The 56,450-nt window shown below is 72.5% G+C and carries 50 protein-coding genes, 1 tRNA gene and 1 pseudogene (1 of these 52 running past the window's edge); 30 read left to right on the top strand and 22 right to left on the bottom strand.

Annotation, left to right across the window (positions count from 1 at the left end; all coding sequences use genetic code 11):
• Positions 1-108: pseudogene (locus tag ACWCXH_RS01990) on the bottom strand (ABC transporter ATP-binding protein); the annotation flags it as partial.
• A 294-nt stretch (positions 109-402) separates the two neighbouring features.
• Here ACWCXH_RS01990 and ACWCXH_RS01995 point away from each other — a divergent pair.
• The 3 genes from ACWCXH_RS01995 (at position 403) to ACWCXH_RS02005 (ending at position 1,961) form a co-directional block, all read left to right on the top strand.
• A tRNA-Leu gene (locus ACWCXH_RS01995) sits at positions 403-484 on the top strand.
• A gap of 141 nt (positions 485-625) precedes the next feature.
• A complete protein-coding gene (locus ACWCXH_RS02000) occupies positions 626-1,498 on the top strand; it encodes a Bax inhibitor-1/YccA family protein (RefSeq protein WP_449799370.1) in 873 nt (290 codons plus the stop codon).
• A gap of 85 nt (positions 1,499-1,583) precedes the next feature.
• Positions 1,584-1,961 carry a hypothetical protein gene (locus ACWCXH_RS02005; protein ID WP_449799371.1) on the top strand — a complete coding sequence of 126 codons (378 nt, stop codon included), beginning with the start codon at positions 1,584-1,586 and terminating at the stop codon, positions 1,959-1,961.
• Positions 1,962-2,037: 76 nt separating this feature from the next.
• Here the strand turns inward: ACWCXH_RS02005 and ACWCXH_RS02010 are convergent, their stop codons facing one another.
• From ACWCXH_RS02010 to ACWCXH_RS02020, 3 genes are all read right to left on the bottom strand, one after another.
• Positions 2,038-2,970, bottom strand: a complete 933-nt coding sequence (locus ACWCXH_RS02010) for a hypothetical protein (RefSeq protein WP_449799372.1) — start codon at positions 2,968-2,970, stop codon at positions 2,038-2,040.
• Positions 2,971-3,259: 289 nt separating this feature from the next.
• Positions 3,260-4,480 (bottom strand): acetyl-CoA C-acetyltransferase, encoded by a 1,221-nt coding sequence (locus tag ACWCXH_RS02015; RefSeq protein WP_449799373.1) that lies wholly within the window; start codon positions 4,478-4,480, stop codon positions 3,260-3,262.
• A gap of 62 nt (positions 4,481-4,542) precedes the next feature.
• Positions 4,543-5,637 (bottom strand): SGNH/GDSL hydrolase family protein, encoded by a 1,095-nt coding sequence (locus ACWCXH_RS02020; RefSeq protein WP_449799374.1) that lies wholly within the window; start codon positions 5,635-5,637, stop codon positions 4,543-4,545.
• 207 nt (positions 5,638-5,844) lie between these two features.
• On the opposite strand from ACWCXH_RS02020, the gene ACWCXH_RS02025 reads away from it, so the two are divergent.
• From ACWCXH_RS02025 to ACWCXH_RS02045, 5 genes are all read left to right on the top strand, one after another.
• Positions 5,845-7,245 carry a cystathionine beta-synthase gene (locus ACWCXH_RS02025; RefSeq protein ID WP_449799375.1) on the top strand — a complete coding sequence of 467 codons (1,401 nt, stop codon included), beginning with the start codon at positions 5,845-5,847 and terminating at the stop codon, positions 7,243-7,245.
• A 448-nt stretch (positions 7,246-7,693) separates the two neighbouring features.
• Entirely contained in the window at positions 7,694-8,032 is a 339-nt protein-coding gene (locus tag ACWCXH_RS02030) for a hypothetical protein (RefSeq protein WP_449799376.1), read from the top strand.
• 182 nt (positions 8,033-8,214) lie between these two features.
• Positions 8,215-9,489, top strand: coding sequence for a L,D-transpeptidase (locus ACWCXH_RS02035; protein WP_449799377.1), 1,275 nt, complete (start codon positions 8,215-8,217; stop codon positions 9,487-9,489).
• 79 nt (positions 9,490-9,568) lie between these two features.
• Positions 9,569-10,120 (top strand): SigE family RNA polymerase sigma factor, encoded by a 552-nt coding sequence (locus ACWCXH_RS02040; protein WP_449799378.1) that lies wholly within the window; start codon positions 9,569-9,571, stop codon positions 10,118-10,120.
• Positions 10,117-10,908 carry a hypothetical protein gene (locus ACWCXH_RS02045; RefSeq protein WP_449799379.1) on the top strand — a complete coding sequence of 264 codons (792 nt, stop codon included), beginning with the start codon at positions 10,117-10,119 and terminating at the stop codon, positions 10,906-10,908. The genes ACWCXH_RS02040 and ACWCXH_RS02045 overlap by 4 nt, the downstream gene beginning before the upstream one ends.
• An 84-nt stretch (positions 10,909-10,992) precedes the next feature.
• Here ACWCXH_RS02045 and msrA read toward each other — a convergent pair whose 3' ends face one another.
• Complete coding sequence (gene msrA, locus ACWCXH_RS02050) at positions 10,993-11,673, bottom strand: peptide-methionine (S)-S-oxide reductase MsrA (protein WP_449799380.1); 681 nt, start codon at positions 11,671-11,673, stop codon at positions 10,993-10,995.
• Between the two features lie 127 nt (positions 11,674-11,800).
• On the opposite strand from msrA, the gene ACWCXH_RS02055 reads away from it, so the two are divergent.
• Positions 11,801-12,955: a cystathionine gamma-synthase gene (locus ACWCXH_RS02055; RefSeq protein ID WP_449799381.1), complete on the top strand. Its 1,155-nt coding sequence runs from the start codon at positions 11,801-11,803 to the stop codon at positions 12,953-12,955.
• Here the strand turns inward: ACWCXH_RS02055 and ACWCXH_RS02060 are convergent.
• Positions 12,952-13,437 carry a MarR family winged helix-turn-helix transcriptional regulator gene (locus tag ACWCXH_RS02060; protein WP_449799382.1) on the bottom strand — a complete coding sequence of 162 codons (486 nt, stop codon included), beginning with the start codon at positions 13,435-13,437 and terminating at the stop codon, positions 12,952-12,954. The two genes, ACWCXH_RS02055 and ACWCXH_RS02060, sit on opposite strands and share 4 nt — an antisense overlap.
• A 122-nt stretch (positions 13,438-13,559) precedes the next feature.
• Between ACWCXH_RS02060 and ilvA the strand changes: the two genes are divergently transcribed.
• The 3 genes from ilvA to ACWCXH_RS02075 all read left to right on the top strand — a co-directional run bounded on the left by ilvA (position 13,560) and on the right by ACWCXH_RS02075 (position 16,887).
• Positions 13,560-14,771, top strand: coding sequence for a threonine ammonia-lyase (gene ilvA / locus ACWCXH_RS02065; protein ID WP_449799383.1), 1,212 nt, complete (start codon positions 13,560-13,562; stop codon positions 14,769-14,771).
• Between the two features lie 198 nt (positions 14,772-14,969).
• Positions 14,970-16,028: an ATP-binding cassette domain-containing protein gene (locus ACWCXH_RS02070; protein ID WP_449799384.1), complete on the top strand. Its 1,059-nt coding sequence runs from the start codon at positions 14,970-14,972 to the stop codon at positions 16,026-16,028.
• 1 nt (position 16,029) lies between these two features.
• Positions 16,030-16,887, top strand: coding sequence for an ABC transporter permease (locus ACWCXH_RS02075; protein WP_449799385.1), 858 nt, complete (start codon positions 16,030-16,032; stop codon positions 16,885-16,887).
• Positions 16,888-16,957: 70 nt separating this feature from the next.
• On the opposite strand, the gene greA is transcribed toward ACWCXH_RS02075, so the two are convergent.
• Entirely contained in the window at positions 16,958-17,458 is a 501-nt protein-coding gene (gene greA, locus ACWCXH_RS02080; RefSeq protein WP_449799386.1) for a transcription elongation factor GreA, read from the bottom strand.
• A 305-nt stretch (positions 17,459-17,763) separates the two neighbouring features.
• Complete coding sequence (locus tag ACWCXH_RS02085; protein ID WP_449799387.1) at positions 17,764-18,177, bottom strand: DUF4307 domain-containing protein; 414 nt, start codon at positions 18,175-18,177, stop codon at positions 17,764-17,766.
• Between the two features lie 241 nt (positions 18,178-18,418).
• Here ACWCXH_RS02085 and mca point away from each other — a divergent pair, with 241 nt between their 5' ends.
• The 5 genes from mca to ACWCXH_RS02110 all read left to right on the top strand — a co-directional run bounded on the left by mca (position 18,419) and on the right by ACWCXH_RS02110 (position 23,345).
• On the top strand, positions 18,419-19,324 hold the full coding sequence (gene mca / locus ACWCXH_RS02090; protein WP_449799388.1) for a mycothiol conjugate amidase Mca: 906 nt from the start codon (positions 18,419-18,421) through the stop codon (positions 19,322-19,324).
• 49 nt (positions 19,325-19,373) lie between these two features.
• Positions 19,374-19,565: a hypothetical protein gene (locus ACWCXH_RS02095; protein ID WP_449799389.1), complete on the top strand. Its 192-nt coding sequence runs from the start codon at positions 19,374-19,376 to the stop codon at positions 19,563-19,565.
• A 43-nt stretch (positions 19,566-19,608) separates the two neighbouring features.
• A complete protein-coding gene (locus ACWCXH_RS02100; RefSeq protein WP_449799390.1) occupies positions 19,609-21,657 on the top strand; it encodes a thioredoxin domain-containing protein in 2,049 nt (682 codons plus the stop codon).
• 67 nt (positions 21,658-21,724) lie between these two features.
• On the top strand, positions 21,725-22,600 hold the full coding sequence (locus ACWCXH_RS02105; RefSeq protein WP_449799391.1) for a GNAT family N-acetyltransferase: 876 nt from the start codon (positions 21,725-21,727) through the stop codon (positions 22,598-22,600).
• Between the two features lie 280 nt (positions 22,601-22,880).
• Positions 22,881-23,345, top strand: a complete 465-nt coding sequence (locus tag ACWCXH_RS02110) for a hypothetical protein (protein ID WP_449799392.1) — start codon at positions 22,881-22,883, stop codon at positions 23,343-23,345.
• On the opposite strand, the gene trhA is transcribed toward ACWCXH_RS02110, so the two are convergent.
• Positions 23,316-24,002 (bottom strand): PAQR family membrane homeostasis protein TrhA, encoded by a 687-nt coding sequence (trhA, locus tag ACWCXH_RS02115; protein ID WP_449799393.1) that lies wholly within the window; start codon positions 24,000-24,002, stop codon positions 23,316-23,318. The genes ACWCXH_RS02110 and trhA overlap by 30 nt on opposite strands.
• 275 nt (positions 24,003-24,277) lie before the next feature.
• Here trhA and ACWCXH_RS02120 point away from each other — a divergent pair, with 275 nt between their 5' ends.
• Positions 24,278-26,119, top strand: a complete 1,842-nt coding sequence (locus ACWCXH_RS02120) for a phosphoenolpyruvate carboxykinase (GTP) (RefSeq protein ID WP_449799394.1) — start codon at positions 24,278-24,280, stop codon at positions 26,117-26,119.
• Between the two features lie 176 nt (positions 26,120-26,295).
• On the opposite strand, the gene ACWCXH_RS02125 is transcribed toward ACWCXH_RS02120, so the two are convergent.
• Together ACWCXH_RS02125 and ACWCXH_RS02130 are read right to left on the bottom strand one after the other, a co-directional pair.
• Positions 26,296-27,510, bottom strand: coding sequence for a pyridoxal phosphate-dependent aminotransferase (locus tag ACWCXH_RS02125; protein ID WP_449799395.1), 1,215 nt, complete (start codon positions 27,508-27,510; stop codon positions 26,296-26,298).
• Positions 27,511-27,610: 100 nt separating this feature from the next.
• The gene (locus ACWCXH_RS02130; protein ID WP_449799396.1) at positions 27,611-28,303 is read right to left on the bottom strand and encodes a hypothetical protein; all 693 of its coding nucleotides are present in this window, start codon (positions 28,301-28,303) and stop codon (positions 27,611-27,613) included.
• A 210-nt stretch (positions 28,304-28,513) separates the two neighbouring features.
• Here ACWCXH_RS02130 and ACWCXH_RS02135 point away from each other — a divergent pair, with 210 nt between their 5' ends.
• Positions 28,514-29,116 (top strand): prepilin peptidase, encoded by a 603-nt coding sequence (locus tag ACWCXH_RS02135; RefSeq protein ID WP_449799397.1) that lies wholly within the window; start codon positions 28,514-28,516, stop codon positions 29,114-29,116.
• Positions 29,117-29,227: 111 nt separating this feature from the next.
• Here the strand turns inward: ACWCXH_RS02135 and ACWCXH_RS02140 are convergent, their stop codons facing one another.
• Positions 29,228-30,799 carry a chitinase gene (locus ACWCXH_RS02140; protein WP_449799398.1) on the bottom strand — a complete coding sequence of 524 codons (1,572 nt, stop codon included), beginning with the start codon at positions 30,797-30,799 and terminating at the stop codon, positions 29,228-29,230.
• Positions 30,800-31,200: 401 nt separating this feature from the next.
• Between ACWCXH_RS02140 and ACWCXH_RS02145 the strand changes: the two genes are divergently transcribed.
• The 4 genes from ACWCXH_RS02145 to ACWCXH_RS02160 all read left to right on the top strand — a co-directional run bounded on the left by ACWCXH_RS02145 (position 31,201) and on the right by ACWCXH_RS02160 (position 36,691).
• Positions 31,201-31,995: an isoprenyl transferase gene (locus ACWCXH_RS02145; protein ID WP_449799399.1), complete on the top strand. Its 795-nt coding sequence runs from the start codon at positions 31,201-31,203 to the stop codon at positions 31,993-31,995.
• A gap of 224 nt (positions 31,996-32,219) precedes the next feature.
• Positions 32,220-33,554 (top strand): PhoH family protein, encoded by a 1,335-nt coding sequence (locus ACWCXH_RS02150; RefSeq protein ID WP_449799400.1) that lies wholly within the window; start codon positions 32,220-32,222, stop codon positions 33,552-33,554.
• Positions 33,555-34,005: 451 nt separating this feature from the next.
• Positions 34,006-34,746: an aggregation-promoting factor C-terminal-like domain-containing protein gene (locus ACWCXH_RS02155; RefSeq protein ID WP_449799401.1), complete on the top strand. Its 741-nt coding sequence runs from the start codon at positions 34,006-34,008 to the stop codon at positions 34,744-34,746.
• 487 nt (positions 34,747-35,233) lie between these two features.
• The gene (locus ACWCXH_RS02160) at positions 35,234-36,691 is read left to right on the top strand and encodes an AI-2E family transporter (RefSeq protein ID WP_449799402.1); all 1,458 of its coding nucleotides are present in this window, start codon (positions 35,234-35,236) and stop codon (positions 36,689-36,691) included.
• 59 nt (positions 36,692-36,750) lie between these two features.
• Here the strand turns inward: ACWCXH_RS02160 and ACWCXH_RS02165 are convergent, their stop codons facing one another.
• Positions 36,751-37,290 carry an alkyl hydroperoxide reductase gene (locus ACWCXH_RS02165; protein ID WP_449799403.1) on the bottom strand — a complete coding sequence of 180 codons (540 nt, stop codon included), beginning with the start codon at positions 37,288-37,290 and terminating at the stop codon, positions 36,751-36,753.
• A gap of 3 nt (positions 37,291-37,293) precedes the next feature.
• Positions 37,294-37,845 (bottom strand): peroxiredoxin, encoded by a 552-nt coding sequence (locus tag ACWCXH_RS02170; RefSeq protein WP_329927373.1) that lies wholly within the window; start codon positions 37,843-37,845, stop codon positions 37,294-37,296.
• Positions 37,846-37,968: 123 nt separating this feature from the next.
• Between ACWCXH_RS02170 and ACWCXH_RS02175 the strand changes: the two genes are divergently transcribed.
• Positions 37,969-38,925 (top strand): LysR substrate-binding domain-containing protein, encoded by a 957-nt coding sequence (locus tag ACWCXH_RS02175; RefSeq protein ID WP_449799654.1) that lies wholly within the window; start codon positions 37,969-37,971, stop codon positions 38,923-38,925.
• Here the strand turns inward: ACWCXH_RS02175 and ACWCXH_RS02180 are convergent.
• Positions 38,918-39,556, bottom strand: coding sequence for a TetR/AcrR family transcriptional regulator (locus ACWCXH_RS02180; RefSeq protein WP_449799404.1), 639 nt, complete (start codon positions 39,554-39,556; stop codon positions 38,918-38,920). The two genes, ACWCXH_RS02175 and ACWCXH_RS02180, sit on opposite strands and share 8 nt — an antisense overlap.
• Positions 39,557-39,711: 155 nt before the next feature.
• Here ACWCXH_RS02180 and ACWCXH_RS02185 point away from each other — a divergent pair, with 155 nt between their 5' ends.
• Entirely contained in the window at positions 39,712-41,898 is a 2,187-nt protein-coding gene (locus ACWCXH_RS02185; RefSeq protein ID WP_449799405.1) for an MMPL family transporter, read from the top strand.
• Positions 41,899-41,979: 81 nt separating this feature from the next.
• Here ACWCXH_RS02185 and ACWCXH_RS02190 read toward each other — a convergent pair whose 3' ends face one another.
• The 3 genes from ACWCXH_RS02190 to ACWCXH_RS02200 form a co-directional block, all read right to left on the bottom strand.
• Positions 41,980-43,794, bottom strand: a complete 1,815-nt coding sequence (locus ACWCXH_RS02190; protein ID WP_449799406.1) for a SpoIIE family protein phosphatase — start codon at positions 43,792-43,794, stop codon at positions 41,980-41,982.
• Positions 43,795-43,913: 119 nt separating this feature from the next.
• Positions 43,914-44,678 carry a class I SAM-dependent methyltransferase gene (locus tag ACWCXH_RS02195; protein ID WP_449799407.1) on the bottom strand — a complete coding sequence of 255 codons (765 nt, stop codon included), beginning with the start codon at positions 44,676-44,678 and terminating at the stop codon, positions 43,914-43,916.
• 472 nt (positions 44,679-45,150) lie between these two features.
• A complete protein-coding gene (locus tag ACWCXH_RS02200) occupies positions 45,151-48,096 on the bottom strand; it encodes an AfsR/SARP family transcriptional regulator (protein ID WP_449799408.1) in 2,946 nt (981 codons plus the stop codon).
• A gap of 237 nt (positions 48,097-48,333) precedes the next feature.
• On the opposite strand from ACWCXH_RS02200, the gene ACWCXH_RS02205 reads away from it, so the two are divergent.
• On the top strand, positions 48,334-48,618 hold the full coding sequence (locus tag ACWCXH_RS02205) for a hypothetical protein (protein ID WP_449799409.1): 285 nt from the start codon (positions 48,334-48,336) through the stop codon (positions 48,616-48,618).
• 662 nt (positions 48,619-49,280) lie between these two features.
• Positions 49,281-50,039 carry a GntR family transcriptional regulator gene (locus ACWCXH_RS02210; RefSeq protein ID WP_449799410.1) on the top strand — a complete coding sequence of 253 codons (759 nt, stop codon included), beginning with the start codon at positions 49,281-49,283 and terminating at the stop codon, positions 50,037-50,039.
• Between the two features lie 95 nt (positions 50,040-50,134).
• Here ACWCXH_RS02210 and ACWCXH_RS02215 read toward each other — a convergent pair whose 3' ends face one another.
• Positions 50,135-51,802 (bottom strand): fumarate hydratase, encoded by a 1,668-nt coding sequence (locus ACWCXH_RS02215; RefSeq protein WP_449799411.1) that lies wholly within the window; start codon positions 51,800-51,802, stop codon positions 50,135-50,137.
• 145 nt (positions 51,803-51,947) lie between these two features.
• Between ACWCXH_RS02215 and ACWCXH_RS02220 the strand changes: the two genes are divergently transcribed.
• Together ACWCXH_RS02220 and ACWCXH_RS02225 are read left to right on the top strand one after the other, a co-directional pair.
• Positions 51,948-52,745, top strand: a complete 798-nt coding sequence (locus ACWCXH_RS02220; RefSeq protein WP_449799412.1) for a DUF1707 domain-containing protein — start codon at positions 51,948-51,950, stop codon at positions 52,743-52,745.
• A 285-nt stretch (positions 52,746-53,030) separates the two neighbouring features.
• On the top strand, positions 53,031-53,492 hold the full coding sequence (locus ACWCXH_RS02225; protein ID WP_449799413.1) for a WhiB family transcriptional regulator: 462 nt from the start codon (positions 53,031-53,033) through the stop codon (positions 53,490-53,492).
• A gap of 96 nt (positions 53,493-53,588) precedes the next feature.
• On the opposite strand, the gene glpX is transcribed toward ACWCXH_RS02225, so the two are convergent.
• Positions 53,589-54,629 (bottom strand): class II fructose-bisphosphatase, encoded by a 1,041-nt coding sequence (gene glpX / locus ACWCXH_RS02230; RefSeq protein ID WP_218204510.1) that lies wholly within the window; start codon positions 54,627-54,629, stop codon positions 53,589-53,591.
• 227 nt (positions 54,630-54,856) lie between these two features.
• On the opposite strand from glpX, the gene ACWCXH_RS02235 reads away from it, so the two are divergent.
• The gene (locus ACWCXH_RS02235; protein ID WP_449799414.1) at positions 54,857-55,393 is read left to right on the top strand and encodes a DUF4245 domain-containing protein; all 537 of its coding nucleotides are present in this window, start codon (positions 54,857-54,859) and stop codon (positions 55,391-55,393) included.
• 86 nt (positions 55,394-55,479) lie between these two features.
• On the opposite strand, the gene ACWCXH_RS02240 is transcribed toward ACWCXH_RS02235, so the two are convergent.
• Positions 55,480-56,082 carry a malonic semialdehyde reductase gene (locus tag ACWCXH_RS02240; RefSeq protein ID WP_449799415.1) on the bottom strand — a complete coding sequence of 201 codons (603 nt, stop codon included), beginning with the start codon at positions 56,080-56,082 and terminating at the stop codon, positions 55,480-55,482.
• Between the two features lie 147 nt (positions 56,083-56,229).
• Positions 56,230-56,450: the 3' portion of an exodeoxyribonuclease VII small subunit gene (locus tag ACWCXH_RS02245; RefSeq protein WP_449799416.1), read on the bottom strand. 46 nt of this gene lie beyond the right edge of the window; 221 of the gene's 267 nt are visible here — the last part of the coding sequence; the start codon falls outside the window, past its right edge; the stop codon is at positions 56,230-56,232.

The following is a 56,450-nucleotide window of genomic DNA, read 5'->3' on the forward strand; positions in this document are numbered from 1 at the left end:
GTCCAGGGCGACGACGCGGGTCTCCCCCTCCCCGTAGACCTTGTTGAGGCCGGTGGCGCGGGCGGCCGCCCGGCCGGTGCGGACGGCGGTTGCGGTCGACGTGGTCACGGGGGTGCTCCTTGCTGGTCGCGGATTCGTACCTCCATGCTCCGTCGCGTGATCATGGTCTATCGTCGCTCCGCCGAACGGTTGGACCGACCACCGCTGGGTGTACGGGAGCCCGGCACCCTCCTCCTGCGGTATGACGGCGACCCCGAGGGCGGGTCGGTGGCCTGAACCAGTGCCCTTCGTGGCCGAATTGCAAACAGTTCGTCAGATGGCAAGGAAACATGACAACTTCCCGGGCCGGGAACATGCGAAAGGGTGAGCCGGGCGACTAGGCTCAGGGGTGGTCCGCAGGACGCCCGGATGGTGGAACGCAGACACGGGCAGCTTAAAACTGCTTGGCCGCGAGGCCGTGCCGGTTCGAGTCCGGCTCCGGGCACCGCTCGACTCGCGGGGGCGCCGCCGGGCGTCCCCGCCGTGAGTCCTCCCGATGGATCATCCTCGCGGCGTATCCCGATATTTTTGCCAAGCCATTACCCTGGTGCGGGGCGGTGCGGTGCCGCCACGGAGGGAATGAGCAATGAGAAGCAGCAACCCGGTCTTCTCGCGGGAGGGATCCTTCACCCGCGAGCCCGGCTACGCGGGGTTCGGAACCACCGCGCAGGCCGGGGGCCCCTACGGCAACAACCCGTACGCGGGGAGCCCCTACGCCCAGCAGCCTCTGGGGCAGGGCCCGCTGACCGACGAGCAGCTGTACGCGATGTACAACGGCCCGTCCGCCGGCCCGCTGGCCACCGGGCGGATGACGCTCGACGACGTGGTCGCGCGCACGGCCATGACGCTGCTGACCCTGGTCGCCGCCGGCGCGGTGGCCTGGTTCACGCTGCCGTTCGAGAACTTCGGCTTCGCGATCGGCGCCAGCCTGGTGGCCATGGTCATCGGCCTGGTCGTCTCCTTCAAGCGGAGCGTCAGCCCGCCGCTGATCCTGCTGTACGCGGGCCTGGAGGGCTTCGCCCTCGGCGCCGCCACGCACGCCCTCAACGTCAAGCTGCCGGGCATCGCGATCCAGGCGGTGCTGGGCACGGCGGCGGTCTTCGCGGCGATGCTGTTCGCCTACAAGAGCGGGCGGATCCGGGTCACCCCGCGCTACACGCGGATCGGCATCGCGGTCGCCATGGGCTTCGTGCTGCTCACGCTGATCAACGTGATCGCGATGGCCTTCGGCGCCGACCTCGGCCTGCGCTCCGGCCCGCTCGGCATCGTGGTCGGCCTGATCGGCATCGGCCTCGGCGCCTTCTTCCTCTCGCTGGACTTCGCGGCCATCGAGGAGGTCATCGCGCAGGGCGCGCCGCAGAAGGAGGCCTGGCGGGCCGCCTTCGGGCTCACCCTGTCGCTGGTCTGGATCTACGTCGAGATGCTGCGCCTGATCGCCATCCTGCGCGGCGACGACTGATCCCGGTTCCTCGCCGTCCACACTGCCGCCGGGCCCCCGGAGCGCGAGACGCTCCGGGGGCCCGGCGGCGTCTAGGCTCCCTGTCATGCATGACGTACAGCCCCTGGTCGAAGCCGTCGACTCCCTGGCGGACCGTTTCCGTTCGCTGCCGCAGAGCAAGCTGTTGGGCGCCGTGCCCGGGTATCCGTCGCGGGCGGCGGCCGTGTTGGCCCTGGCGCGCCGGCTGGCCGCGCTGGGGGGCGCCGTGGAGGGCGGGCCGGAGCGGGAGTTCCCGGACGCGGGGCCGTTCGCGGTGGGGGACCAGCTGGCCGTCGCCGGGCACGACCTGGCGGTCGCGCTGGCGGCCCTGCCGGAGGGGGCCGAGGTGGCGCTGGCGCAGGAACTGGGCGGGCCCGCCGGGGCGTCCGCGGTGCTGGCCGGGGCGGTGGCGGCGGTCGGCGAGACGGCCGCGCTCTGCGGGTAGGCGGGAACGCCGAAGGCCGCCCCGGTCGGTAACCCCAAGACCTGGGCGGCCTTCGACGCCGTGCGGTGAGCGGCCGTCAGATGCTGGCGACCACCCGGTCGGCGAGGACGTAGACGGCCTCCTCGTCGGTGGAGAAGGTCAGCGAGTACGAACCGGAGAAGCGCGAGCCGCCGAGCAGCCGGACGTGCTCACCGGCCCGGACCGCGTCGATCAGCCGGTAGGCGGCCTCCCGGTCGCCCGGGGCCACGCACAGCGTGGTGCCGTCGGCGAAGGCGTACACGTCCAGGGTGCCCAGCGGGCCCGGGCGGACGTCGACCAGGGCGACGCTCTCGTCGGCGAGGGTGGCCAGCCGGGTGTCGGTCCACTCGCGGGACGGCGCCTGGCTGGGCACGAAGTCGGGGTGCGAGGGGTGGCGGCGCGGGTCGGGCACGGCGACCGGGGCGTCCCCGACGACCGGCTCGGCGTCCAGCAGCCCGGCCTCCAGACCGGTGGCGAGCAGGTCGGCCTCGCGGCGGGCGCGGACGTCACCGGCGGCCTCGGCGCCGGCCGGGTGCCCGGGGCGCAGCGGCGCGCCGCCGTCGGTGCCGGGCTCGGCCGGGGTGGCGCCGCCCTCGCCGATCAGGCCCTCCAGTGCGGAGCGCAGCGCCTCGCCGAACTCCGGGTCCATCGTTCCGGCGTTGTCGGCGGCGTCCTGCGGGCCGGTGGGGCGGGGGAAGAACAGCGGCCACTCGTCGGTGCCGGAGAAGGCGCCGGTGAAGGGCGAGTCGAACAGCGGCGCGTCCTCGGCCGCGCGGGCCTCCTGCTCGGCCCAGAATGCCCGGGCCTCGGTGATCTCCCGCTCGCGGTCGGCGGCGAGCGCCTCGGCGACGGCCCGGCGTATCGCGGCCTCGTCGACCGTGGCCGGCGCGGCCTGCGCGTCCAGTCGGCGGGAGAGTCCCCGGAGGTGGAGCAGCACGGCGGTCGACACGGTGATCAGGATCAGCAGCAGGACGGTGTAGACGGCGCTCACGGAACGTACTCCTAGCGAGGAGTGGAACGGGGTTACGCGTCCACATTGCCGCATATAAGGGTGTGGCCGCAGTGACGAATGTCTAATTCGTACGGAACTTTCGTTCTTGTCCCCAAATTGTTAGGTAACACCGTTCCACGCTGCGGAGTCGATCCGCTCCACAGTGTCGATTTCCGGGCCGGAAACGAAAGAATTGAGGGCCGGATCGACCTCGCGGTTGATCCGGCCCTCAATTACTGTGCGTCACTCCACGTGGGTGGTCCAGGCCCCTCGGAGGGTGTCGGGAGGGTCAGCTGAGGCGCTCGACGACCATCGCCATGCCCTGGCCGCCGCCGACGCACATGGTCTCCAGACCGAACTGCTTGTCGTGCCACTGCAGGGAGTTGACCAGCGTGGTGGTGATCCGGGCGCCGGTCATGCCGAAGGGGTGGCCGACCGCGATCGCGCCGCCGTTGACGTTCAGCCGGTCCAGGTCGATGCCGAGGTCCCGGTAGGACGGGATGACCTGGGCGGCGAAGGCCTCGTTGATCTCGACCAGGTCGATGTCACCGATGCTCAGGCCGGCCCGCTTCAGGGCCTGCTTCGAGGCCTCGACCGGGCCGTAGCCCATGATCTCGGGGGAGAGGGCGCTGACGCCGGTGGAGACGATGCGGGCGAGCGGGGTGATGCCGAGCTCGCGGGCCTTGGTGTCGGACATGATGACCAGCGCGGCGGCGCCGTCGTTCAGCGGGCAGCAGTTACCGGCGGTCACGGTGCCGTCCGGGCGGAACACCGGCTTCAGGCCGGCCACGCCCTCCAGCGTGACGCCGGCGCGCGGGCCGTCGTCCTTGCTCACCACGGTGCCGTCCGGGAGCGTCACCGGGGTGATCTCGCGCTCCCAGAAGCCGGACTTGATCGCGGCCTCGGCGAGGTTCTGCGAGCGGACACCGAACTCGTCCTGCTCGGCGCGGGTGATGCCCTTGAGCGCGGCCAGGTTCTCGGCGGTCTGACCCATCGCGATGTAGGCGTCCGGCAGCAGGCCGTCCTCGCGCGGGTCGTGCCACTCGCCGCCGCCCTCCTCGGCGCGCTTGGCGGTGCGGGCCTGGGCCTCGTCGAAGATCGGGTTCATCGTGCCGGGCATGCCGTCCGAGGTGCCCTTGATGCTGCGCGAGACGGTCTCGACGCCGGCCGAGATGAAGACGTCGCCCTCGCCGGCCTTGATCGCGTGCAGCGCCATGCGGGTCGTCTGCAGCGAGGACGAGCAGTACCGGGTGATCGTCGCGCCGGGCAGGTAGTCCATGCCCATCTGGACGGCCACGATGCGGGCCAGGTTGTGGCCCTGCTCGCCGCCGGGCAGGCCGCAACCGAGCATCAGGTCGTCGATCTCGCGCGGGTCCAGCTGCGGCACCTTGGCCAGCGCGGCCTGGATGATGTGCGCGGTCAGGTCGTCCGGGCGGACGTCCTTGAGCGAACCCTTGAAGGCCCGGCCGATCGGCGAACGGGCGGCGCTGACGATGACGGCTTCGGGCATGCTGGGCTCCTCGCTGGGTGACGGCGGACTGACGTCCGGGAGGAAAGTTACCGCCTGGTAGGTCAGGCGTCACCAGCACCGGCGTGTGAGCTGGCCGACGTGTCCCCGGGGTCGGCGGGTGGCTCCCCGGGGAGCCCGGTGGCCGGCGTCTCGTCCGCCCACGGGCCCGGCAGGCCGACCCGCAGGCGGTGGCGCAGCAGCGCCCAGCGGCGGGTCGCACCCTCGGCCTCGACCGCTGTCACCTCGGTGCCCGCCCGGCTCGCCGCGGCCGCTGCGGCCATCGCCACCGGCAGCACCGTCTCGCCCGGGACCGGACCGGCCGGGTGCTCCTCCTCCGGCCACAGGCCCAGCACGGCGCAGACCGACGGCAGGACGGCCATCGCGGCGGTCGCGTAGCCCTGGGCGGACGGATGGTAGCGGTCGGCGGCGAACATCTCGGGCCGCGCGGCGAACTCCGGCCCCAGCAGCGAGCCCAGGGAGACCGTCCGGCCGCCCGCCTCCACCACGGCGATGGTCTGCGCGGCGGCCAGCTGCCGGCTGAGACGGCGGGCCACCCAGCGCAGCGGCGGGCGCACCGGCTTGATCGTCCCGAGGTCCGGGCAGGTGCCGACCACCACCTCGCAGCCGTTCGCCCGCAGCGCCGCGACGGCCTCGCCGAGCTGGCGCACGGCGAGCTGGGCCGGGCTGTGGCGGGTCACGTCGTTGGCGCCGACCATGATCACGGCGATGTCGGGGCGGTGCGGCAGCGCCTGCTCCAACTGGCCCGAGAGATCGGCGGACCGGCCACCGGAACGGGCCACGTTCACCAGCCGGACCGGGCGCTCGGCGACCGAGGCGAGGCCGGCGGCGAGCAGGGCCCCCGGGGTCTCGCGGGAGCGCAGCACGCCGAGGCCGGCGCCGGTGGAGTCGCCGAGGACGGCCAGCACGAGCGGCGGCTGCGGCGCGGCGGCGGCATCGGCGAAGGCCTCGCCGTAGACGCCGTCGGCCTTCGGCGGGTCGCCCTCCAGGACGCCGATGGCCTGCATGGCGAGCTTGCCCTCGGTCAGCAGCAGCCCGACCAGTCCCACCCCGAGCAGACCGAGACCGCCACCGCCGTATGCCGCAGCGGTGGCGATCCGACGGGCCACTCGGGCCCGCGAGTCCTGCGCCCCTGGCATCCGGTGCCCCCCTTCGCGTTCTCGTACCGCCCCCTCCGGGGCCACGGAATTGCCTGTACACCCCTCCTACCCGGATGGGGGGTGTGGCTACCTGTGGGGGTGGGCCATTGGGGGAGGTGTGCGGGAGGGGAGTCCCGGGGCGCGCGCCACGCCCTAGGCTTTGCAGTACCGAAAGCACTCGCATGCCCATAGACCGGGAGGACCCCCGTGCGGTACCACAACTCGATCATCGACCTGGTCGGCAACACGCCACTGGTCAAGCTGAACAAGGTCACCGAGGGCATCAGCGCGACGGTGCTGGCGAAGGTCGAGTACTTCAACCCCGGCGGCTCGGTCAAGGACCGCATCGCGATGCGCATGATCGAGGCCGCCGAGGCCTCGGGCGCCCTCAAGCCGGGCGGCACGATCGTCGAGCCGACCTCGGGCAACACCGGTGTCGGTCTGGCGATCGTGGCCCAGCAGAAGGGCTACAAGTGCATCTTCGTCTGCCCCGACAAGGTGTCCACCGACAAGATCAACACCCTGCGCGCCTACGGCGCCGAGGTGGTCGTCTGTCCGACCGCCGTCGCCCCGGAGCACCCGGACTCGTACTACAACGTCTCCGACCGCCTGGTCCGCGAGACCCCGAACGCCTGGAAGCCGGACCAGTACTCCAACCCGGAGAACCCGGCCTCGCACTACCACTCCACCGGCCCGGAGCTGTGGGAGCAGACCGACGGGAAGATCACCCACTTCGTCGCGGGCGTCGGCACCGGCGGCACCATCTCCGGCACCGGCAACTACCTGAAGGAGGTGTCCGGCGGCAAGGTCAAGGTGATCGGCGCCGACCCGGAGGGCTCCGTCTACTCGGGCGGCACCGGCCGGCCGTACCTGGTCGAGGGCGTCGGTGAGGACTTCTGGCCCACCGCCTACGACCGCAACGTCGCGGACGAGATCGTCGCCGTCTCCGACAAGGACTCCTTCCAGATGACCCGCCGCCTGGCCAAGGAGGAGGGCCTGCTGGTCGGCGGCTCCTGCGGCATGGCCGTGGTGGCCGCACTGGAGGTGGCGCGCGAGCTCGGCCCGGACGATGTCGTCGTGGTGCTGCTGCCGGACGGCGGCCGCGGCTACCTGTCGAAGATCTTCAACGACGACTGGATGGCCGACTACGGCTTCCTGCCCTCGTCCACCGACGAGGCGCACATCGGCGAGGTGCTCGCCCGCAAGGAGGCCATCGAGCAGGCCGGCATCCCGCAGTTCGTCCACATGCACCCGAACGAGACGGTCGCCGAGGCGGTCCGGGTGCTGCGCGAGTACGGCGTCTCGCAGATGCCGGTGGTCTCCCCGGGGGCCGGCCACCCGGACATCATGGCCGGCGAGGTGATCGGCTCGGTCGTGGAGAAGCTGCTGCTGGAGGGCATCTTCGCGAAGGAGGTCGAGCTCACCGACACGCTGGACAAGGTGATGTCCAAGCCGCTGCCGGTGGTCGGCTCGGGCGAGACGGTCACCAACCTGATGACCGTCCTGGAGAAGGCCGACGCCGCGGTGGTGCTGGTGGAGGGCAAGCCGCAGGGCATCGTCACCCGGCAGGACCTGCTCGGCTTCCTGACCGGTCGCGCCGCGCACTGACGCGCCGTCACCGCGCTTCGCCCGCAGGACGGATGTGAAGGATTCGTGCACGGGCGATGTGGTACACCGGCGTCACCTGCCCGCAGCACGCGGTTAACAACGCTCCGGCATGGTGGTGGTCAACGGCAAGACGCCGAGCGAGGCGACGGCGACCGTCCGGGAGCGGCTCCCCGGTGGTCGCGGTCGGCTCCGGACACGTCGGGCGGCCCTGACCCGGCCGGCCGTGTCCGCTCTCCCCGACCGCTCTGCGGAGGGAGGGGCCCCGCCGTGGGAGGCGTCGTCGTCCCGCCCCTGCCCGGCTCCGGCCGGTCGACAGGGTGCGGCGGCTCCCGCGGCCGCCACCGCGCCGAACGGCGCGTCTCCGCGGCTCCCGGGTGGGGGAGTCCGGCGGAGTGCGGTGGGGCCGGTCCTTCTCCGAGGGACCGGCCCTTCCCGTACGCTCGCACACATGACCAGCACTGAAACGACCGGCCAGGACGCACCGCGCTACGTCCGGCTCAAGATCGAACTGATCGCGGAGATCACCGACGAGGGCGCCCTGAAGGCGGCGGCCCTCGAGCAGGTGGCCGACGACGAGTACCTCGACGACGAGGAGCGCGCCCAGTCCGTCGAGGCCATCGAGGTGGACCCGTCGGGCTCGCTCGCCCACTTCATCGACCCGGTGGCGCTGCTCGGCGACGTGCCGGGCGTCGAACTCGCCTCGGCGACCTGGGAGTCGGCGCAGACCGAGTTCGACCCGGACAGCGAGGAGTGGGACGAGTACTCGGTGGAGGAGTCCGCGGAGTAGCAGGGAAGCACGGCTGCGGAAACGCCCGGCCCGCGCACGCGGATCGGGCGTTTTGGCCCCGGCCGGAGGGGCGTTGGGTCATCTCATAGGATCGCTTACCCTTCGGTGGGTGGAACCGCGAACGGGGCGGATTGCGTTTCTGTATCCGTAATGCCCGGGATGATCAGCAGGGAGAACGCGACGTGACGGCACGCGACGGTCAGGGCCGGTCGGCCGGGGGGAACTGGAGCCGGCGCGGCGTACTCGCGGGCCTGATCGGAGCTCCCGTCCTCCTGCTCGCGGCCTGCAACGACACCAAGAGCGCCGACGCGGGCGGCTCCGGCGGCTCGGGTGGCTCCGGGGGCGGCACCCCGGGCTCCGGCGGCAGTGGCGCGCCGAAGACCTCGGCCGCCGTGATCACCATCAGCCCCGCCGACGGCACCGCCGCCGCCAGCTTCAGCGATCCGGTCAAGGTCACCGTCGCGGGCGGCACCCTCGGCAGCGTCAAGGTCGCCGACTCCACCGGCAAGGAGCTGGCCGGCCAGCTCGCCGCCGACGGCACGAGCTGGACCTCCTCCGCCGCGCCGGTCAGCGGGACCAAGTACACCGTCGCGGCCACCGCCACCGACAGGGACAAGCTGGAGGCGGACGCCAACGCCGCCTTCACCACCGCCACCCCGGCGAACACCTTCGTGGGGTACTTCACCCCCGAGGACGGCTCGACGGTCGGCGTCGGCATGCCGGTCTCGATCAACTTCAGCAAGCCGATCACCGACAAGAAGGCCGTCCAGCAGGCGATCACGGTGACGGCCGAGCCGGGCGTCGAGATCGTCGGCCACTGGTTCTCCAGCACCCGCCTCGACTTCCGGCCGCAGGAGTACTGGGCCAAGGGCACCAAGGTGACCGTCCAGCTGCGGCTCAAGGACGTCCAGGGCGCCAAGGGCGTGTACGGCACGCAGTCCAAGGACGTGGGCTTCACCATCGGCCGCGCCCAGACGAGCGTCGCCGACCTCTCCACCAAGAAGCTCACCGTCACCACGGACGGCCAGGTCAGCGCCGTCTACAAGATCTCCGGCGGGGCGCCCGACCACACGACGTGGGGCGGCAAGATGGTCATCTCGGAGCAGTTCCAGCAGACCCGGATGAACTCGCAGACCGTCAACCTCGGCAGCGAGTACGACATCGCCGACGTGCCGCACGCCCAGCGGCTCACCACCTCCGGCACCTTCGTCCACGGCAACTACTGGTCCTCGCCGTCGATCTTCGGCGGCCAGAACACCAGCCACGGCTGCGTCGGTCTCCAGGACGCCAAGGGCGCGCAGGACGGCAGCACGGACGGCTACAAGTTCTACAAGTCCTCGATCATCGGCGACGTCGTCGAGGTCGTGAACTCCGGTGACAAGACGGTCGCCCCGGACAACGGCCTCAACGGCTGGAACATGAGCTGGGCCGACTGGAAGGCCGGCAGCGCCGTCTGACCCGCGTCACCCGACCACGTCATCCGGATTCCTCCCGGGCGGACCGAACCCCGCGGTCCGCCCGAGGAGTCAGACGGGTGTGAAACGCGAGCAGAGACAGCGACAGGACGCCGAGTTCAGCGCATTCGTCGCCGGGAACGGCCGCCAACTGCTGAGGCTGGCCGAGCTGTTGACCGGCGACCCGCACAGGGCCCACGACATCGTGCAGTCGGCGCTCGAACGCGCCTACCTGCACTGGCACCGGATCACCGGCGACGACCCCACCGCGTACGTCCGCCGGATCGTCGTCAACCAGCACCGCGACTGGTGGCGCCGGCTGCGCAACCACGAGATGCCCACCGACCACACCCCCGACCGGCCGCTCGCCGAGGACCTCGCTGAACGGCAGGCCCAACGGGAGCTGCTGCACCGGGCGCTGGGCACCCTCACCCGCAGGGAGCGGACGGTCGTCGTGCTCCGGTACTACGGGGACCTCACCGAGGCCGCGATCTCGGCCGAACTGGGCATCGCCCAGGGCACGGTGAAGAGCACGCTGCACCGAGCGCTGTCGAAGCTGCGCACACTGCCCGAACTCGCCGACCGCTCCGGCGGGCCGGCGGGGCTCACGACGCACATCGAGGTGACGGTATGAGCTTCGAGGACCGACTCGGAGAGCTGCTCAAGAACGAGGACCCGCAGGCGGCCGGGCCTGACCCGGCACTGGTCATCGTCACCGCGCGCCGCCGCCGGGCCAGGCGCAGGACGGGGATCGGGGCGGCCGTCCTGGCGGTGGCCCTCGTCTGCGGGGCGACGGCGGTGACGGCGGGGAACACCGGGCCGGCCGGCCCGGCGAACGAGGCGGGGGCGATCCCGTCGGGCGGCCCGGTGACGCTCGCGCCGGCGGCGCCGAGCCCGACGGCCACGGCGACGGCGAGCCCGCAGGCGCTGCCGCTCCCCGTGGTGAAGCAGGTCGCCCCGGGGGAGAAGGTGCAGGTCGCCGCCGACTTCCGGATCTCGGTGACCAGGACCGAGCGCTGCGACGAACTGGCCGGCCAGGACGGGAGGTTCGTCGCAGCGCCCGTCTGCCGGGACTCCACCAGCGACAACCTCTCGCGCGGCGAGCCGGTCGTCTACTGCCAGCTGGACTCCAACCTCCAGCGCGACGTCGAGCCCTGCATGTACCTGGGGCCGGCCCCCGCGAAGATCGTCAAGTTCGTGGCGGGCAAGCCAGTTCCGGCCACCCTGATCGTCACTCCGGGCATGGAGAACTGGACGGCCTTCTACTTCACCGGTCCCAGCTCGATCCCGCGGATGCGGCCCGGGACGGCGCGGGTGCCGAGCGACCCGATCGGGGTCTACGACGCCCAGGACCGGCTGCTGGCCTCGTCCGACGGAATGGCGCCCGACGGCTCCCCGCTGCACGTGCCGACCGGGCGCTGAGCCGGCCGGGCCGCCCCCGCCGGCCCTTCCGGTCTGCGTCCGGGCCGGGGCGCGGTCACCTCGGGCGGCCGGCCCCGGAGCCGGTCAGCCCTCGGCGGTGCGGGCCACGCCGATCGGGCAGGAGGCGCCGGTGCCGCCGAGGCCGCAGTAGCCGTTCGGGTTCTTGGCGTCGGAGAGGTACTGCTGGTGGTACGGCTCGGCCGGGTAGAACGGGCCGGCCGGGGCGATCTCGGTGGTGATCGGGCCGAGGCCGAGCGCGGTCAGGGCCGGCTGGAAGGCGTCCCGGGTGGCCGTCGCGGCGGCGGCCTGGGCGGGGGAGTGGGTGTAGACCGCGGAGCGGTACTGGGTGCCCACGTCGTTGCCCTGGCGGTTGCCCTGGGTCGGGTCGTGCGCCTCCCAGAAGGTCTTCAGCAGCCGCTCGTAGGAGACCGCCGCCGGGTCGAACACCACCCGGACCGCCTCGGTGTGCCCGGTCAGCCCGCTGCACACCTCCTCGTACGTCGGGTTGGGCGTGTGGCCGCCCTGGTAGCCGACCAGCGTCGTCCAGACGCCGGGCAGGCGCCAGAACGTGCGCTCGGCGCCCCAGAAGCAGCCCAGCCCGAAGTCGGCCACCTCCAGACCCTCCGGGTACGGGCCCGTGAGCGGGTGGCCGAGCACGGTGTGCGGCTCGCGCAGGGCGAACGCCGGCGTCTCCCGGCCGGGCAGCGCCTGGGCGGCGGGGACGAGCGAGGTCTTGTGGCGGTTGAACAGCACGGCCTGCTCCATCGGGGTAGGGAGGGTTGCCCAGGGGTCAACGCGGGGGGCCGTCGTCCCATTCCGTCCCGGCGGTCCGGAGCGGCCCGTCCCGGCATTCCGGCGGGCACCCGGGCGTACGGCCACTACGCTCGGACCCATGACCGAGCACCAGCTTCCCCAGGGCTTCGAGACCCTCGCCATCCACGCGGGTCAGGAAGCAGACCCCCAGACCGGGGCCGTCGTCACGCCGATCTACCAGGTGTCCACCTACAAGCAGGACGGGGTGGGCGGCCTGCGGGGCGGTTACGAGTACAGCCGCAGCGCCAACCCGACCCGCACGGCACTGGAGGAGTGCCTCGCGGCGCTGGAGGGCGGCGCCCGCGGCCTCGCCTTCGCCTCCGGCCTCGCCGCCGAGGACACCCTCCTGCGCACCATCCTCAAGCCGGGCGACCACATCGTGATCCCCAACGACGCCTACGGCGGCACCTTCCGGCTGTTCGCCAAGGTGCTGACCCGCTGGGGCGTCGAGTTCTCCGTCGCCAACACCCAGGACCTGGCGACCGTCCGCGCAGCGCTGCGGCCCAACACCCGCGCGGTCTGGGTGGAGACCCCGTCCAACCCGCTGCTGGGCATCACCGACCTGGCCGCACTCGCCGAGATCGCGCACGGCGCCGGCGCGCTGCTGGTGGTCGACAACACCTTCGCCAGCCCGTACCTGCAGCAGCCGATCCCGCTCGGCGCGGACGCGGTCGTGCACTCCACCACCAAGTACATGGGCGGCCACTCGGACGTCGTCGGCGGCGCGCTGGTGCTGGCCGACGCGGCCCTCGGCGAGGAGGTCGCCTACCACCAGAACGCGATGGGCGCCGTCTCCGGGCCGTTCGACGCCTGGCTGGTGCTGCGCGGCATCAAGACGCTGGGCGTCCGGATGGACCGGCACAGCGCCAACGCCGAGAAGGTCGCCGAGCTGCTGGCCGGCCACCCCAAGGTCAGCCAGGTGCTCTACCCGGGCCTGCCCGAGCACCCCGGCCACGACATCGCGGCCAAGCAGATGAAGGCCTTCGGCGGCATGGTGTCGTTCCGGGTCGAGGGCGGCGAGGAGGCGGCGGTCGAGGTCTGCAACCGGGCGCAGCTGTTCACCCTCGGCGAGTCGCTCGGCGGCGTGGAGTCGCTGATCGAGCACCCGGGCCGGATGACCCACGCCTCGGCCGCCGGCTCGCCGCTGGAGGTCCCGGCCGACCTGGTCCGCGTGTCGGTCGGCATCGAGTCGATCGACGACCTGCTGGCCGACCTCGAGCAGGCGCTGGGTTAAGGGTGCTGGCCCTGTCTGTCCGCGGTGTAGGACTCCATCGCGTGGTTGAAGCGGGCCAGTAGCGCGCAGAACGCGTGCTGCTCCTCCGGGTGCCAGCCGGCCACCAGGCGGCGGGTCAACTCGGCTCTGCCGTCGCGGACTTCGGACAGGCGGCGGGCGCCGAGCGAGGTCAGTGCGAGGCGGACGGCGCGGCGGTCGGCCGGGTCCTGGACCCGGCCGACCAGCCCGGCCGCGACCAGCGGGGCGACCTGGCGGGTCACCGTGGAGGAGTCGACGCCGAGCGCGTCGGCCAGCGCCTTGACGATGGCCGGTCCGTGCCGCTCCAGGCGGTCGAGCAGCAGGTAGGCGGCCCGGTCCAGCGCGCCGAGGCCGTCGGAGGTCCGGACCTGTTCCATCCGGCGGGCGAACACCGCCAGCTGGTACTGGAGTTGGGTGTGCACGGGGTCGGTGCGGTCGGTGGCCTGGGGCGAGGTCGTCGTCATCGCGGCTCACGATCGTCGTGCGGTGAGGGAGGCTCAGAAGCAGCAGCGTACGCGGGCCGGGCGGACCCGGGAACAGTCCCGGCATGCCGGATTGCCGGTCGCCGCCGCCGTAGGCTGGCGTTATGCGCAACCTGCCGATCACCCTCGACGACGTCCGCGGGGCCCAGAAGATGCTCGCCGGGGTCGCCCGGGTGACCCCGATGGAGGGCAGTCGGCACCTGTCGTCGCTGATCGGCGCTCCGGTCCACCTGAAGTGCGAGAACCTCCAGCGCACCGGCTCGTTCAAGCTGCGCGGGGCGTACGTGCGGATCGCGGGACTCACGCCGGTGCAGCGGGCCGGCGGAGTGGTCGCGGCGAGTGCCGGGAACCACGCCCAGGGGGTGGCGCTGGCGGCCGCGCTGCTGGGCGTCCGTTCGACCGTCTTCATGCCGGTGGCCGCGCCGCTGCCGAAGGTCTCGGCGACCCGCGAGTACGGCGCCGAGGTCCGGCTGCACGGCAGCACGGTGGACGAGGCGCTGCAGGCCGCGCAGCGGTACTCGGAGACGACAGGCGCGGTGTTCATCCACCCCTTCGACCACTGGGACGTGGTCACCGGCCAGGCCACCGTGGGCCTGGAGATCCTGGAGCAGTGCCCCGAGGTGCGGACCATCCTGGTCGGCGTGGGCGGCGGCGGGCTGCTGGCCGGGATCGCGGCGGCGGTCAAGCCGCTGCGGCCGGACGTGCGGGTGGTCGGCGTGCAGGCGGCGGGCGCCGCCGCGTACCCGCCCTCGCTGGCCGCCGGGCGGCCGGTGTCGCTGGAGCGCTTCGCCACCATGGCGGACGGGATCATGGTCGGCCGCCCCGGGGACATCCCGTTCGAGGTGGTCAACGCGCTGGCGGACGGGATCCGGACGGTCTCCGAGGACGCGCTGTCGCGGGCGCTGCTGCTGGGCCTGGAGCGGCTGAAGCTCGTCGTCGAGCCGGCCGGGGCGGCCCCGATCGCGGCGCTGCTGGAGGAGCCGGGATCCTTCGAGGGCCCGGTGGTGGCCGTCCTGTCGGGCGGCAACATCGACCCGCAGCTGATGCAGCGGGTACTGCGGCACGGGCTGGCGGCGGCCGGGCGGTACCTGTCGCTGCGGGTGCGGCTCGCGGACAAGCCGGGCTCGCTGGCGGGCCTGCTGGGCGTCCTGACCAGGGTGGACGCGAACGTGCTGGACGTCGCGCACGTGCGGACCGACCCGCGGCTCGGGCTGACCGAGGTCGAGGTCGACCTGCACCTGGAGACCAAGGGGCCGGAGCACTGCGCGGTGGTGCTCGGCGAACTGCGGGACGCGGGGTACGTCGTTTCCAGCTGACGAATCGGCGGCCGGCATCCGGCGTTCGGCATCCGGCATCGGACATCTTTAAATTCCCTTGACGCGATATATCGTGAGCTGCCAGACTCGCGATACATCGCGTTCTCTGTCCGTGGGCGAAAACCGAGTCGCCCGCGTGCCCGAAACCCGGGCGCAGTGGGACAGGTCGCCCATTCGTCCGAGGAGATGAGGCAGGCCATGGCGCCAGCCATCCAAGCCGAGAACCTGGTGAAGACCTTCGGCGACGTACGCGCCCTCGACGGCGTCAGCCTGGACGTCCCCGAGGGCACGGTGCTCGGGCTGCTCGGCCCCAACGGCGCCGGCAAGACCACCACCGTGCGGGTGCTCACCACCCTGCTGCAGCCCGACTCCGGCCGGGCCGTGGTCGCCGGGGTCGACGTGCTCAGGCACCCCAACCGGGTTCGCAGCCTGATAGGCCTCTCCGGTCAGTACGCCGCCGTCGACGAGTACCTGACCGGTTTCGAGAACCTCCAGATGGTCGGCGAGCTCTACCAGATGAGTGCGCGCGACGCGAAGGCCCGCGCGCTGGAGCTGCTGGAGTGGTTCAACCTCGCCGAGGCCAAGGACCGCACCGCCAAGACCTACTCGGGCGGCATGCGCCGGCGCCTCGACCTCGCCGCGGCGCTGGTCGTCCGGCCGCCGGTGATGTTCCTCGACGAGCCGACCACCGGCCTCGACCCGCGCAACCGGCTCGCGCTCTGGGAGGTCATCGAGACGCTGGTCGAGCAGGGCACCACGCTGCTGCTCACCACCCAGTACCTGGAGGAGGCCGACCGCCTCGCCCACGACATCGCCGTGGTCGACCACGGCCGGGTGATCGCCCGCGGCACCGCCGACCAGCTCAAGGCGCAGATCGGCGGTGAGCGGATCGAGGTCGTCGTGCACGGTGGCGACCACGTCGCCGAGGCGGTCGCGGCGCTGTCCGGGTACGCGCTCGGCGAGGCCGCCGTCGAGCGCAACACCCGGAAGATCACCATCCCGGTCAGCGGCGGCGCCCGGGTCCTCGCGGACGTCATCCGCGAGCTCGACGCCCGCTCGATCGAGATCGACGACATCGGCCTGCGCCGCCCGACCCTGGACGACGTCTTCCTGACGCTCACCGGGCGCGTCGCGGAGTCCGCGGACGACGAGAACGGATCCGACGCCAAGGATCGCGGCCGCCCCGGCCGCGACCGGGGCGGCGAGGGCGGCACCGACCAGGACAAGCAGGCCGTCGCGGCCGGAACGGAGCGCTGAGATGAGCACCGCCACCGAGCACGCGATCGGCGCGGCGATGCCCCGGCAGCGCCGGGGGCTCTCCGCGACCCTGCACGACTCCTGGGTCGTCGCCAAGCGCAACCTGCGCCGGATGTCCCGGATACCCGAGATCGTGGTCTTCGGGCTCATGCAGCCCGTCATGTTCGTGCTGCTGTTCTCCTACGTCATGGGCGGGGCGATCCAGATCCCCGGGACGCAGGCCAGCTCCACCTCCTACATCCAGTTCCTGATGGCCGGCATCTTCGCCCAGACCGTCACCTTCGCCACCGCCGGGGCCTCGGCCGGCATCGCGGAGGACATGACCAAGGGTCTGGTGGACCGGTTCCGCTCGCTGCCGATGGCCCGCTCGGCGGTGCTGGTCGGCCGCACCCTGGCCGACCTGTGCCAGACGGCGTTCACCGTGATCGTGCTGGCCCTGGTCGCGCTGGCGGTCGGCTGGCGGATCCACGACGGGATCCTCGACGCGCTCGGCGCGTTCGTCCTGCTGCTCCTGCTCGGCTACGCCTTCTCGTGGATCGGCGCGCTGATCGGCCTGTCGGTGCGCAGCCCCGAGGCGGCCACCTCGGCCGGGCTGATCTGGCTGTTCCCGCTGACCTTCGTGTCCAACGCGTTCGTGCCGGTCGGCTCGATGCCGGGCTGGCTGCAGGGGATCGCGTACTGGAACCCGTTCAGCGCCACCGTGCAGGCCTGCCGGGACCTGTTCGGCAACCAGGTCGGGCCGGTGGACAGCGCCTGGCCGATGCAGCACGCGGCGCTGGTGTCGCTGGGCTGGTCGGTGCTGATCACCACGGTGTTCTCGTGGCTGTCGGTGCGCAGGTACCGCTCGGCCGCGGGCTGAGCCGGGTCCGGACGTGCCGAAGGGCGGCCGCGGAGCTCCGCGGCCGCCCTTCGTGTGCTGTGGGGGCGGGTCAGCCGGCGTGCGGCGTGACCTTGAGGATCTTCACCATGGCCGGCTTGCCGTTCGGCAGCTCGTAGGTGGCCTCGTCGCCGATCTTCTTGCCGTCGATCGCGCGGCCCAGCGGCGACTGCGGCGAGTAGACGTCCAGGTCGTCGGCGCTGGCCACCTCGCGCGAGGCGAGCAGGAACTCCATGGTGTCGTCCTCGTCGCCGTCGAAGGCGACCGTGACGATCATGCCCGGGGCCACCACGCCCGAGTCCGCGGGGGCCTCGCCGACCTTGGCGCGCTCCAGCAGCTGGGTCAGCTGACGGATGCGCAGCTCGTACTTGCCCTGCTCCTCCTTGGCGGCGTGGTAGCCGGCGTTCTCCTTGAGGTCGCCCTCCTCGCGCGCCGCCTCGATCTTCTGGGCGATCTCGATGCGCCAGGGCCCGGTCAGGTGATCCAGCTCGGCCTTGAGCTGGTCGTAGCCGGCCTGAGTGAGCCAGGTCACGTTCTCACTGGTCTGGGTCACAGGTGCTCCTCGTAGGTGCTGGGGCTGTGCTGAGGGTGTGAGTCGTCAGCAGGGGGTTGGTGGTGATATCGGTCTTAACTACAAAGCAACGCCCGCTCCCGTACCATCCGGTGCGGAAGGGGCGAAACCACGAGCCTAACAAGTCCTGCCGACAAGCGGGAGGGCCGTTGGCGCGCCATTGACGAGAGCGTTGCGCCAAGGTGTACAGCAACCGGGGCGGGGCTTCTTCTGGATGCCCGCTCACGAGATCGAATATGCGCAGGTTGCCGGGCTCCGCGCCACCGAACAGCCGGTTGGTTCGTGGGTCACTTGGCGGGCGTGCAGCCCAGGAGCTCGGCGGTGGTGCCCCGCGCGGTGGTGCGCAGGCTGACCACGGCGTCGTAGCTGGAGCCCGCGGCCGGGACGGGGAAGTCGGCCAGCCCGACCACCGCGCCGTCGGAGCCCTGCGAGCGGACGGTGCAGCTGCCGGCCGTCCCGTCGTCCTTGTTCACCGAGAGGTGCAGCTGCACCTCGGAGTCCGACACCACCTGGAAGGTCGGCACCGAGCCGTTGATCGCCGTCTCGCGGAGCAGGTAGGAGCCGCCCAGCCAGGCGATCAGACCGAGGCCGAGGACGCCGCAGACCGCGCCGACGACCTTCAGGCGACGGTCCGCGTCACGGTCGGCGCTCCGGCCGTAGCGTCCCTCGGGCACCTTGGCGGTGGTGGTGTCTGCGGTCATCGGGCCGAGTCCTCTCCGGGGAAGGGTCGCGCGGGTGGTGCGGGGAATGCGGCGCTCCTCCAGTCCGTCACTATAGGAGGGGCACGCCCGCGGCCGATGCGGCGGGGGGCAGGGCTCGGCCGCGCCGGCGGACGTCCGGTGTCCGGCCCTGCGGTGACACGGTCCCTGAGTGTGCGGCTCGGACGACGGGCGGGCCGGCCTTCGCGCGGACGCCCGGACCATATGGAAGGAACGCAAGGCGTTGACTGAGCAGTTGCGACTGATGGCGGTGCACGCCCACCCGGACGACGAGTCCAGCAAGGGTGCGGCCACCATGGCCATGTACGTCGACCAGGGGGTGGACGTGCTCGTGGCCACCTGCACGGGGGGCGAGCGCGGGTCGGTCCTCAACCCCAAGCTCCAGGGGGACCCGTACGTCGAGGAGAACATCCACGAGGTCCGGCGCAAGGAGATGGACGCCGCGCGGGCGATCCTCGGGGTCAGGCAGGCCTGGCTGGGCTTCGTCGACTCCGGCCTGCCCGAGGGGGACCCGCTGCCCCCGCTGCCCGAGGGCTGCTTCGCCCTGCAGGACGTGAAGGAGGCGGCCGAGCCGCTGGTCCGGCTCATCCGCGAGTTCAAGCCGCAGGTCATCACGACCTACGACGAGAACGGTGGCTACCCGCACCCCGACCACATCATGACCCACAAGATCACCATGGTGGCCTTCGACGCCGCAGGCGACCCGGACGCCTACCCGGAGGCCGGCGAGCCCTGGCAGCCGCTGAAGCTGTACTACAACCACGGCTTCCCGATGGGCCGCATCCGCGCGCTCCACGCGTACCTCACCGAGCACGGCCACGACTCCCCGTACGGCGAGTGGATCGCCGGCTGGGAGAAGAGCGGCCGCAAGGAGCGCGAGATCACCACCCGGGTGCGCTGCGAGGACTGGTTCGAGACCCGCGACCGCGCGCTGATCGCCCACGCCACCCAGATCGACCCGGACGGCCCGTGGTTCCGCGTCCCGCTGGAGGTCCAGCGCGACGTCTGGCCCACCGAGGACTACGAGCTCGCCCGTACCCTGATCGATGTGGACCTGCCGGAGGACGACCTGTTCGCCGGCCTGCGCACCCCCACCCTGGCGGTCGATGCCGCCGACACGCGCGACTGACCCACCCCCCGATGGCCCGGCTCTCCGTGAGCCGGGCCACCATAGAGATATGAGCGCCCCCGTGAACCTCGTCCACTTCGCCGCCGACCTCGCCGTCGACGACGCCAAGGTCACCCCCGGTCTCCTCGGCTTCGCCGTGTTCGCCGCCCTCGGCGTGGCCACCTGGTTCCTGGCCAAGTCGATGAACCGCCAGTTCAAGAAGGTCAACTTCGCCGAGGACCCGGAGTCCCCGAAGGAGTGATCCCCCGGCCCCCGTCCGGGCGCCGATGCGCGAGGATGGGACCATGCCGAACCGTCTCGCGGACGCGACCTCGCCCTACCTGCTGCAGCATGCCGGGAACCCGGTCGACTGGTGGCCGTGGGGGGTGGAGGCGTTCGAGGAGGCGCGGCGGCGCGGGGTGCCCGTGCTGCTGTCCGTCGGGTACGCGGCGTGCCACTGGTGTCACGTGATGGCGCACGAGTCGTTCGAGGACGGGAACGTCGCCGAGTACCTCAACGAGCGGTTCGTCGCCGTCAAGGTGGACCGGGAGGAGCGGCCGGACGTCGACGCCGTCTACATGGAGGCCGTGCAGGCGGCCACCGGGCAGGGCGGCTGGCCGATGACGGTGTTCCTGACCCCGGACAAGGAGCCGTTCTACTTCGGCACATACTTCCCGCCGCAGCCCCGGCACGGCATGCCGTCCTTCCGGCAGGTGCTGGAGGGCGTCGACGCGGCCTGGCGGGACCGGCGCGAGGAGGTCGGCGAGGTGGCCGGCCGGATCCGGGCCGACCTCGCCGAGCGGGCCGCGGTGTACTCGGCCGGCGCGCACCACCCGCCCGCGGCGGCGGACCTGCACCAGGCGCTGGTCACCCTCAGCCGCGACTTCGACGAGCGGCGGGGCGGCTTCGGCGGCGCGCCCAAGTTCCCGCCGGCCATGGTGATCGAGTACCTGCTGCGCCACCACGCCCGCACCGGCTCGCAGGCGGCGCTGGAGATGGCCGTTCGCACGGGCGAGGCGATGGCCCGCGGCGGCATCCACGACCAGCTCGGCGGCGGCTTCGCCCGGTACGCGGTGGACGCCGGGTGGGTGGTGCCGCACTTCGAGAAGATGCTGTACGACAACGCGCTGCTGCTGCGCGCGTACCTGCACCTGTGGCGGGCGACCGGCTCCCCGCTGGCGCGCCGGGTGGCACTGTCGACGGCGGACTTCCTGTTGCGCGAACTCCGCACGCCCGAGGGCGCTTTCGCCTCCGCGCTGGACGCCGACAGCCTCGACGAGGAGACCGGCGCCTCCGTCGAGGGCGCGTACTACGTGTGGGAGCCGGGGCAGCTGGTGGACCTCCTCGGTCCGGCCGACGCCGCCACCGCCGCCCGGCTGTTCTCGGTGACCGCGGACGGCACGTTCGAACATGGCACCTCCGTCCTCCAACTCCTGGCCGATCCCGAGGACTTCGACGAGTTCGAGGCCATCAGGGAGCGGCTCCTGGCGGCCCGGACCCAGCGGCCCGCGCCCGCCCGCGACGACAAGGTGGTCGCCGCGTGGAACGGCCTCGCCATCGCCGCCCTCGCCGAGACCGGCGCCCTCCTCGGCCGGCCCGATCTCGTCGAGGCCGCCGAGCGCGCCGCCGACCTGCTGCTCGCCGTCCACCTCACCCCCGACGGGCGGCTGCTGCGCACCTCCAGGGACGGCCGGGCCGGCACCAACGCGGGCGTCCTGGAGGACTACGCGGACACCGCCGAGGGTTTCCTCGCGCTGTACGCCGTCACGGGTGAGCCGGAGTGGCTCCAGCTGGCGGGCGGGCTCCTCGACACCGTGCTCAAGCACTTCACCGACGGGGCGTCCGGCGCGCTGTACGACACCGCCGACGATGCCGAGGAGCTGATCCGGCGACCGCAGGACCCGACCGACAACGCGACCCCGTCCGGCTGGACGGCCGCCGCGGGCGCCCTGCTCACGTACGCCGCGTACACCGGCTCGGCCCGCCACCGCACCGCCGCCGAGCGGGCGCTCGGCATCGTCGGCGCGCTCGCCGCGCGGGCGCCGCGGTTCATCGGCTGGGGCCTCGCCGTCGCGGAGGCGCTGCTCGACGGGCCGCGCGAGGTCGCTGTCATCGGTCCCGCGGACGACCCGGCGACGGCCGCGCTGCGGCGGGCGGCGCTGCTGGGCACCGCGCCGGGGGCGGTCGTGGCGGTGGGGGCGCCGGCGACCGGCGACACCGAGGTGCCGCTGCTGGCCGACCGGCCTCTGGTGGGCGGGGCGCCCGCGGCGTACGTCTGCCGGCACTTCGCGTGCGACGCGCCGACCACGGACGCGGCGGTGCTGGGCGAGCGGCTGGGCGTGGCGGTCGAGTAGCCGCAGGGCTTCGAAGGGCGCGCTCAAATCGCTGGTGGCCCGGACCGCCGCTGCGCGAGAATGCCGCATGACCTGGACCGTGAGCAGTTCCCTCGACGACTTCCGCGAGCGGGCGGGCGGCTTCCTCGCCGCGCACCCTGCCGAGAACACCGTCCTGCTCACTGTCGTACAGCGGCTCGCCACGGCCGGACCGCACGTCTTCGGGGACCGGCCGCCGGTCTTCGGGTGGTGGAGCGCGGCGCAGGGCGGCCCGGTCGGGGGCGCCTTCCTGCAGACGCCGCCGCACGAGCCCCGGCTCGGCCGCATGCCGGCCGACGCGGCGGCCGAGCTGGCCGCCGAACTCGCCTCCGGACCCGCCTCGGATGGGCCGGGTTCCGTCGAGGTTCACGGGGTGAGCGGCGGGGTGGACGCGGTCCGGGCCTTCGCCGCCGCGTGGAGCGCCACCGCCGGGTGCGGCTGGTCCGTCAGGGAAAACCTACGGCTTTACCGGCTCGGCGAGCTGACCGGCCCGCCGCGCCCGCCGGCGGGCCGCCACCGGCGCGCCTCGGCGGCCGACCGGGCCCTGGTGATCCGCTGGTACGAGGAGTTCCGCGACGAGGCCGGCGTGCTGGCGCCGAACATCCCGAAGTCCGTCGACGACCGGATCGCCGCCGGGGGCCTGCACCTCTGGGAGGACGGCGGCGAGCCAGTCGCGCTGGCCGGCAACAGTCCGGTCATCGCCGGCATGTCCCGCATCGGTCCCGTCTACACCCCCGCCGACCGCCGCGGCCGTGGCTACGCGAGCGCCGTCACCGCCGCCGCCACGGCCCACGCCCTCGCCGAGGGCGCCGCGGAGGTGCTGCTGTACACCGACCTGGCCAACCCGGTCAGCAACTCGATCTACCAGCAGATCGGGTACCGGCCGGTGGAGGACTGCCTGGCAGTGGACTTCACGGCCCGGTAGACCGGGAATCGACAGCAACTCTCAAAAGATGGCGTCCGTCAACACGGAAGGGTGATCCAGGGGCCGGGGGCGCTGCGCGGTGTGTGCGGGAAGTGCGGTCTCCGCACGTGGAATTGACGCAACGTTGATCTGTCGTTCGCCGCCCGGAGGCAGCCGGGAGTGACTGTCGGTAGATACCATGTGGCAATCGGTCAGTGCTGGCCGACGCGTGCCGAGAGCGGAGAAGGGGTGGGGCGGCAGGAGCCGACCACGAGCCCGGCGCCGGGAAAGGGGAGCCGTAGTGGCTGACAGTGACGACAGGCGGGCCAGTGCCCAGGTGTGGGGCGCGGCCGTGGTGGTGGGGTCCGCGCTCGCCGTGGTCGCGGCCTATCTGATCAACGGAGCCGCGCTGGTCCTGGCGGTCGCCGGGGTCGAGGTGCTGCTGCTCATGGTGTACGTCGCACGGCGCTGGCGGGCGCTCCACCGGGCGGACGCGCCGGGCGGCCACCGTCCGTCCGGCGCGACCCCGGACGCCGCGCACTGCGAGCGCTGCCGTCGGGCCCGCGAGGCGCTGGACGCGCGCCAGTCGCGCGGCGGCGCGGGCGCCGAGGGCCGCCCGCCGTACCGGCACCGCCCGCGGGGCCGGGTACCGCACGAGCACCCGTGGACAGCCGAACGGGCGGTCACCCGGTCCGTGGACGTGGACCGGACGACCGCCCGCGGTGGTGCGCCGGACTCAGCCGGCCGCGCTGTAGGCCACCAGTGAGACCCCGACGTACTGCACGATGAACGCGCCGAGGGTGAAGGCGTGGAACACCTCGTGGAACCCGAACCAGCGCGGTGACGGATCGGGCCGCTTGAGCCCGTACACCACCCCGCCGATGCTGTAGAGCACCCCGCCGACGATCATCAGCACCAGGACGGCCACGCCGCCGGTGCGCAGGAAGTCCGGCAGGAAGAACGCGGCGGCCCAGCCCAGCGCGATGTACACCGGCGTGTACAGCCAGCGCGGCGCGCCGACCCAGAACACCCGGAACGCGATCCCGGCCAGCGCGCCGCCCCAGACCGCCCAGAGCAGCACCTGCTGGGCGGCGCCCTTCAGCAGCAGGATCGTGAACGGCGTGTAGGTGCCCGCGATGATCAGGAAGATGTTCGCGTGGTCCAGCCGGCGCAGGACGGCGTCCCCGCGCGGCCCCCAGTCGAAGCGGTGGTAGACCGCGCTGACCCCGAACAGCAGCCACGCGCTGACCGAGTAGATCGCGCACGCGATCTTGGCGGGCGTGGAGTCGGCCAGGCAGACCAGGACGATCCCGGCGGCGACCGTGGCGGGGAACATCCCGGCGTGCAGCCAGCCGCGCCACTTCGGCTTGCTCTCCGTCGCGTTCCCGGCGCCCCGCGCGAGCTCAGCAGTCATGCACAGCATGCTACCCGGTACTTACGGACCCGTAGGTTACCCACAGGTAGGAAGTGGCGATCGCCACACTTCGACATTTTGGAGCATTTGAAGTGTGGCGCAGCGCACTCCGTCCCGGACGTGGGCGACTTGTTACTTGCCAGTAATCGTACTGACTGTAGTAAAAGATGCGTCAATTTCGACGGTGCGCCGCAGTTGGGCCTTGAGGCCGGAGCTACGCTGCAAGCACCCTCAGACCCCCGCTACGCCGTCTCCCCGCCGGGATGGCGTGAAACGGAGCGATCGTGTCGTACGAGATCTCTGCTGTCAGCGCGTCCGCGCCCACCCGTCACCAGCGCCTGGTGGCGTGGGTGAGCGAGATCGCTGAGCTCACCCAGCCGGACCGCATCGAGTGGTGCGACGGTTCCGACGAGGAGTACCAGCGCCTCGCGGACCTGCTGGTGGCTCAGGGCACCTTCAAGAAGCTGAACGAGGAGAAGCGCCCGAACTCCTACTACGCCGCCTCGGACCCGTCCGACGTGGCGCGCGTGGAGGACCGCACCTTCATCTGCTCCGAGCAGGAGAAGGACGCCGGCCCGACCAACCACTGGAAGGCCCCCGCCGAGATGCGGGCCGTCTTCCAGGGCGAGGCTGGCCTGTTCCGCGGGGCGATGAAGGGCCGCACGATGTACGTCGTGCCGTTCTCGATGGGCCCGGTCGGCTCCCCGCTGGCCGCCTACGGTGTCGAGATCACCGACTCCGCCTACGTCGCCGTGTCGATGCGCGTGATGACCCGCATGGGCAAGGCCGTGCTCGACCAGCTCGGCGAGGACGGCGACTTCGTCAAGGCCGTGCACACCGTCGGTGCCCCGCTCGCCGAGGGCCAGGCGGACGTCCCGTGGCCGTGCAACAGCACCAAGTACATCTCGCACTTCCCGGAGACCAAGGAGATCTGGTCCTTCGGCTCGGGCTACGGCGGCAACGCCCTGCTCGGCAAGAAGTGCTACGCGCTGCGCATCGCCTCGACGATGGCCCGCGACGAGGGCTGGCTGGCCGAGCACATGCTGATCCTGAAGCTCACCCCGCCGGCGGGCCCCGCGGGCGAAGCGGAGCCGAAGTACGTGGCCGCCGCCTTCCCGTCGGCCTGCGGCAAGACCAACCTGGCGATGCTCCAGCCCACCATCCCGGGCTGGAAGGTCGAGACGATCGGCGACGACATCGCCTGGATGCGCTTCGGCGCCGACGGCCGCCTCTACGCCATCAACCCGGAGGCCGGCTTCTTCGGCGTCGCCCCCGGCACCGGCGTGGACACCAACGCCAACGCCATCGACACCCTCTGGGGCAACACGGTCTTCACCAACGTCGCCCTCACCGACGACGGCGACGTGTGGTGGGAGGGCCTCACCGACGAGCCCCCGGCGCACCTCACCGACTGGCGCGGCAACGACTGGACCCCCGAGTCCGGCACCCCGGCCGCCCACCCGAACGCCCGCTTCGCCGTCCCGGCCGCGCAGTGCCCGACCATCGCCCCCGAGTGGGAGGACCAGGCGGGCGTGCCGATCTCGGCGATCCTGTTCGGCGGCCGCCGCGCCACCGCCGTCCCGCTGGTGACCGAGTCCTTCGACTGGCAGCACGGCGTCTTCCTCGGCGCCAACATCGCCTCCGAGAAGACCGCCGCCGCCGAGGGCACCGTGGGCGAGCTGCGCCGCGACCCGTTCGCGATGCTGCCGTTCTGCGGCTACAACATGGGCGACTACTTCGCCCACTGGCTGAAGATCGGCGCGCAGGCGGACGCGTCGAAGCTGCCGAAGATCTACTACGTGAACTGGTTCCGCAAGAACGCCGAGGGCAAGTTCGTCTGGCCCGGCTACGGCGAGAACAGCCGCGTGCTCAAGTGGATCGTCGAGCGCCTGGAGGGCACCGGCGAGGGCGTCAAGACCCCGATCGGCGTGCTGCCCACCACCGACGGCTTCGACCTGGACGGCCTGGAGCTGGCCAAGGAGGACCTCGACCTGCTCTTCACCGTGGACGCCGACATCTGGCGCCAGGAGGCCGCGCTCGTGCCGGCCCACCTGGAGATGTTCGGGGAGCACACCCCGAAGGAGCTGTGGGACGAGTACCGGGACCTGGTCGCGCGTCTCGGCTGAGCCTGAGCTTCAGCGGATGACAGAGGCCGGTGCGCCGCACGAACTGCGCACCGGCCGAGCGACAGGACGGCCGGAGCCCCGCCGCACGATCTTTCCCCGACCAAGGAGATCGCGCGGACCGGGACTCCGGCCGTAGCGCTTTCCGGGCCCGGGCCGGATCGGCACCGCGTTGACCATCACGGCTGGGTGTAGCCGCTGAGGAAGTCGCCGATCCTGGTGACGGCGTCGGTGATCTCCTCGGCGCGGGGGAGGGTGACGAGACGGAAGTGGTCGGGCTCGGGCCAGTTGAAGCCGGTGCCCTGGACCAGCAGGATGCGCTGGGAGCGCAGCAGGTCGAGCACCATCTGGGCGTCGTCCTTGATCTTGTAGACCTTCGGGTCCAGCCGGGGGAAGGCGTAGAGCGCGCCCTTGGGCTTGACGCAGCTGACGCCCGGGATGTCGTTGAGCAGCTCGTACGCGGCGTCGCGCGAGGCGAGCAGCCGACCGCCGGGCAGGACGAGGTCGCGGACCGACTGCCGGCCGCCGAGCGCCGCGGCCACGGCGTGCTGGGCCGGCATGTTGGCGCACAGGCGCATCGAGGCGAGCACGGTGAGGCCCTCGATGTAGCTGCGGGCGCGGTGGCGGTCGCCGGACAGGACCATCCAGCCGGAGCGGAAGCCGGCCACCCGGTAGGACTTGGAGAGCCCGTTGAAGGTGACGCAGAAGAGGTCGGGCGCGAGCGTGGCCAGCGGGACGTGCTCGGCGTCGTCGTAGAGGATCTTGTCGTAGATCTCGTCGGCGTAGACGACCAGGTCGTGCCGCCGGGCGATCTCGACGATCCCCTCCAGGACCTCGCGCGGATAGACCGCGCCGGTCGGGTTGTTGGGGTTGATCACGACGATGGCCCGGGTCCGGTCGGTCACCCTGGCCTCGATGTCGGCGAGGTCCGGGTACCACTCGGCCTGCTCGTCGCAGCGGTAGTGCACGGCGGTTCCGCCGGCCAGCGACACCGAGGCGGTCCACAGCGGGTAGTCGGGCGCCGGGACGAGCACCTCGTCGCCGTCGTCGAGCAGCGCGGTCATCGCGAGCTGGATCAGCTCGGAGACGCCGTTGCCGAGGAAGACGTCGTCGACGGAGAGACCGTGCAGGCCGCGGTCCTCGTAGTGCATGACGACCGCGCGGCGGGCGGACAGCAGGCCCTTGGAGTCGCCGTAGCCGTGCGCGTTCGCGAGGTTGCGCAGGATGTCCTGGAGGATCTCCGGGGGCGCCTCGAAGCCGAACACGGCGGGGTTTCCGGTGTTGAGCTTGAGGATGCGGTGGCCCTGTTCCTCCAGCCGCATGGCCTCGTCGAGCACCGGCCCACGGATGTCGTAGCAGACGTTGGCGAGCTTGCTGGACTGGATGACCTGCATGACCGGCTACTTTAGGGCCACCGCCGGGCCCCGCGGTGCGCGTGCCGGAACACGCGCCGCCGGGCCCGGAGAAGGCTCCTTCGATCGGCAGGCGGTGCCGTCAGCGGACCTTCCAAACCAGGGGTGCGGTGTCCAGGATGTTTCCGTACGTGAGGAACGCCGGCGGGTTCTCGTTCGGAACGAGATAGACGGCACACAGCTTCACCGACTGCCCCGGCGCGAGCGTCACGAGCGACTTGGTGTCGCACTGCGGGATCGCCTTCTCCAGCGTGGGCGCCGGCAGCGCGCCTGCCGAGTGGTCCTTGGGCTTCACCCACACCCGCATCATGTAGGCGTCCTGGTCCAGCGGGGTCCCGGTGCGGTTGGTGAACGTCATGGTGACGTAGTACGGGGTCTTGCCGCTGGTGAGGTCCGGCAGGAAGCCGAACGGGGCGATCTCGCCCGCGGTGCCCTTGGTGATCGAGACCGCGGTGGCGTCCACGGTGGAGCTCTTGCCGAGGTAGCGGCCGGTGGCGCCGAGCGAGAGCGGGCGGTCGTAGCTGACCTGCGTGACGTTGTTGCCGCCGGCGGTGGCCGCCGGCTGCGGGCCGTTCCCGGCCGCGGTCGGGGCGCTCGACCCGGCGGGCGCGGGGGCGCCGGTGGCCGCGGAAGCGGCGGCGGTGGGCGCGGCCGGGGTGTCCGTGCTCGCGGCCGGGTCGGCGTTGTCCGGGCCGCAGGCGGCCAGCAGCAGCGCGAGCGCCGCGGCCGGAACGGCGGCGCGGGCGGCCCGGGTTGTGAACCGGGTCTTCGTCATGTGTCTTTCCCCCGTTGGATGATGTGAGTCGGTGGGCCCCGCCCGGGCGTCCCGCTTTGTCATGTGGGCGTCGATCGAGAGGGGGTTGCGCCGGTGATGCTAGCCGCCGCCGGGGCGGTACCGGCCGGTTTTCTGGTGGCTCCGTTGCTGCGGGGCCTGGTCGCCCGGTTCGCCGTGCCCGAAGGTGAAGCGTGGTGCCGCGTATGTCCGTTGTGTGCCCGGCCGACGCGGGTGCTGCCGCCGACCGGGCGCTGCCCCGGCTGCCGGGAGCGGCTGGGCGCCGGTGCGTGGACGGTCGAGGCGGCTGCCGCGGCCGTCGCCGTCGCGGTGGCGTGCGCGGCGGCGGCGACGGCCGCGGCGGCCGCGGCGCTGGCCTGGGCGGCCGGACTCGGCGTGGTCCTCGCCTTCGTCGACGGCCGGGTGCGCCGGCTGCCGTACCAGCTGACGCTGCCACTGGCCGCCGGGCTCGCGGTGCTGCTGGCGGTGCCCGCGGTGACCGAGGGCCGGCCGGGGGTGCTGGTGCGCTGCCTGCTGGTGGCGCTCGCGGCCGGGGCGCTGTTCGAACTGCCGGTCTGGCTGGGTCTGATGGGCCCGGGGGACTCCCCGCTGGCGTTCGCCCTGGGCGGCCTGCTCGGCTGGTACGGCTGGGGCGTGGCGTTCAGCGGGCTGTTCTTCACCGTCCTGCTGGCCGGCCTGTGGGCGATCCTGCGGGCCGCCGCGGCACTCGCGCGCCGCCGTCCGGTACGCGGACTCGACGTCCCGGTGGGCCCGTTCCTGCTGCTCGGCACCCTGCTCGCGGTGCTGGCCCGCTGAGCGGACGCCCGGCCTGAGCGCACGGACGGGGCCCGCCGTACCGCGACCGGTGGACGGGCCCCGCCGCCGGCGCGCGAGCCCCACCCTCAAGGAGCGGCGCGCCGCGGGGAGTTACGGCATCTTGTGGACGAACGGGCCGACGGCGTCGGAGAACGCGTTGCCGTTGTTGGCGTCCCAGTTGGTGGACCAGGTCATCGCGCCGCGGATGGTCGGCCACTTGGCCGGCGGGACGAAGCTGCCGCAGTTGTTGCCGGTGGCCAGGCAGTCGAGCGCGTCGTTCACCACCGACGGGTCGACGTAGCCGCCGCCGGCCGCCTTGCCGGAGGCGGGGACGCCGATGCCGACCTGGTCGGGCCGCAGGCCGCCCCGGATGTGGGTGCAGACCTGCGAGGTGATGAAGTCGATCGTGCCCTGGTTGTAGACCTTGCCGTCGCAGCCGTTCATGCCGCCCGAGTTGTAGAACTGGGTGTTGACGACGGTGAGGATGTCCTTGGTGCCCAGCGCCAGCTGGAAGTACGCGCCCTGGGTGCTGTACATCCCGATCGTCTCCGGCGCCATGGTCAGGACGAAGCCGGGGCCGGCCTTGGCCTGCAGGGCGTGCAGCGCGTCGCCGAGCGGGCCGGGCTGGACGCCGTTCTCCAGGTCGACGTCGATGCCGTCGAAGCCGTAGTCCTTGATGATCGAGTAGGCACTGCTGGCGAACGCGTCGCCGGCGGCCGCGTCGCCGACGGTGATCGCGCCGTTCTGGCCGCCGATGGACAGCACGACCTTCTTGCCGGCCGCCTGCTTGGCCTTGATGTCGGCGCGGAACTGTGCGTCGGTGTAGCCGCCGAGGGCCTTGGACAGGCCCGGGTCCAGGGTGAAGCCGATCGCGCCGGTCCGGGTCGGCACGGCGTCGGCGAAGGAGACCGCGATGATGTCGTAGGCGCTCTGGACGTCGCCCAGGCGCTGCGGGGTCGAGCCGTTGTCGAAGTTCTGCCAGTAGCCGGTGACGGCGTGTGCGGGCAGGCCGGTGGCGGGCGGGGTGGTCGGCGGGGTGGTCGGGGTCGCGGTGGCCGTCGGCGTGGCCGTGGGGGGCGGTGTGGCGGTGGCCGTCGGGGTTGCGGTCGGTGTGGCGGTGGCCGTCGCGGTCGGGCTCGGCGCCGGGGTGCCGCCCGGGCCGACCAGGCTCACGTCGTCGGCGAGGTAGGCGCCCTGGCCGTACCAGCCGTGCAGGTACAGCGTGATGCTGGTGGCGTTCGGGCCGGTGGTGAAGGTGGTCGCGAGCTGGTTCCAGCTCGTCTGGTCGGACCACGCGCTCGGGTCGGTGGCGCCGGTGCCGCGCGCGCCGAGGTAGACGTACGGGCCCTGGACCCAGGCGCTCAGCGAGTAGCTGGTGTCGGGCAGCACGCTGACGGTCTGGGTGCACTCGGCGGTGTCCGCCGCGCCCGGCGCGGCCCGGAGCGCGCCGCTGCCGGAGTGGACCGGGCCGGAGACGGCCGCGGCGGTGCCGGTGCAGGTCCAGCCGGCGAGCCCGTTCTCGAAGCCGCCGTTGGTGACGAGGTCGCCGCCGGCCGCGCTCGCGCCGCCGGCGAAGAGCGCGAGGCCGGTGCCGGCCAGCGCGAGGGCGGTCGCACCGGCGGCGAGGGCCGGGAGGGGGGTGCGCCGGCGCTGGTGCGCTGGCTGGTACGGCGTACGGGCCATGGGGTGACGCTCCTGGGGGAGGAGCGGCCGCCGCGGTGGGGGTCGCGGCGGCCGCGTGTGGGGGAGGGGAGGTCCGCAGTCATGCCGGAGGGGCGGGGCCGGGACCGTCGCGTCGATCCCGTTCCGTCCCGAATCACAAGCTGGACTAGACCATTGCCGGCCGTCAAGCACCGGAAGGCCGGCTTACGGGTCCCTTAAGGAACCGGAGACCGTTCCGTAGCCGTCGCCGCGGGCCCGCCCGGCACCCTCGGCGCACCGTCCGACACGCCGCGTCGCGACAGACTTCGTACAGGACCGTGACCAGACCGCTACCTGCGGCTTTACCGGTCGCCTGCGCGCCGGAGTAGGCTGCGCCGGGGTGGTGACGCACCTGTCGAAATGAGCACGGAGGGGCCGACAACATGGGTCTGCGCGATGTCGTGGAACGCACGCCGGGGCTGCGCACCCTGCTGCACGGTGTGTACGGGCTCTACGGCCGCCGGGTCGAGGTCCACCTCGGCCGCACCCCCCACCACATCGGCGTGATCCTCGACGGCAACCGCCGGTGGGCCAAGGCCGCCGGCGGCTCCACCGCGTACGGCCACCAGCGCGGCGCCGACAAGATCAGCGAGTTCCTCGGCTGGTGCGACGAGACCCACGTCAAGGTCGTCACCCTCTGGATGCTCTCCACCGACAACCTCGACCGGCCCGCCGACGAGCTCGTCCCGCTGCTCGGGATCATCGAGGACGCCGTCACCGGTCTCGCCGCCGCCCGCCGCTGGAAGGTGCACCCGGTCGGCGCGCTGGACCTGCTCCCGCAGCACACCGCCGACGTGCTCAAGCGCGCCGCCGAGGAGACCGCCGGGATCGACGGCATCACCGTCAACGTCGCGGTCGGCTACGGCGGCCGGCACGAGATCACCGACGCCGTCCGCTCGCTGCTCCAGGAACACGCCGAGCGCGGCACCTCGATCGAGGAGCTGGCCGGGATCCTGGACGTCGAGCACATCGCGGAGCACCTCTACACCCGCAACCAGCCCGACCCGGACCTGATCATCCGCACCTCGGGCGAGCAGCGGCTGTCCGGCTTCCTGCTCTGGCAGAGCGCGCACAGCGAGTTCTACTTCTGCGAGGCGTACTGGCCGGCCTTCCGCAAGGTCGACTTCCTGCGCGCGCTGCGCGCGTTCGAGCAGCGGCACCGGCGCCTGGGCCTGTAGGCCCCGACCGATCCCGACCAGCCCCGACTGACCCCCCGTCGGGGTGGCCTACCCGGCCGCCGCGCGAGGCCAAACGTTCACCGGCAATGATCCGTCAGTTCTCCGGGGACGCGAATGCACCGCCCCTCGCCTGGGAATACTCCAGTCAGTCCGGTCCCGGGGCCATCGGGGCAGCGGGGCCGGTTTGCCGCGGATGACGCAGGGTCATCCGCTCTGGAGGCCTAGTGGTCAGTTCCAAGAGCCGCCGGACACCAGACCGGCGCACGTACGTTCTCGACACCAGCGTGCTCCTGGCGGACCCTCTCGCCATGACCCGCTTCGAGGAGCACGAGGTCGTCCTCCCGGTGGTCGTCGTCACCGAGCTGGAGGCCAAGCGCCACCACCCCGAGCTGGGCTACTTCGCCCGCCAGGCGCTGCGGCTGCTCGACGACTACCGCATCCGCCACGGCCGGCTCGACGAGCCGATCCCGGTCGGCGAGCTCGGCGGGACCATCCGGGTCGAGCTCAACCACTCCGACCTGTCGATACTCCCGGTCGGCTACCGGGCCGGGGGCGGCGAGGCGGACACCCGGATCCTCGCGGTCGCCCGCAACCTGCAGGCCGAGGGCTACGACGTCACCGTCGTGTCCAAGGACCTGCCGCTGCGGATCAAGGCCAGCTCGGTGGGCCTGCTCGCGGAGGAGTACCGGGCCGAGCTCGCGATCACCTCCGGCTGGACGGGCATGTCCGAGCTGCACGTCGGGGCCGACGAGGTGGACGCACTGTTCGCGGCCGGCCACGACGTCGCGGTGGACATCGAGGGGGCCGCCGAACTGCCCGTCCACACCGGGCTGGTGCTCACCTCGGAGCGCGGCCGGGCGCTCGGCCGGGTGACCGGCGACGGCCGGGTCCGGCTGGTGCGCGGCGAGCGGGAGGCGTTCGGCCTGCGCGGGCGCAGCGCCGAGCAGCGGGTGGCGCTGGACCTGCTGCTCGACCCGGACGTCGGCATCGTCTCGATGGGCGGCCGGGCCGGCACGGGCAAGTCCGCGCTGGCGCTCTGCGCGGGGCTGGAAGCGGTGCTGGAGCGGAGGCAGCATCGCAAGGTGATGGTCTTCCGGCCGCTGTACGCGGTCGGCGGACAGGAGCTCGGCTACCTGCCGGGGTCCGAGACGGAGAAGATGAGCCCCTGGGCGCAGGCGGTCTTCGACACCCTCTCCGCCGTCACCACCCCGGACGTGATCGAGGAGGTCATCGCGCGGGGGATGCTGGAGGTCCTGCCGCTCACCCACATCCGGGGGCGCTCGCTGCACGACGCCTTCGTGATCGTGGACGAGGCGCAGTCGCTGGAACGGAACGTCCTGCTGACGGTGCTGTCCCGGATCGGCCAGGGCTCGCGGGTGGTCCTCACCCACGACGTGGCGCAGCGGGACAACCTCCGGGTGGGCCGGTACGACGGTGTGGTGGCGGTGGTGGAGAAGCTGAAGGGGCATCCGCTGTTCGCGCACATCACCCTCACCCGCTCGGAGCGTTCGCCGATCGCGGCGCTGGTCACGGAGATGCTGGAGGACATTAGCCCGTGATCCTCTCCTGACCGGGGCATAGTGGGACAATTCGGTCAACTCGGGGTGTGGGGCCCGCTCCTGACGGAGCGGGCCCCGTCCGTTTCGTCGCATCGAGTTCCGGTCTGTCCGGAGAACTTCCGTGCGGTGAATGTGACATGCGCCACGCAGGTGGGAATTGCGTCGAGCGCGCCCGGTGCGGCATGGTGAGGGTTCTGTCAGGCCCCGCGTACGGCGCGGCAGGGTTTCCGGGTGACCGGAGTCCGGCCCGGAAGGTCCACCAACTCCGGTTGGTGGACGCACAATTGAAGACCGAAGAGCCGTACGCCGCCCGATTCCAACGCCCGGTCGCCTCACCTCGGCCGGACGCCGGGCCAGCACCTCCCGTGACCAGAGCACCGTGCGGAGGTCCGTGCCAAGGGGCATGTTGCGCCCGTACGGTCACGCGTGGGCGATGCTGGAAGGAATCCATGTGACTCGGATCTCGGTCCGGGGAGTCGCTGTGGCCTCCGCCACCGCCGTCACCGCTGTCGGTGCCGTCGTGGGCGTGGCCTCGGGCAGCGAGGGCAAGACCACGCAGACGGTCGATGTCGCCGGCGCGACCCTGCTTGCCGAAGTCCCCTCTGGCGTCCAGGCGCAGACCGTCAGTGACAACATCGGCCAGCAGGCATCCGCCCAGCAGGCCTCCGCCGACGCGGCCGCCAAGGCCGCCGCGGAGCAGAAGGCCGCCGAGGAGGCCGCGCGCCAGAAGGCCGCCGCCGACGCCCAGGCGAAGGCCGACGCGCAGGCCAAGGCCGACGCCGCCGCCAAGGCCGCCGCGGACGCTCAGGCGAAGCGGCAGGCCGACGAGGCCGCCAACCGCTCCAAGGCCCGCTCGGCCCTGGCCGCCACCGACAACAGCGCGCCGCCCGTCTCGGTCAGCCCGGGCTCGGTGCAGGACCTCGCGCGGCAGATCGTCGGCAACGACACCCAGTTCCAGTGCTTCAGCCAGATCGTGAAGCGCGAGAGCGGCTGGGACTACACCGCGACCAACAAGGGCTCCGGCGCCTACGGCCTGGTCCAGGCGCTGCCCGGCTCCAAGATGGCCTCGGCCGGTGCCGACTGGCGCACCAACCCGGCGACCCAGATCCAGTGGGGCCTCGGCTACATGAACGACCGCTACGGCAGCCCCTGTGGCGCCTGGTCGTTCTGGCAGGCCCACAGCTGGTACTAGGAGCCACCGCCACTCCGGCGGACTCCACGCACGGCCACGGCCCCCGGCCGCTCACCCGCTGAGCGGCCGGGGGCCGTCTCGTCGCGACCTCCGCCGGAGCGGGCGGGCCGCGCCGCCCGGGCCGCGCTGACCAATGCGCTCACGGGCGGTGCGGTCCTGGTTGCGGACGCGGGGCGCGGGAAGGGGTCCTGGTTTGCTCCCTGCGCCAGCCGGTCCGCCGGCGGATGGCTGCGGGGCCGCTCCGGCTTCGGGGTCTCGCTCCGACTCCTCCCCAGCGCCGGGCATCCGAAACCTCACGTTCCGTCCACTTTTGACACGATTCGCGGGCGCGGCCCGCGTGTTCGAACCGGTTCTGATCGGGTCGAACCCACCGGGCGGCCGGACTCGTCGCGCCCCGGGCGGGTAGCGTCATCCCTGACGGCCGTGGCGCGACGCACGGCGTACCGCCGGGCGACGGCGGACCGGCACGGGAGCGGTGGTAGCGAGGATGGCGCGGGGCGGGAAGGCCTTCAAGGCCGTGGCCAAGGGCATGGCCGTGGTGGCGAGCGCGGCCGCCGTGATCGAACGGCGCCGGCGCGCCGCGATGGCGGCCGACCCGCACGACGCCGCCGCGGTCCCGGACGCCCTGCCGAGTGCCGTCCAGGGTGGCGCGTCGGCGCCGGCCGAGGCGGCGCCACCCGCAACCGCCGGACCGCTGCCCGTCCCACGCACCGACTCCGCCCCGGCCCCGGTGGCGCCGGCCGCGCCCACGCCCGCCGCGCAGGGCGCCCACCCCCGGGAGTACCACCCCGGCCGGCCCGCCTCGCCCGTCGAGGCCGTGCCCTGGGGCCTGCGGGTGGCCGCCGAGTCCACCTGGCGGCTGCTGCTGCTCGGCGCCGCGCTCTACGTCGTCTTCTACGTCGTCGACATGCTGCGGCTGGTCGCCTTCTCGGTGCTGGCCTCGCTGCTGATCTCCGCATTGCTGGAGCCCTCGGTCTCCTGGCTGCGCCGCCACGGCGTGCCGCGCTCGCTCGCGGCCGTCGGGGTGTTCCTGAGCGGCCTGGCCGGGATCGGGCTGGTCGGCTGGTTCGTGGTGTGGCAAGTCAGCACCAACCTGCCGGACGTCACCAACCAGGTGCAGAAGGGTGTCATCCAGCTGCGCGACTGGCTGATCGACGGCCCGTTCCACCTGACCCAGCAGCAGATCACCGACTTCGCCAACCAGATCACCAAGGCGATCACCACCAACACGGACCAGATCACCTCGGCCTCGCTCACCACCGCCCAGATCGCCGTCGAGGTGCTGACCGCGGTGCTGATGACCTTCTTCACCACGTTCTTCTTCATCTACGACGGCCAGAAGATCTGGAACTGGGCGCTGCGCGGGCTGCCCCGGCACTCCCGCTTCGCGATGGCCGGGGCCGGGCCGAAGGCCTGGACGACGCTCACCGCGTACGTGCGCGGCACCGTGTGCGTGGCGTTCATCGACGCGGCCTGCATCGGCATCGGGATCGACCTGCTGGGCGTGCCGATGGCGATGCCGCTGGCCGTGATCATCTTCCTGGGCGCCTTCGTACCGCTGGTCGGCGCGCTCGTCACGGGTACCGCGGCCGTCCTGATCGCACTGGTCACCCAGGGCCCGTGGACGGCGCTGATGGTGCTGGTCGTGCTCGTCGCGGTGATGCAGATCGAGAGCCACGTGCTCCAGCCGCTGATCCTCGGGCGGGCCGTGCGGGTCCACCCGCTGGGCGTCGTCCTCGGCGTCGCGGCGGGCGGCATCATCGGCGGCATCGGCGGCGCGGTCGTGGCCGTCCCGCTGATCGCCGTCACCAACACCGTCGTCGCGCACCTGCGCCGGCGCAACGAGGCCGGCCAGGCCGTCTTCACCGCGTTGGAGAACGCCCGCGAGGCAGCCGAGCGCACCGCCGCCGCTCCGGCGGCGGCCCCCGCCCCGGCCGCGGACTGAACGGCGGAAGGTCCCCGCCGGACAGCTGTCCGGCGGGGACCTTCCCGTGCGTGTGTCCGTCAGGCGTTGGCGGCGATGGCGGCCTCGGAGTCGAGGACGCCGGCCACGGCCTGGACGACGGCGGCGATCTTCATCGAGGCCTGGATGACCTCGCGCTCGACACCGGCCTTGCGCAGCACGGCCTCGTGCGAGTCGAGGCACTGGCCGCAGCCGTTGATGGCCGAGACGGCGAAGCACCAGAGCTCGAAGTCGGCCTTCTCGACGCCCGGAGTGCCGATGATGTTCATCCGCAGACCGGCCCGCATGCTGCTGTACTCCTTGTCGGAGAGCAGGTGCAGCGTCCGGTAGTAGACGTTGTTCATCCCCATGATGGCCGCGGCGCCCTTGGCGGCGTTGTACGCCTCCGGGGAGAGGTTGGCCTTGGCCTCGGGCTCCAGCTCGCGCAGCACGGCGGCGCTGCGGGTGGCCATCGCGCACGAGAGGACGGTGCCCCACAGCTGCTGGGCGGGGAGGTCGGAGTTGCCGATGACCGAGCCCAGGTTGAGCTTGAGGTCCTTGGCGTAGTCCGGGAGGGCGGACTTCAGGTCGTCGAGGGCCATGGGTCAGCCCGCCAGCAGGGCCTGGGCGTCGAGGGTGTCCTCGCCCTTGTTCCAGTTGCAGGGGCACAGCTCGTCGGTCTGCAGGGCGTCCAGCACGCGCAGGACCTCCTTCGGGTTACGGCCGACGGAGCCGGCGGTCACCATGACGAACTGGATCTCGTTGTTCGGGTCGACGATGAACACCGCGCGCTGGGCGGTGCCGTCGGCGCCCTCGACGCCGCAGGCCTGCATGAGCTCGTGCTTGACGTCGGCCAGCATCGGGAAGGGCAGGTCGCGCAGGTCCTTGTGGTCCTTGCGCCAGGCGTGGTGCACGAACTCGGAGTCGCCCGAGACACCCAGGATCTGGGCGTCGCGGTCGGCGAACTCGTCGTTCAGCTTGCCGAACGCGGCGATCTCGGTCGGGCAGACGAAGGTGAAGTCCATCGGCCAGAAGAAGACGATCTTCCACTTGCCCTCGTAGGACTTGTGGTTGATGTCGGCGAAGGCGTTCGCGGCGTCCAGGTCGACACAGGCCTTGAGGTCGAACTCGGGGAACTTGTCACCGATCGTGAGCACGTTCGCTTCTCCTGAAGTGAGACTGCGGGGAGTTTGTCCGGATTGCGGACACGACTCCACGATTCCACATCGTGGACTGATCAGGGAAATAGCTACACTCGATGTGTCTGATCGGAGAGAGCTATCAATACCCAGTCCGCCGCCGCCCGCAGCACCCGCACGCCCACGGTCGCCCAGCTCAGGGCGTTCGTCGCGGTCGCCGAGCACAGGCACTTCCGCGAGGCGGCCGCCGCCACCGGCACGAGCCAGCCCGCCCTCTCGGGGGCGGTCGCGGCGCTGGAGGAGTCGCTGGGCGCGCAGCTCATCGAGCGTACGACGCGCAAGGTGATCGTGACGCCGCTGGGGGAGCGGGTGCACGAGCACGCCCGCCGGGTGCTCGCGTCGCTCCAGGCGCTCACCGAGGAGGTCGAGGCCGCGCGCCGCCCGTTCACCGGGCCGCTGCACCTCGGTGTCATCCCGACCGTCGCGCCCTACCTGCTGCCCACCGTGCTGCGGCTGGTCCGCGACCGCTACCCCGAGCTGGAGCTGCGCGTCCACGAGGAGCGCACGCCCTCGCTGCTGGAGGGGCTGGCCGCCGGGCGGCTGGACGTGCTGCTGCTCGCGCTCCCGGCCGGCGGCACCTCGCCGACCCGGGACATCCCGCTGTTCGACGAGGACTTCGTCCTGCTGACCCCGCCCGGACACCCGCTCGCCGGGCGGGTCGACGTCCCGCGCGACGTGCTGCTCGACCTGGACGTGCTGCTGCTGGAGGAGGGCCACTGCCTGCGCGACCAGGCCCTCGACATCTGCCGCGAGGTCGGCGTCGACCCGGCCGGGTCGACCACCCGGGCGGCCGGACTGTCCACGCTGGTCCAGCTCGTCGCCGGGGGCCTCGGGGTGACGCTGCTGCCCGCGACAGCCCTGGACGTCGAGGCGGGCCGCGCCGACCGGCTCGCCGCCGTCCGCTTCGCCGCCCCCGCGCCCGGCCGCCGCATCGGCCTGGCCGCCCGCCCGGGCTCGGCCCGCAGCGCAGAGTACGACCGCTTCGCCGCCTCGCTGCGCGAGGTCCTGGCCGAACTCCCGGTCCGGATCGTCACCTAGGGCCCGTGGCGGTCTGTGCGGGTTCGCCGAGGCAGAGCCCGACCGTCGTCGCGACCAGCAGGTCCAGTGCCCGCACGGTGTCCGCGTCCGGCTCCGCGCCGGGGGCGCCCAGCGTGAGGTGGCGCGCCGTCAGGCCGTCGAAACCGCTGAGGAAGTGGACGGCGATCTCGCGCGCCGGCGTCGGCAGGGTCAGGCCGTGCGCCGCCGCGAGGGCGGTGAGCATCTCGGCCGCCGTGCCCTCGACCTCGCGCTGGAGCGCGAGCATGATCTCCTGCAGGTCCGGGTCGCGCATCGCCAGCGCCCCGAACTCGCTGAGCAGCACGCAGCGTCCGTCCTCGCCGGTGGCGGCGTCCCAGAGCGCGTGCACCAGCGTGCGGACCTGTTCGCCGAACGGGCCGTCGCCGGGGGAGGCGGCCCGGACCTGGCCGATGAAGTCGGCGGTCAGCTGCTCGACGACGGCCCGGTAGAGGTCCTTCTTGGTGCCGAAGGTGTAGTGCACCGTCGCCTGGGCCACGCCGAGTTCGGCCGCGATCGCCCGGGTGCTGCCGGCCGCGACCCCCTCGCGGCTCATCAGGTCGAGGGCCGCCTGGACCAGCTGGGGCCGGCGTTCTGCGGCGGGGACGTGTGCCATCCAGCCAGGGTATCGCCATGGTCGGCCAACCGCGTCGAACGAATGTGTCGATCGCTCGTGTCGCTCGACTTTGTCATCCGACAAAGTCGAGCGTACGGTGGATCGAGACCTGGTCAGGCACCCGCCTGCCCGACGACCGGACCGAAGGGTCAGCCATGGCCACGTACCTGTACCGACTCGGCCGTTACTGCTTCCGGCGCAGGCGGGCCGTCCTCGCCGTCTGGATCGCCGTGCTGGTCGCCGTCGGCGGCGCCGCGGGGGCGTTCGCGGGCAAGACCAGCAACGAGTTCAAGGTCCCCGGCACCGAGGCGCAGGCCACCCTGGACCGGATCAAGGGCACCTTCCCGCAGCAGGGCCACGGCTCCGCGCAGATCGTCTTCGCCGCCCCGGCGGCCGACGGCGTCAAGGCGCCCGAGGCGGGCCGGGCGGTCAGCGAGGCCGTCCGCCGGATCGCCGCCGTGCCCGGCGTGGCCGCCGCGCCCGACCCGTACGCCACCGGCGCGGTCTCACCGGACGGCAGGGTCGCGATCGCGCTGGTCTCCTTCGACCGCAAGCCGGCCGACATCACCGACCAGCAGCGCGACGCCGTGCGGGCCGCCGCCCGACCGGCCCGCGCGGCCGGGCTGGACGTCGCCTTCGGCGGCGACGCGTACAACAGGACGGCCCAGGTCGACGGCGGCGAGGCGGTCGGCCTCGCGGTCGCCGGCGTGGTGCTGGTGATCACCCTCGGCTCGCTGGTCGCCGCCGGTCTGCCACTGCTCACCGCGCTGGTCGGCATCGGTGCGGCGATGGCCGGACTGCTCGCGCTCACCGGCTCGTTCGAGATCATCACCACCGCGCCCGTGCTGGCGCTCATGGTCGGCCTCGCGGTCGGCATCGACTACGCGCTGTTCATCCTCTCCCGGCACCGCCGCCACCTGGACGAGGGCCTGGAGCCCCAGGAGGCCGCCGCCCGCGCCACCGCGACCGCCGGCAGCGCCGTGGTGTTCGCGGGCCTGACCGTCGTCGTGGCCCTCGCCGGGCTCGCCGTCGCGGGCGTCCCGTTCCTCACCGTGATGGGTCTCGCCGCCTCCGGTGCCGTCGTCGTGGCGGTCCTGGTCGCGATCACGCTGCTGCCCGCGCTGCTCGGCTTCGCCAGCCGCGGGATCGACCGGCTGCCGCTCCGGCGGCGGGCCGTGCGCACGGGCGGCGGGACCACGATGGGCGAGCGCTGGGCCACGTTCGTCGTGCGCCGCCCGCTGCCCGTCCTGCTCGTCGGCCTGGCCGGCCTCGGCGCCCTCGCGGTGCCCGCCGCGAGCCTCGACCTCGGCTTGCCGGGCGGCGGTTCGCAGGCTGCGGGGACGGACGCGCGCAAGGCGTACGACCTGGTGAGCGAGAGCTTCGGGCCCGGCTTCAACGCGCCGCTCGTCGTGGTCGTGGACGCCCAGGGCGCGCCGCAGCCCGAACAGGCGGTGCAGGGCGTGTCGGCGAAGCTGCAGACGCTGAAGGGCGTGCGCACACTGCTGCCGCCGACCGTCGACCACGCCGGCGGGACGGCCCTGCTGACCGTCATCCCGCAGACCGGGCCCGACGACGAGGACACCAGGGCGCTCGTCAACGAGATCCGCGGCCAGCGCGCGGAGTTGAGGGCCTCGACCGGCGCCGGCATCGCCGTCACCGGCACCACGGCCGCCAACATCGACGTCTCGACCAAGCTCGGCCAGGCGCTGCCGCCGTTCCTCGCGGTCATCGTCGGCATCGCGATGGTCCTGCTGGCACTGGCGTTCCGCTCGGTGCTCGTCCCGCTCAAGGCGGTGGCCGGGTTCCTGCTCAGCATCACGGCCTCGCTCGGCGCGGTGGTCGCGGTCTACCAGTGGGGCTGGCTGGACGGTCTGATCGACGTGCCGAAGGTCGGCCCGGTGGTGAGCTTCGTGCCGATCCTGCTGATCGGGGTGCTGTTCGGGCTGGCGATGGACTACGAGCTCTTCCTCGTCTCCGGGATGAAGGAGCAGCACGTCCACGGCATGGCGCCGCGCGAGGCCGTGGTGGCCGGGGTGCGGGGCGGCGCCCGGGTGGTGACGGCGGCCGCGCTGATCATGGTGTCGGTGTTCGGCTCGTTCGTCTTCGGCCACGACCCGATCGTCCAGCCGATCGGCTTCGCCCTCGCGGTGGGCGTGCTGGTGGACGCCTTCGTGGTGCGGATGGCGCTGGTGCCGGCCGCGATGGCGCTGTTCGGCAGGGCCGCGTGGTGGTTCCCGGAGCGGTTGGAGAGGGTCGTGCCGCGGGTGGACATGGAGGGCGGGCAGCTGATCGCGCGGCTGGAGCGGGAGCCGGAGGTGACGAAGGAGCCGGCCGGGGTCTGAGCGGCTCCACGGAGTGTGCCCGGCGGGAGGAGGGCCCGCCGGGCAGACCCGCCATGACGCGCTACCGGGTCGGCCGGGGCATCACTGCGGCAGACGTTGCTCGAACCAGACCACCTTGCCGGTGCCCAGCCGGGTCGCTCCCCAGCGGTCGGCGCACCTGGCCACGATCTGCAGCCCGCGCCCCCGTTCCTCCTCCGGCCCGGTCCGGCGCGGCCGGGGCAGCAGTGGGCTGTCGTCGCCGACCTCGCAGCGCAGCCGGGAGGTGCGCACCAGGCTCAGGGTGACCGGACGGGTCGCGTGCTGGACGGCGTTGGTGACCAGCTCGCTGACCATCAGCTCGGTCGCCTCGCTGAGCTCGCCGAGCCCCCACCGGCGCAGCGTGTGCGCGGCCAGCCGGCGGGCCCGGCCCGGCGTCTCGTTGCGCGGCTGGAGGTACCAGTGCGCGACGTCCCCGGCCGGGATGCCGTCGAAGCACGCGCCGAGCAGGGCGATGTCGTCGCCGCGGTCGCCCAGCGGCAGGATCCGCAGCGCCTCCTGGCACAGCTGCTCGGGGGCGCGCCAGGAGGCGCCGGCGATCCTGGCGCGGAGCAGTTCGAGGCCGTCGCTGAGCGGGCGGCTGCGGGTCTCCACCAGGCCGTCGGTGAACAGCAGCAGGGCCGAACCGGGCGGGGCGGGCAGCTCGACGGAGTTGAAGTCGACCCCGCCGACGCCGATCGGCGCCCCGGAGTCCAGCTCCACCAACTCGGCCGTCCCGTCCGGCCGGACGAGCACCGGCGGGACGTGCCCGGCGTTGGCGAGGACCACGCGGTTGGCGATCGGGTCGTACACCGCGTAGACGCAGGTCGCCAGGTGCTGCTCGCGGCCGAGCCGCTGGGCCTGCTCGTCCAGGTGGTACAGCACCTCGTGCGGCGGCAGGTCGAGCGCGGCCAAGGTCTGTGCGCTGGTGCGGAGTTGGCCCATGATGGCGGCCGAGGTCAGCGAGTGGCCCATGACGTCGCCGACGATCAGGGCGACCCGGTTGCCGGGCAGCGGCACCGCGTCGTACCAGTCGCCGCCGACCTGGGCGCCGCGCTCGCCGGGCAGGTAGCGCTGGGCGATCCGCACCCCGTGCGGCTGCGGCAGGCGCAACGGCAGCATGCTGCGCTGGAGTTCGTTGGCTATCTCCCACTCGCGGGCGTACCGCAGCGCGGTGTCGACGGCCAGTCCGGCCTGGGTGGCGAGGTGGGCGGCGGTCGCGGTGTCGGCGGCGTCGAACGCCGGGCGGCCGGTGTGTTCAGGGGGCCGGCGGATCAGCACGAGCAGACCGAGCACCGCCTTGCGCCCGCGCAGCGGCAGCGCGAGGACGGAGGTGCCCGCGCCGAGCCGGGCCAGCCCGCGGGTGCCGTACAGCTCGCGCAGCAGCGTCCCGGTGCGCTCGGCGGCGGGCGTGCCGAGCACGGCGGCCTCGGCGGGGCGGCGGCTGAGCAGGACGTGCGCGAGGGCGCCGCCGCGGGTCACCGGGGTGGCGGGCCCGCCGTCGGCGTTCGAGCGGGTGCCGTAGCGGGAGCGGCGGCGGTCCTCCGCGCCGCTGGGGCGGCCGCGGCGCCCGATCCGGGTGCCGGTGCTGTAGTGGATCCGCAGCTCGTCGGGGAAGCCGGGTTCGCGCTCGACGTTGGGCAGCGGGTCGCGCAGGTGGACGACGGCGGCGTCGGCGAGGGCCGGGACCAGCACCCGGCCGACGTTGCGCAGCGTCGCGGCGAGGTCGAGGGCGCTGTTGATCCGCCGGGTCGCCGAGTCGAGCCAGGCGAGGCGGTCCGCGACGTCCTCGCGGCCGGGCGGTGCGGCCGGCGCGGGTTCACTGCGCGGCTGGGGGAGGGCAGGCGGCTGTCGGGCCTCGGTCTTGAGCTGGTCGCGCACGGCTGCCTGTCCTGGACTCGGGGTGGGCTCTGGGGTCTTCTGCTTGCTGGTCTCTTCCGCTGTCGCGGCGGTCGGTGCTCTCGGTGCTGACGGTGTCTTCGGGAACTGCTGCCGGGCGGTCAGCCGACGCGTCGACAGCAGAGGAACAATTGTTCCTCCGGCGGCAGCGAGGTACTGGCCGGCGCGTACGGGTGTCCCGAGCACTCCTCGACGGAGAAACCGGACGCCACCAGAACCCGTTCCAGATCCTCCCGCAGATACCCGCTGATCCGCAGCTCCCTGCCGAGGAACGGAAGCGGAACGTGATCCAGATCGGCCTCGACCATCCCGAGCGCCAGCAGCCCGCCCGGCCGCAGCAGGGCGTGCAACCGGCCGAGAACGGTCGGGATCTCGTCCTGAGGCAGCAGGATCAGCGAGAAGAACGCGGTGACGGCGGCGAACCCGCCCCGCCCGTCCGGCCCCAGCTCCGGGACGTTCCAGATCCGCCCGGCGCGGTCGGTGCCCAGGTCGTACAGGTCGATCCGGTGGAAGACGGGCGGGTGCGCCCCCGGGTGGCGCACGTCGGCGGCCAGTGCCAGCATCACGTCCGAGAGGTCCGTGCCGGTGACCCGCAGCCCGCCCGCGGTCAGCTGGCGGACCGTCGGCTCCCCGGTGCCGCAGCCGACGTCGAGCACCCGGGCCCCCGGCTCCAGCTCCGCCAGCAGCCGCCGCCCGCACGCGAGCTGCCCGTCCTTGGCCGGGAAGGCCTCGCCGTACCCGGCGCCGATCGTGTCGAAGGCGACCGCCTGCAACGCCCGTACGGCCCGGCGCCGCCGGGCGTCGGGCTCGTCGTCACCCGCGTCCTCGTCGACGGGGAACGGGTCCGATATCTGTCCGGTCGTCACGATAGAGAGGCACCCTTCCACCCTGGCCTCCGCCAGCCTGGCCGGCTGCTGCCCGTGGCGGTGCGTCATGCTCCCCGCTTCACACTGACGGCCTGCCGTGACACCTTGCCGGCAGACACTTGTGTGTACTGGCATCTGAGAATATGCGTGATCGCGCCGCCGTGGGGCCCCTTTCCGGCCAACTCGTCGTTCTTGGGCCGTTGTGGACCGGGTTGTGGAAGCACGACGGTGCGGGCCGGGGTGGTGCGCGCCGGCCCCGCACGCCGCACGGTGCGCGGGGGACGTAGGCGCTGACCTGCGATTCTCGCCGCTCCGCAGGCTGACAATCGGACGTTTATCGAACGTCAATCGGTCCAGTGCACAGTTGAGACCAGCGCCGGGGAAGCGTTGAGGGCGCTCCCGCAGCCGGGGGGCTGCGGGAGCGCCGACGCAACGCAGAACGGGGGAGGTGCTCCGCTGGGGGGCGGAGGCCTCACGGCGCGGGGGGAGAGGAAGAGACGGGCTCGGTGTGCTGCTGGGAGATGAGGTCCGCCACGGGGGAGGCCTCCGGCACACCGAGCCTCGTGAAGATCGCGTGCGCCTCACGCAGACACGCCAGCCCACGCGCCGGCTGCGCGAGTGCGAGCAACGCCTCGCCGAGCGCGGCGTTGGCGAGGCCCTGGCAGTAGGCGCCGTCCATTTCCTGCCCGATGGAGAGGGACTCCTCGGCCGCCTCGGCCGCCTCGGCGTGCTGGCCGGCGGCGAGCAGGGCGGAGGAGAGCCGGGCGAGGGTGTAGCCCTCGCGCAGCCGGTTCTGCTGGGACTGGTAGAGCTGGTGCGCTTCGCGCAGGTGTTCCACTGCCGTGGCCGGGGCGTCGGTCGACGAGAGGACGACGCCGAGCTGGTAGAGCGTGTCGGCGAGACAGGGGCCGTTCTTCGACGCGCGCGCGGTGCCGACGGCCTCGGTGACCGACCGTATGGCCGTCACGGTCTGCCCGAGTCCGAGCTGTGCCCGGGCGAGGTTCCCGAGGAGCCTGGCCTCGCTGATCGGAGCGCCCACCACACGGCTGATGGCGAGCGCCTGTTCGAGGAACGGCAGCGCCTCGTCCGCGCGGTTGGCCATGCTCAGGATGGCTCCCAGCGCGTTGGCCGCCATCGACCGCATGACCGACATGTCCTCACTGCCGTGAAGACCGAGGCTCCTGCGCAGGGACTGCTCCGCCCGCTGGAAGTCCCCGCCGATCGACTGGAGGGTGCCGAAGGCGAAGTGCACCCGGGCGAGGGCAGCGGAGTCCCCGTACGTGTCCGCGTTGCGCTCCGCGGTCTCCAGCATCCGGTGCATGCGCGGGCCGTGGGTCGGGTCCTCGACCAGGCTGTTGAGCACGATCAGCAGGTCGACGGCCGGCCGCAGGAGCTCGCTCGGGCCCGCGACGGCGGCCTCGACCGAGCTGAACAGGAGCGCGGTCTCGGCCCGCAGCCACTCCTGGGCGGCCAGGCCCGTGGGCAGTGATCGGCCCGGAGTGCCGATCGGGTTCAGCGGTTCCGGCAGCTGGTCGTCGGGCTCGATGGCCTGCGCCGAGATGCGGACCATGGGCAGCAGGAGGTCGAGCAGCCGGCGGACGGCGGCCTGCTGGTCCTCCGTGTCGCCCACGCGTTCGTTCTGCCGCTGGGCGTAGAGCCGGAGCAGGTCGTGGTACCGGTAGCGGCCGGGGGTGAAGCACTCCAGCATGTTGGCCTCGACGAGCGCCTCGGCGAGCCCTTCCGCCGTGTCCTCGTCCATGCCGAGCAGCGCGGCCGCCGCCGCCAAGGGGAAGTCGGGGGAATCGATCAACGAGAGCAGCCGGAAGGCCCGGGCCTCGGCGGGGGACAGCTGTCCGTAGCCGAGTCCGATCGTGGTCTCCACCGCGAGGTTGCCGAGCTGCAGCTCGTCCAGCCGACGCCGCTGATCGGCTAACCGCCGGGCGAGGTCCGAGACGCTCCACCGCGGCCGGCTGGCCAGCCGGGCCGCGGCGATCCGGACGGCGAGGGGCAGGAATCCGCACGCGGCCACGACGGCCATGGCGGCCTCCGGCTCGGCCGCCACCCGCTGTTCCCCGACGATGGCCGAGAAGAGCGCCAGCGCCTCATTGGGCGTGAGCTCCTCGACGTCCACCAGGTGGGCGCCGGGAATTCCGGCCAGCCGGGACCGGCTGGTGGCCAGCACGGCGCATCCGGACACGCCGGGAATGAGCGGACGGATCTGGTCGGCGTCCCGGGCGTTGTCCAGGAGGATCAGCATCCGCCGGCTGGCCAGCAGGGAGCGGTACAGGGCGGCGCGCTGTTCGAGCGAGTCCGGGTTCTCGGTGGCTCCGAGAGCGTGCAGGAAGTCGCCCAGGACCACGGCGGGATCGGCCGGCGAGGCACCTGCGCCGCGCAGGTCGACGTACAGCTGTCCGTCCGGGAACTCGGCCCGGACCCGGTGGGCCACGTGAACGGCGAGCGTCGTCTTCCCGACCCCGCCGATACCGGCCAGCGAGGTCACCACGACCGCTTGCCCGGTGGCGTTCATCAGGACCGCTGAGAGGTCGGTGACCAGCTCGGACCTTCCGCTGAAGTCCGACACGTCAGCGGGGAGCTGGGCCGGCGCCGCAGGCGCGGGCGGGCCGTCCTCGCGGACCGGGGCGACGGGGAGGGTGAGCGCCGGGTCGGCGGCGAGGATGCGCGAGTGCATGGCGGACAGGCCGGCACCGGGCTCGACCCCGAGCTCGTCGATGAGCAGTTTCCGGGTGTCGGTGTAGACGCCCAGGGACTCGGCCTGCCGGCCGCAGCGGTACAGGGCCAGCATCAGCAACTCGCGGAGCCGCTCGCGCAGCGGGTGTTCCGTGGTGAGCGAGTTCAGCTCACCCACCACCTCGGCGTGCAGCCCGATGTCGAGGGCCACCGCGCACATGTCCTCGGAGGCGGCGACCTGACGCTCGGCCAGCCGCAGCCGCTGCGCCTCCGCGTAGGGGCCGGGGACGCCGGTCAGCGGGCGCCCGCTGAACAGCCCGAGGGCGCGGACGAGGAGCCGGTGCGCCTCGTGGAGGTCGCCCGCGGCCCGGGCGGTGGCGGCCTCGGCGGAGAGGTTCTCGAAGACCGTCACGTCGAGCGCGTCGCCGGGGATGCGCAGGGCGTAGCCGTCGGCGACCGACACCAGCAGCTCGGCGGGCGCGCGGACCTCGCGGCGGGGTTCGATGACGGTGCGCAGGCGGGAGACGTACGTGCGCAGCGCGGCGACGGCCTGGGTCGGCGGGCGGTCCCCCCACAGGCCGTCGACGAGGTCCTGGGTGGTGACGGGGCGGCCGGAATGCAGCAGAAGGGCGGTCAGAATCGCCTGTTGCTGCGGGGAGCCGAGCGACAGGGGTTTCTCGTCGAGCCAGGCCTGGACAGGACCAAGGACCTGGAAGCGCAGCGCAGGCACAGGCGGCGTCTCCCGAAACTCCATGAAGTCCCCCGATGGCCTGTGGTGTCGATTCCGTGAAGGGCGCTCGGCGGTCCGCCGTGGTCGGTTCAGCTTAGGCGGACGGCCGACTCTGCCGGACGGCAGCGCAAGCCGCACGATGTTTATCGGACATTTAATCAACCCTACGATACTGTCCGCGCGCCCGCGCCAAGCAGGTCGGGCTGAAGACATTGATGACCGAAAGGCGGCCGCCCAATGGCCAACGACCAGAGCGAGACCCCGGCGCCGACGACGCCCGACACCGAGGCGCAGACGTCGGTTCCGGCTGCCGCTGTGGAGGCCGGCAAGGCTGTCGAGGGCGCGGTGGCCGCGTCCTCGAACCCGACCACCTACACCGAGCCCACCGCGGCCGAGAAGGCGGCCCTGGAGAACCAGCTGCTCGGCGACGAGTCCGAGCACGTCGTCGAGCCCGTCAAGCCGGCGACCGGCGAGCCCGGTGAGGTTTACGAGCCGCAGGGTGTCATCTGGAGCCAGCCGTAACCCGCGTCCTGGAACTGTGCCCCCGCTTCCCGCGTTCGGCGGGGCGGGGGCACAGGCGGTTACGGCCGCGCGAATAGGAGTTCGGCTCACTGGCGGTGGCTATTTCGCGTCCACGGCGCACGCAAGGTGACTGTGGAAATCCGTAACGTGCCGGGCGGCGTCGTTGAACCGTTCCGGAATTCCGGGTTCAGTTGGAACTCGCTTCAGTCCGAACTGTTGTAGTTTGCCGTGATTTTGCCGGAATTGGCGGCGCCCGCCGGAGTCTCCGATGGCCGGATCCCGCCGGATCGGAGTCGGGGTCGTCATCGGTTGGGCTCGGGGCCGGGGTGACGTGGGTCGGGTCGGCGGTCCACTCGCAGCCGCCGGGCTCGGGGCGGAGGTAGTGCTCGCCGCCGATGGTGTCCATGTAGATGCCGGTGCGCCCGGTCCTCAGGTCGAGGACGCGGTCGCCCGTGTGTGGCCGGTAGGCGGTGGCGTTGCGCTGACGGGGGTTCACCGCACTCTCCCTTGCTCTGTGGTCGCTGTCCGCGCGTCCGTGGCGACGCTCGGCGACTACCCAGCATCTCTAGAGAAGCTAATATCTCTAGAGATGTCAACGGTCGTATCTGCTTACCGGCGACCGCGGGTGCGCCTACGATTTCCGAGAGGGAGAGGGAGCGGCGATGACCGGCAGCAGTGGCGACAAACAGCCCAAGTACCAACGGATCGCCGACACGCTCAGGGCGGCCATCGACGCCGGTGAGTACCGCGCGGGCGACCGGCTGCCGGGCGAGAACGACCTCATGGACGAGTACGGTGTGGCCCGGATGACCGCCCGCCAGGCCCTCGGGGTGCTGCAGAGCGAGGGCATCGCCGAGGCGCGCCGGGGCGCGGGGGTGTTCGTCCGGGACTTCCGGCCGCTGCGGCGGCACGGGATCCAGCGGCTCGCGCAGGGACAGTGGGGCTCCGGGCGGTCGATATGGTCCGCGGACATCGACGGGCGCACCCTCGTGGTCGACCAGGTGTCGGTCACCGAACAGGGCGCGCCCGAGCACGTGGCCCGCGTCCTCGGCGTCGACCCGGGCGAGCCGATGTGCGTGCGGCACCGCCGTTTCGTCCTGGACGGCAAGCCGGTGCTGCTGTCCACCTCCTACCTCCCGGCGGGCCTGGTCGCCGGCACGGCGATCACCCGTGAGGACACCGGCCCGGGCGGCACCTACGCCCGCCTGGCCGAGATCGGTGCGAAGCCCGTCCACTTCCGCGAGGAGGTGCGCTCGCGCATGCCGAGCGCAGAGGAGGGCGCGCGCCTCGACCTCTCCGCCGGCACCCCGGTCATCCTGATCTGCCGCACCGCCTTCGCCGACGAGGGCCAGGTCGTCGAGCTGAACGAGATGATCCTCGACGCCGCGTCCTACGTCCTGGAGTACGACTTCGACGCGTAGACCGGCCACGGAAAGCCGTCGCAAGGCCCCCCCGAACGCCGCACCGCCCCGGCCGCGCGGAGGCGGCCGGGGCGGTGGGACGGAACCGAGGAGGACTACTCCTTCGAGCGCACGCGCAGGCTGGTGATCAGCGGGCCCTCGGTGGTCTCGCGGAAGAAGTCGTTGCCCTTGTCGTCGACGACGATGAAGGCCGGGAAGTCCTCGACCTCGATGCGCCAGACGGCCTCCATGCCGAGCTCGGCGTACTCCAGGACCTCGACCTTCTTGATGCAGTCCTGGGCGAGCCGGGCCGCCGGGCCGCCGATCGAGCCGAGGTAGAAGCCGCCGTGCGCGGCGCACGCGTCGGTGACCTGCTTGCTCCGGTTGCCCTTGGCGAGCATGACCATCGAGCCGCCGGCCGCCTGGAACTGGTCGACGTAGGAGTCCATCCGGCCGGCCGTGGTGGGGCCGAAGGAGCCGGAGGCGTAGCCCTCGGGGGTCTTGGCCGGGCCCGCGTAGTAGACCGGGTGGTCCTGCAGGTACTTGGGCATGCCCTCGCCGGCGTCCAGGCGCTCCTTGATCTTGGCGTGCGCGATGTCGCGGGCGACGACGAGCGTGCCGGTGAGCGAGAGCCGGGTCTTCACCGGGTACTTGGAGAGCTCGGCGCGGATCGCGGACATCGGCTGGTTGAGGTCGACGCGCACGACGTCGTCGTCCAGGTGCTCGTCGGTGGTGTCCGGCAGGTACTTCGCCGGGTCGGTCTCCAGCTGCTCCAGGAACACGCCCTCGGCGGTGATCTTGCCGAGCGCCTGGCGGTCCGCCGAGCAGGAGACGGCCATGGCGACGGGCAGCGAGGCGCCGTGCCGCGGCAGGCGCACGACGCGCACGTCGTGGCAGAAGTACTTGCCGCCGAACTGGGCGCCGATGCCGATCTTCTGGGTCAGCTCGGTGACCTTGGCCTCCAGCTCCAGGTCGCGGAAGCCGTGGCCGGTCTTCGCGTCGCCGGAGGTCGGCAGGTTGTCCAGGTAGTGCGCAGAGGCGTACTTGGCGGTCTTGAGCGCGAACTCGGCGCTGGTGCCGCCGATCACGATGGCCAGGTGGTACGGCGGGCACGCGGCGGTGCCGAGCGAGCGGATCTTCTGCTCCAGGAACGAGAGCATGCTCGCCTCGTTCAGGATGGCCTTGGTCTCCTGGTAGAGGTACGACTTGTTGGCGGAGCCGCCGCCCTTGGCCATGAACAGGAACTTGTACGCGTCGCCGTCGGTGGCGTACAGCTCGATCTGGGCCGGCAGGTTGTTGCCGGTGTTCTTCTCGTCCCACATGGTCACCGGGGCCATCTGGGAGTAGCGCAGGTTGAGCTTGGTGTACGCGTCGTACACGCCGCGCGCGATGGCGGACTCGTCGGCGCCGGAGGTGAGCACGTTCTGGCCGCGCTTGCCCATGACGATCGCGGTGCCGGTGTCCTGGCACATCGGGAGGATGCCGCCGGCCGAGATGTTGACGTTCTTCAGCAGGTCCAGCGCGACGAAGCGGTCGTTGGGGCTGGCCTCCGGGTCGTCCAGGATGCGGCGCAGCTGGGCGAGGTGCGCGGGGCGCAGGTAGTGCGAGATGTCGTGCATCGCCTCGGCCGTGAGCAGCCGCAGCGCCTCGGGCTCGACCTGGAGGAAGGTGCGACCGCCGGCCTCGAAGGTGGAGACGCCCTCGGAGGTCAGCTTGCGGTACGGGGTCGGGTCAGCGCCCAGGGGGAGCAGGTCGCTGTACTCGAAGTCTGGCGTGGGAGCCATGGGGGCGGTCCTTAGGTTTCCAGTGATCCGGCTGCGTCGGCGAAGCACCATCAAGGGTAGGACCCGGTGGGAGCGCGGACGCGGACAGGGCAGCCTGCGTGACCGGGCTCACTCGGGCGGGAGTGCGAGCGACTAGGCTTGGCCCGTGGACAACTCGCCGCCGCAGGACGATCAGGGGCAGCCGCCCGTGCCGGCGCCCGTGCCGATGACCAAGACCGATCCCGTGCCGATGACCAAGCCCGATCCCGCGCCCGAACGGGCCCCGGCGCCCGTGCGATCGGGCGTGAACGTGAACGCCCCGGTGGCCGAGGCCGACATGCGGGCCTCGGACGCCGACCGCGAGCGGGTGGCCGAACTGCTGCGCGACGCCTACGCCGAGGGCCGGCTGGACGTCGACGAGCACGCCGAGCGCATCGAGGCCGCGTACGCCGCCAAGACCCTGGGCGAGCTCGCGCCGCTCACCCGCGACCTGCCCAGCCACCGCCCGCTCTCCTTCGAGAAGCCGCCGCTGGACGCCCCCGCCCCGCGCCCGGCCGCCCCGGCGCAGCCGCCGGCGCGTCAGGAGGCGCCGCAGATGGTGGCGATCTTCGGCGGCGCGTCCCGCAAGGGCCGCTGGCGGGTCGGCTCGCACCTGAAGGCGGTCGCGGTCTTCGGCGGCGTCGAGATCGACCTGAGCGACGCCGTCTTCGAGTCGCCGGAGGTCGTCATCGACGTGATGGCGCTGTTCGGCGGCGTCGAGGTCCGGGTGCCGGAGAACGTCAGCCTGCACGGCGGCGGCGTCGGCATCTTCGGCGGTTTCGACGTCAAGGAGCAGACGGCGGCGGACCCTTATGCTCCGGTGGTCCGCATCCGGGGCACGGCGATCTTCGGCGGCTGCGACGCCAAGCCGCGCCGGGGCAAGAAGCTCAAGGAGTGGGTGCGCAAGCAACTCGGCGGCGAGTAGGGCCGGTTGACCTGCGGCCGAGCCGCAGACCGATCGGACGGTGCCCGGTCACGGGAGCAACTCCCGGCCGGGCACTCGCTGTTGTGGCGGGTGCACTGGGTAGCCGATTGCGTGCAGTGTGCATGAATCGCGGCCGGGCGGGGTATTTCCTCTCGCACATCGCTTCTTGTACGGCTGCGCACCGGGGGCGGCCCAGCGGCCGGTCCGGGGGTGGAGAGCGGGGGCTCGCAGCCGGGCAGGGGAGCGAGCTTCCCCGTGTCCGAGAGTCTCGTCAGGAGTACGGCCGTGCTGCATCCGATCGAGTCCCGCACCACCACACCCGTCGCCGCCGCGCAGCTGTTGGAGCCCCGTCCCGACGGCCGTCCGCAGCCGCAGGGCTCCCCGGCCGAACCGGGCGTCCAGGGCGTCCAGGGCCTTCAGGGTGTTCAGGGTGTTCAGGGGGACGACAACCCCTGGCACACCGGCGCCGCGTGCCGACGGGACGAGGTGGGGCTGTTCTTCGCGCCGTCCAAGGAACCGACGGCGGCCCGGCTGTCGCGCGAGGACCAGGCGAAGCGGGTGTGCGCCCGCTGCCCGGTGCTGCTGGAGTGCCGCGAGCACGCACTGGCGCAGCCTGAGCCGTACGGCGTCTGGGGCGGGCTGACGGCCGCCGAGCGACGCGTGGTGCTGGCGCGTCGCCGCCGCCGGGAGTCGGAGCTGCGCGAGGCGGCCCGGGTGTCGACGGCCCGGCGGCGGATAGCGGGCTGACGACTGGCCGTCCGGCGACGCGCCGGACGCATCGCGGCCCCGGCGGAGGGGGATTGCGCCGGGGCCGCGTCGCGCTGAACTCCAGGGAGCGGAGCCTTAGTTGGCGCGGTCGAAGTCGATCGCGCTGTAGGCCCGCAGCTTCGACAGCTTGTGGGTGGAGTGGATCTCGCGGATGGTGCCGCTCTTGGAGCGCATCACCAGCGAGCTGGTGGTGGCGGTCTCCTGGCGGTAGTGCACGCCGCGCAGCAACTCGCCGTCGGTGATGCCGGTCGCGACGAAGAACACGTTCTCGCCGCTGACCAGGTCGTCGGTGGTGAGCACCCGGTCGAGGTCGTGCCCGGCGTCGAGGGCCTTCTGCCGCTCGGCGTCGTCCTTGGGCCACAGCCGGCCCTGGATCACGCCGCCCATGCACTTCATCGCGCAGGCCGCGATGATGCCCTCGGGGGTGCCGCCGACGCCCATGAGCAGGTCGACGCCGGTGCCCTCGCGGGCGGCCATGATGGCGCCGGCCACGTCGCCGTCGGAGATGAACTTGATCCGGGCGCCCGCCTCGCGGATCTGCCGGACCAGGCCGTCGTGCCGCGGGCGGTCGAGGACGACGACCGTGACGTCCTCGACGGCGCTGCCCTTGGCCTTGGCGACCCGGCGGATGTTGACGGCCGGCGGGGCGGTGATGTCGACGAAGTCGGCGGCCTCCGGGCCGGCGACCAGCTTGTCCATGTAGAACACGGCGCTGGGGTCGAACATGGTGCCGCGGTCCGCGACGGCCAGCACCGCGACGGCGTTGTTCATGCCCTTGGCGGTGAGTGTGGTGCCGTCGACCGGGTCGACCGCGACGTCGCACTCGGCGCCGGTGCCGTCGCCGACCCGCTCGCCGTTGTAGAGCATCGGCGCCTCGTCCTTCTCGCCCTCGCCGATGACGACCACGCCGTTCATCGAGACGGTCGAGACGAGGGTGCGCATCGCCTTGACGGCTGCGCCGTCCGCGCCGTTCTTGTCGCCGCGGCCGACCCACCGGCCGGCGGCCATCGCCGCCGCCTCGGTGACCCGGACGAGCTCGAGCGCGAGGTTCCGGTCGGGAGCCTCGGGCGCGACCTCCAGGGCGCTGGGAAGGTGGTGCGGGTACTGCGTGGTCATCGTCGTTACCTCTCTGTACGCGACGGCCAGTGAGCGCCCGACTACTGCCTGGTCGAACGCCGTGGTGAGGGTCCTGCGATCGTATCTGCCCAAGAGATGACTGTCTGTGGCGCGGGTCGCCACGCCCGGCCCCGACCCGTCCCGGAAACCACTGGTTCGTCCGGCTTCACCCGTACGTGGGCACCCCGGGTGACCGGCCCGGTGTGGGAATGAGTCACCATGTGGGGGTGGCAGGAGAGAGCAAGGGCATGAGGGGCCGGCAGACCGTGCGGGACATGGTCCTGTCGATGCTGGCGGTCGGCGGCGTGGTGTGGATCGGGTACCTGTTCCTCCCGCACGACGCGGACAGCGTGCCCCAGCGCAGTGTCGAGTACCGGGTGGAGGCGGCCACGGCGAAGCGCGCCGCGCCGTACAGGCTGCTCGCCCCGGAGGGGCTGTCCGACAAGTGGCGCGCCACGTCGGTCAGCTACCGGCCGGCCGCGCAGAGCGACGGCAAGGGCAACGCCTGGCACCTGGGCTTCGTCACGCCGTCCGGCCAGTACGCCGCGGTCGAGCAGAGCGACGTCCCGCGCGACTCGCTGCTCTCCGACAAGGTCGAGGACGGCAAGCCGGACGGCACCTCGGACGTGGCCGGCCGCACGTGGGACCGCGTGCAGGGCGACAAGGCCCGCGCGCTGACCTCGCAGGACGGCGGCGGCACGACCCTCCTCACCGGCACCGCCTCCTACGAGGAGCTCGCCGAGCTGGCGCAGGCGCTCAAGTAGTCCCGCGGTACTCCCGAGCCCCGAACGCACGCGGAAGGGCCCGCACCGGACGATCCGGTGCGGGCCCTTCCGCATGGCTGGGTGCCTCAGACGGTGGTGACGACCTCGTCGTACGCCAGGCGCGGCGAACGCGGGAACCAGGCGTCCTCGCCCGGCTTGCCGATGTTCACCACGGCCAGCACCGAGTGCTCGCCGTCGCCGAAGAACTCCTTGTTGATGCCCTCGGCGTCGAAGCCGGTCATCGGGCCGGCGGCCAGGCCGGCGGCGCGGACGCCGATGATGAAGTAGCCGGCCTGCAGGGCGCCGTTCAGGCGGGCGGACTGCTCGCGGGCCGGGCGCTCCGAGAAGAACATGTCCTTGGCCTGCGGGAAGTGCGGGAACTGGGTCGGCAGCTCCTCGTGGAACTCGTTGTCCACGGCCAGGATGGCGACCAGCGGGGCGGCGGCGGTCTTGCCCTTGTTGCCGTCCGACAGGTGCTTGACCAGGCGCTCGCGGCCCTCGGTCGAGCGGACCAGGACGACGCGCAGCGGCTGCTGGTTGAACGCGGTCGGGCCGTACTTGACCAGGTCGTAGATGGCCTGGACCTGCTCCTCGGAGACCGGCTCGTCGGTGAAGGTGTTCGCGGTGCGCGCCTCGCGGAACAGCAGGTCCTGAGCGGCGGCGTCGAGTACCAGGGCGTCGGTGGTCATGCTTCTGCACCTCATGCGGGAGGGGGTTCGTCGGTGTGGCCGACCTCGGTCGGTCACTGCTCCCAACATAGATGAAGTTTCAACTATTCCCAAGTGGTATGTGTCGCACATCACTTCGGGAGTGGCGTGCGTGCCGCCGGGCGCCGGTCACTCGCCGCCCGCAGCGCCCTCCTCGGCGGCCAGTGCGGCGTCCAGCCGGGCGCGGGCGCCGTCCAGCCAGCGCTGGCAGACCTTCGCCAGCTGCTCGCCGCGTTCCCAGAGCGCCAGCGACTCCTCCAGCGACGTGCCGCCGTTCTCCAGCTGCCGGACCACCTCCAGCAGCGCGTCCCGCGCGTGCTCGTAACCGAGCGCGTCGTCCGCGTTCTGCG

The sequence above is a fragment of the Kitasatospora sp. NPDC001660 genome, assembly GCF_053596725.1.

Excerpts from the sequence above, each read along its gene's own strand:
- ACWCXH_RS02055 (WP_449799381.1), top strand. The coding sequence starts at position 11,801 with ATGACCGAGCACCAGCTTCCCCAGGGCTTCGAGACCCTCGCCATCCAC.
- ACWCXH_RS02000 (WP_449799370.1), top strand. The coding sequence starts at position 626 with ATGAGAAGCAGCAACCCGGTCTTCTCGCGGGAGGGATCCTTCACCCGC.
- ACWCXH_RS02160 (WP_449799402.1), top strand. The coding sequence starts at position 35,234 with ATGGCGCGGGGCGGGAAGGCCTTCAAGGCCGTGGCCAAGGGCATGGCC.
- ACWCXH_RS02215 (WP_449799411.1), bottom strand. The coding sequence starts at position 51,802 with ATGGCTCCCACGCCAGACTTCGAGTACAGCGACCTGCTCCCCCTGGGC.
- ACWCXH_RS02045 (WP_449799379.1), top strand. The coding sequence starts at position 10,117 with ATGAGCTTCGAGGACCGACTCGGAGAGCTGCTCAAGAACGAGGACCCG.
- ACWCXH_RS02145 (WP_449799399.1), top strand. The coding sequence starts at position 31,201 with ATGGGTCTGCGCGATGTCGTGGAACGCACGCCGGGGCTGCGCACCCTG.
- ACWCXH_RS02180 (WP_449799404.1), bottom strand. The coding sequence starts at position 39,556 with ATGGCACACGTCCCCGCCGCAGAACGCCGGCCCCAGCTGGTCCAGGCG.
- ACWCXH_RS02185 (WP_449799405.1), top strand. The coding sequence starts at position 39,712 with ATGGCCACGTACCTGTACCGACTCGGCCGTTACTGCTTCCGGCGCAGG.
- ACWCXH_RS02020 (WP_449799374.1), bottom strand. The coding sequence starts at position 5,637 with ATGCCAGGGGCGCAGGACTCGCGGGCCCGAGTGGCCCGTCGGATCGCC.
- ACWCXH_RS02140 (WP_449799398.1), bottom strand. The coding sequence starts at position 30,799 with ATGGCCCGTACGCCGTACCAGCCAGCGCACCAGCGCCGGCGCACCCCC.
- ACWCXH_RS02085 (WP_449799387.1), bottom strand. The coding sequence starts at position 18,177 with ATGACCGCAGACACCACCACCGCCAAGGTGCCCGAGGGACGCTACGGC.
- ACWCXH_RS02165 (WP_449799403.1), bottom strand. The coding sequence starts at position 37,290 with ATGGCCCTCGACGACCTGAAGTCCGCCCTCCCGGACTACGCCAAGGAC.
- ilvA (WP_449799383.1), top strand. The coding sequence starts at position 13,560 with ATGCGCAACCTGCCGATCACCCTCGACGACGTCCGCGGGGCCCAGAAG.
- ACWCXH_RS02070 (WP_449799384.1), top strand. The coding sequence starts at position 14,970 with ATGGCGCCAGCCATCCAAGCCGAGAACCTGGTGAAGACCTTCGGCGAC.
- ACWCXH_RS02095 (WP_449799389.1), top strand. The coding sequence starts at position 19,374 with ATGAGCGCCCCCGTGAACCTCGTCCACTTCGCCGCCGACCTCGCCGTC.
- ACWCXH_RS02075 (WP_449799385.1), top strand. The coding sequence starts at position 16,030 with ATGAGCACCGCCACCGAGCACGCGATCGGCGCGGCGATGCCCCGGCAG.
- glpX (WP_218204510.1), bottom strand. The coding sequence starts at position 54,629 with ATGACCACGCAGTACCCGCACCACCTTCCCAGCGCCCTGGAGGTCGCG.
- ACWCXH_RS02005 (WP_449799371.1), top strand. The coding sequence starts at position 1,584 with ATGCATGACGTACAGCCCCTGGTCGAAGCCGTCGACTCCCTGGCGGAC.
- msrA (WP_449799380.1), bottom strand. The coding sequence starts at position 11,673 with ATGGAGCAGGCCGTGCTGTTCAACCGCCACAAGACCTCGCTCGTCCCC.
- ACWCXH_RS02130 (WP_449799396.1), bottom strand. The coding sequence starts at position 28,303 with ATGACGAAGACCCGGTTCACAACCCGGGCCGCCCGCGCCGCCGTTCCG.
- ACWCXH_RS02125 (WP_449799395.1), bottom strand. The coding sequence starts at position 27,510 with ATGCAGGTCATCCAGTCCAGCAAGCTCGCCAACGTCTGCTACGACATC.
- ACWCXH_RS02030 (WP_449799376.1), top strand. The coding sequence starts at position 7,694 with ATGACCAGCACTGAAACGACCGGCCAGGACGCACCGCGCTACGTCCGG.
- trhA (WP_449799393.1), bottom strand. The coding sequence starts at position 24,002 with ATGCTGTGCATGACTGCTGAGCTCGCGCGGGGCGCCGGGAACGCGACG.
- ACWCXH_RS02105 (WP_449799391.1), top strand. The coding sequence starts at position 21,725 with ATGACCTGGACCGTGAGCAGTTCCCTCGACGACTTCCGCGAGCGGGCG.
- ACWCXH_RS02240 (WP_449799415.1), bottom strand. The coding sequence starts at position 56,082 with ATGACCACCGACGCCCTGGTACTCGACGCCGCCGCTCAGGACCTGCTG.
- ACWCXH_RS02015 (WP_449799373.1), bottom strand. The coding sequence starts at position 4,480 with ATGCCCGAAGCCGTCATCGTCAGCGCCGCCCGTTCGCCGATCGGCCGG.
- ACWCXH_RS02205 (WP_449799409.1), top strand. The coding sequence starts at position 48,334 with ATGGCCAACGACCAGAGCGAGACCCCGGCGCCGACGACGCCCGACACC.
- ACWCXH_RS02210 (WP_449799410.1), top strand. The coding sequence starts at position 49,281 with ATGACCGGCAGCAGTGGCGACAAACAGCCCAAGTACCAACGGATCGCC.
- ACWCXH_RS02100 (WP_449799390.1), top strand. The coding sequence starts at position 19,609 with ATGCCGAACCGTCTCGCGGACGCGACCTCGCCCTACCTGCTGCAGCAT.
- ACWCXH_RS02060 (WP_449799382.1), bottom strand. The coding sequence starts at position 13,437 with ATGACGACGACCTCGCCCCAGGCCACCGACCGCACCGACCCCGTGCAC.